Below are 56135 nucleotides of genomic sequence, written 5' to 3'. Positions count from 1 at the left end.
CCTGATGGCGTTCCCGGTCCTCGCCGCCGCGCTGCTGGGCCTGGAGGCCGACCGCAAGCTGGGCGCGCACATCTTCGACGCCTCGCACGGCGGCGCGCTGCTCTGGCAGCACCTGTTCTGGTTCTTCGGGCATCCGGAGGTCTACATCATCGCCTTGCCCTTCTTCGGCATCGTGACTGAGATCCTCCCGGTGTTCAGCCGCAAACCCGTCTTCGGCTACATCGGCCTGGTGTTCGCGACCATCGCCATCACCGGCCTGTCCGTCACCGTGTGGGCGCACCACATGTTCGTGACCGGCCAGGTGCTGCTGCCGTTCTTCTCCTTCATGTCGTTCCTCATCGCCGTGCCCACGGGGGTGAAGTTCTTCAACTGGGTCGGGACCATCTGGCGAGGACAACTGACGTTCGAGTCGCCGATGCTCTGGTCGCTGGGCTTCCTGGTGACGTTCCTGTTCGGCGGTCTCACCGGCGTCATCCTCGCGTCCCCGCCGATGGACTTCCAGCTGTCGGACTCCTACTTCGTCGTGGCGCACTTCCACTACGTCGTCTTCGGCACCGTGGTGTTCGCGATGTTCGCGGGCTTCTACTTCTGGTGGCCGAAGTGGACCGGCAAGATGCTGAACGACAGGCTCGGCCACGTGCACTTCTGGCTGCTGTTCATCGGCTTCCACGGCACGTTCCTCGTCCAGCACTGGCTGGGCGCGGAGGGCATGCCCCGCCGGTACGCCGACTACGCCGCCGAGTTCCACGGGCTGAACGAGGTCTCGACCATCTTCTCGTTCATCCTCGGCATCTCGATGATCCCGTTCTTCTACAACGTCTACATCACGTGGAAGAAGGGCAAGAAGGTCGACGTCGACGACCCGTGGGGGTACTCGAACTCGCTGGAGTGGGCGACCTCGTGCCCGCCGCCGCGGCACAACTTCAACTCGATCCCGAAGATCCGTTCCGAGCGGCCGGCGTTCGACCTGCACCACCCGCACGTGGGTGCGAAGGGCGAACTCGCCGGAACGAAGGGGGAGTAGCCGATGCGCGTCCAGGCGTTCATGTTCTACGGCACCGCGGTCTTCTTCCTCGCCACCGACGTCGTCTACTGGCTCTGGTCCAAGGACTGGACCGGCACGACGGCGCTCGGGCTGGCGGTCGGCCTCGCCGGGCTCATCGGGTTCTACGTCCACTTCACGGTCCGCCGCCTCGAGCGGGCGAACGCGGGCCCGCTGTTCGAGGACGACCCCGAGGGCGAGATCGCGGACGCGGCCGGTGAGCTGGGCTTCTTCAGCCCGCACAGCTGGTGGCCGCTGTACGTCGGGCTGTCGGCGGCCGCGGTGGCTCTCGGCATCGTGTTCGGCTGGTGGCTGGTCATCCTCGGGGTGGCCGCCGCGATCCTGAGCACCATCGGTCTGGTCTTCGAGTACTACCGGGGTCATTTCGCCCATTAGTCGGTAAAAGAACCCCAGTGTGGGGCCGGTGTCCGCATTTTTGCGGGTACCGGCCTTTTCACATACTGGGCGCCGTTCCAGCGACCGGGCTGGGCAGGCGGACCGATCGCCCAGGAGGACGACCGGGGGGCTCACATGCGGGTGGGTGGCTCAGGACCGGGAGAGCGAGGGCGGCGCGCGGCCGCCGTCCTCGTCGGCGCGAGCGTCGTGGCCGGAGCCGCGGCGTGCTCGGGCGGTGAACCGGACGCGGTACGGGACGTGCGGCTCGCGGTGTCGCCCGCGGGCGGCGGGAAGCTGCGGCCGGACAGCACGATCGACGTCCGGGCGCACAGCGGCACGATCGCGAACGTCACGGTGTCGTCGGGGGGCGGCGCGGTCGCGGGCGACCTCAGCGCCGACCGGACGCAGTGGCGGTCGCGCTGGTCGCTGAAGCCGGGCGAGACCTACACGGTCGCCGCGACGGCGCTCGGCAAGGACGGCAGGACCCGGACGGTGTCCAGCCGCTTCAGCACGGCCGAGGTCGAGAAGACGAACGCCGCGACGATCGAAGCGCCCTACAACAAGGAGACCGTGGGCGTCGGCATCCCGATCATCATGAACTTCGAGCGCCCGGTGAAGGACCGGGCGGCGGTGGAGCGGGCGCTGGAGGTCACCGCGGACCGGACGGTGGAGGGCGCCTGGCACTGGTTCGGCGACCAGCAGGCCGTGTTCCGGACGAAGCAGTACTGGCCCGCGCACACGAACGTCCGGTTCCAGGCGCACCTCAGCGGCGTGCGCACCGGCGGGGACATGTACGGCGGCAAGAACTACGCCGTCGACTTCAAGGTCGGCGACTCGCACATCTCCACGGCGGGCGAGGACAGCCACAAGATGGTCGTGATGGTCAACGGCAAGAAGGCCCGCACCATCCCGACCAGCATGGGCAAGGGCGGTGAGCGCAGGTATACCACCACCGACGGGGTCCATCTGACGATGGCCAAGGAGGACCCCACCACGATGACGTCCGACTGGATGGGCGTCAGCCCCGGCAGCCCCGGCGGCTACAGCCTGACCGTGTACAAGGCGGTGCGGATCTCCAACAGCGGCGAGTACGTGCACAGCGCGCCGTGGTCCGTGGGCTCCCAGGGGCAGGAGAACGTCAGCCACGGCTGCATCAACATCAGCCCGTCCAACGCCAAGTGGTTCTACGGGCTCAGCTACCGGGGCGACGTTGTGAAGGTCACCGGCACCAGCCGGAAGCTGGAGCCCGACAACGGCTGGGGCTACTGGCAGCTCGGCTGGAACGACTGGGTGAAGGGCAGCGCGCTGAAGCGGTCGGTGACGACCGCGCCGCGCCCGGACGCGTCGACGCTGTCGGCGCAGCAGGGCCAGGGCGGCAAGGCGCCGGCGAAGCAGGACACCCAGGGCAACTGACCGCCCTGACCGGCGGGCGCGGCGCGCCCGCCGGTCAGCGCAGGGGCGGCGGGACCGCGACGCGGTTCATGCGGGCCCAGTCCCGGGCCATCGCGATCCGATCGGGCCCCGGCGGGTGGGACGTCCACAGGACGTACTCCATCGCGTCGGGGCTCAGGTCGGAGATGTTGCGGACCGACAGCTCGTGCTGCATCGACACGAACGTCGACGGGTCGCGGGTGAGGTTCAGGGCGTGCGCGTCGGCGCGGGCCTCGATGCGCCGGCTGACCAGGTTCTGGACGGGCGCGGCGAGGAGCGTGCCGGCGGTGACGAGTGCGAGCAGCAGCGCGATGGTCCGCGGGTCCGCCGCCCCGCGCTCGCCCGGTGCCCCTTCCGGCGCGTCGCCGGGACCGGCCCCCGCGCGCCGCAGGACGCGCGGAGAGGTCATCAGGAGGTACAGCAGGCACAGCGCCCCGGCGATGCCGAGCGCGCCCACCAGCGTCCCCCACAGGACGTCGTCGCGCTTGGCGTGGCCGAGCTCGTGGGCGACGATCGACTCGATCCGCGGGCGCGGCGACGTCAGCAGCGTGTCGTAGAGGACGATCCGGCGGGTGGACCCGAACCCGGACACGTAGGCGTTCAGCGACGTCGTCCGGCGGGACGCGTCGGCGACGAGGACGTCCTCGACGGGGACGCCGTCCCGCTTCGCCATCGCGAGGAGGTCGCTGCGCAGCTGCCCCTGCTTCAGCGAGTGGAAGTCGTTGAACACCGGCTCGACGACCACCGGGTAGATGAACGACACGAGCACGACGAGGACGAACCCGCCGCTCGCGGCGCCCGTCCACCAGTAGCGGGGGAAGCGCCGGATGAGCGTGTAGAGGAGCAGCAGCGCGATCGTGTAGACGACCCAGGTGACGCCGAGCGACTTCAGCTGGTCGGTGAGCCACGCGGGCCAGCTCTGCGTCGACAGCCCGTACCGGCGCAGCACCGACTCGCTCCAGACGTCGAACGGGAGCCCGGCGAGGCGCAGCAGCGTGGTGACCGCGACCGTCGCGGCGACGATCCGGAGCGGGCGGCGGCGGGTGCGGGCGGTCGCCCAGCCGATGAAGCGGGCGCCGAGCGGGGTGAACCCGAGGACGAGCAGCACCGCGAGCCCCGCCAGGAGCCCCGCGTAGGCGGGCGGGTTGATCGCCGAGTCGAACGCCCGCGAGCGGGCGATCTCGGCGGGCGAGAAGTCGAGCGCCGGGTCGGGCGCCGCGTGCCCGCCGGGGACGTGGCCGGGCAGCGGGTTCCAGGGGGTGGTCAGCGCGAGGACGGCCCCGACCCCGGCGAACAGCACCACGGCCGCGACCGCCGCGGCGACGCGCGCCCGCCCCGCCCCGCCGATCCCGGCCACCGTCCGGCCCCCCTCCTCCACCGCCCCGTCGCCCGCGCCGCCCTCGTCCACGCGCCCCTCGTCCGCCCCCGTCACGTCCCTCGTGGGGGGACGCCCCGCCACGCCCCCCGGTTCGCTTCGCTCGCTCATGAGAGTTCCTTCTTCATGTAGTCGCGCCAGAGGGTGGTGAAGCGGTCGCGGGTGAGGCCCAGCACGTCGCGCAGCGCGGTGGCCTCCGGGGCGCGCCCGGCGGCCCGGTACAGCCGCACGAGCGTCGCCTCACCGTACCGGCCGGCGACCATCCGGCAGGCGAGCCAGGCCTCCTGGTAGGCCTGGGAGAGGCGCGGGGAGCCGCCCGCGAAGTCGGCGGCGGCCGGCAGCGCGGCCGGGACCCGGCCCGCGGCGACCTCGCGGCGCAGCTCGCCGGCCGCCGCCCGCACGCCGATCTCGACGCACCGGTAGCCGACGTAGTCGGCGAAGCCCTCGATGAGCCACAGCGGGGTGCGCCGGTCGCGCGCGCCGCCGGTGGCGACGTGGGTCAGCTCGTGCGTGAGGACGACGTCGCGGCCGAGCGCGTTGAGCCGGCCGAAGGTGCCGGGGGAGACGATGACGCGGTCCTCGCCGGGGCCGCCGCCCGCCGAGGGCGCGACGGTGGCGAGGGCGGCGATCTCGTGGAGGCTCTGGCCGGGCCCGGCGAGCGCCGACGCGAGGGCCGTGTCGGCGGGGACGAGCGCGACGACCCGCTGCGCCCAGCCGCGCCCGACGACGCCCGTGACGACCGGTACGGCGGCGTCCAGGCGGCCGGCGATGCCGGTGAGCCCGGCGGCGTCGCCGATGACGAGGCTGGAGCGCCCCTTGACCACGGTCAGGGGGCCGCCGTCCCAGATGTCGGCGTCGTCCTTGAATCCGTGGGACGTTCCATCCCCGGCGATCGTCCAGGTGCCGGAAGCCGGTGCGAAGGCCAGGTAGCGGGTGCGGGCCACGTAGCCCTTGTCGAACCCGCGCAGCCTGTAGCGCACCTCGACGCGGACGACCGCGCTCTCGCCGGACGCGGCCTGGGTGTTGGAGAGACGCTCCTGCCACCCCTCCAGGGGGAGCTTGCGGAGGTTGTCGTACATGCGCGACTGCGCGTCCTGGAACGCCCTGGGCGCGTGGCCCACGGTGGCGAGGAAGGCGATGCGGTCGCCGTCCCGCACCGCCCGCGCGCGGTTGGCGAGGACGGTTCCGGCGGCGTCGGGGCCGAACGGGCCGGCCGCCTCGGCGGAGTCGCCGGGGGAGGCGCGGGTCCCGGCCGCGCCGTCGCCGCCGGACCGCGCGCCGAGGAGGCAGGCGCCGCCCGCGAGCAGCGCGGCGGCCCCGCTCGCGCCCAGGGCGAGCGCCCTGCGCCGCGTCACGGGGCCGCCGCGCTCCGGATCGTCCTCCATGCGCGCGATCCTATGCAGCGCGCGCCGCCGGAGGCGCCATCACGAGCTTTCCCCGGGGATGCCCCGGCCTCGACCGAACGGGTAGGAATCCGGCCTCCCACTCAGCGGGGCAGGGGAGCCGATCCGCCCCCTGGCGCGGATCGCTCGCCGAGTGCCGCCGAGGGCCGTCTCCAGTAGGTAGAAGAGATCAGAGTTGAGGGAGCGCCGGCCGGCGTCTCGCCCGCTCGACCCGGCGTGCGCGGACGTCGGCGGGGACCCGCGGAGTGACACGCCCACCAAGGGTAACTCACAGTATCGTCAAGAACACGTAGAGGCAGTGTCTGGTCGGCGGTATGGCGATACCGGCACACCACGAGCACGGCATCGGGAACGCCCGGTTCGGGTTCCGGCTGCGGCTGTCGTCTACTGCCGAGCGGGCGCTGCTGGCCGAGTGGGATCGCTGCCGGTGGGTGTGGAATGAATGCGTCGCCCAGTCGAAGGCCGCGCATCGGGCGGGCGCCACGTGCGGGCCCGCGCAACTGGACAAGATGTTGACCGGGTGGCGCGCCGAGAAGTCCTGGCTGCGCAAGGGGACGTCGGTGCCGCAGCAGCAGACCCATCCGCGACTTCGGCCGATCACGGGCCAGGGCGCTCAAAGACATCGTCGAAGGTTTGCCGGTCCGGCAGCGGGCGGGGATGCCCCGGTTCAAGAAGCGGGACCTGACCGATCCGACCCTCAACTACACCCGCCGCGGGTTCCGACTGCGGGACGGGCGCCTGCACCTGGCCGGGGGGCATTGTGGCGGGGGTACGCCTCGTTCGTCGCGACGGCGCGGGTGGAGCCTCTGCCGGCCACCGGACGGGTCCTGGGTGTGGACTGGGGCGTGACCGAGACCGCGACGACCACCTCGGGCGACCACGACCTGCCGCACTCCGAGCACGGTAAGAAGGCACAGGCGCGGCTGGCGCGCTACCAGCGGCAGATGGCGCGGCGCCGCGCCCCCACGGGCAAGAAGCAGTCCAAGGGGTATCGGCGGGCGCGGAAACTGGCGGCCAAAACGCACACGAAGGTCGCCCGACAGCGCCGGGACGACGCCCGCAAGTGGGCGAAGAAGGTGATGCGCGACCATGACGCGGTCGCGGTCGAGGACTTCCGCCCCAAGTTCCTCGCCAAGAGCACGATGGCGCGCAAGGCCGCCGACGCCGCGATCGGCGACACCAAGAAGGCCCTGATCGAGATGGGCCGCAAACACGGCCGAGACGTCCGCCTGGTGGGCCCGGCGTACACCACGATGGACTGCGGCGACTGCGGCGACTGCGGCGCGAGAGCCAAGCACCGCCTGCCGCTGTCCGAGCGCATCTACACCTGCACCGCGTGCGGGACGTCCCGTCCCAGGGACAAGAACTCCGCGCGCGTGATGCTGGTCCGGGCGGGAGGGGACCCGAACGATCCCCTCCCGCCAGGGAGGGGAGCAGTCAAGACTTGTAGTCGGGGTACCCGTAGCCGACGATGTCGTCGGCGGAGCGCTTCTTGATCTTGACGGCGTTGCCGGTGTTGCCCTCGACCGTCTCCACGGTGCCGTCGTCGATCTTCTTGATCACCATGCCGACGTGCCTGATGCGCGAGACGTCCTTGCTGCCGTCCCACGCGTAGAAGACGATCGCGCCCGGCTTCGGCTCGGTGCCCCAGCGGCCGTGCTGCTGGAACCACCTGGCGTGCGCGACCGTCCAGGCGTCGCTGCCGACCTGGTCGGTGAAGCCGATCTGCTCGCCGACCCAGGAGACGAACATGTCGCACCACTGCGCGCCGCTGTAGCCGCCGATGGAGCCGCCGTCGCGGGCGACCGTCTCCTGGGCGCGGGCCGTGCTCATGTACCACTTCTGGAACTTGGTGTCGCCGCCGCCGTCCTCGGTGATCCCCACCTGGGACTTGGCGATCTTGATGGCCTCCGCGGCGGTGGGCCGGGACTCCCCGGACTTCTGGGGAGGGGCCTGCCGCGGCTCGTCCTTCGCGTCCTTCTTGGGCGCCGCCTTGGACGTACTGCGCGGACCGTCCTTGGAGGAGCCCTTGGACGAGCCCTTCGACGACTCGTGCGACGGGCCGCCGCCCGCCTTCTTGGCCGCGGTGACGCCGGCCGCCGCGGCGGTCGCCGGGGCGGGCCCGAACGGCAGGACGGACGCCTGCGCGGTGGCCGCGGCGGTGCCGAGAACGGCGGCGCCGACGATCACGCCGCCGGTCGTCCGCCAGGTGATGGACAGGGAGCCGGGCTTGCGGTGCTTGCCCGGGGTCTTCTTGCGATGCGCGCCTGGCACGGGGGGATCTCTCCTCGACTTCCATGCCGCCTACCGGGTTAGCTGACGGGTTCGGGCGTGGAAGCCGCCCTACGGCCGCCCATGGGCAGGCCGATTCACCCCGAAAAAGGACACAGTGGGTCCCCGGCTCCGCGTCCGGCGCGCGTGTGCGCGGCCGTCGGCGGACTCGGCGGTGACGTGCCGCGTGCGGGCACGCCGGTTCGGATGGGTCTCCGCCGGACGGTCGCGTCCGCGGAGGGCAGGGGTGTTCCGGGCGTGGCCGTCCGATGGGCGGCCACGCCCAGGAAACGCTGCGGAACTCACTCCTTCGCTCTTCCAGACGCCTACCGGGTTAGCTGACGGGTTCGGGCGTGGAAGCTGGCCCTACGGCGGGCTCCACCGGAACGGGGCCGGTAGAGGCGCACCGATTCACCCCGGGTGCCGGAATGCCCGTCCGGGAGGTGTCCCGGACTCCGGCGGTGTGGGTCCCCGGTTCCGCGCTGAGGCGGATTCGGCGCTGCCGCTGCGATCCTGGGGGCGAGATGGGGCCCGGCGCGGGACCTGTCTCCCGCGTGCGAACGAGCGGCGCTGATGTTGTGGGCGGACGGCCCGTTGCCGGGAGCGTCCGGAGCCTGGCCCGGAGATCCGCCGTGGACGCGCTCTCAGCGCCATGCACGCTGCGGGCGTGCACACGGTGGCCGGACCGGCCGCGGTCCACGACGGGACCGCTGCGGCACCGTTCGGGTGCCGCGGGGCGACGCGTGGAGCGTGCCGCCCGGGGGGAGCGGCGCGTGGCTCGCGCCGCCTGACACGCGGCGGCTGGATGCGCCGCGTGGGACCGAGGCGCCTGGTGGGTGCCGCGGGGCCGCGGCGCCTGGAGGGCGCCGGGGTGGTGACAAGGTACCAAAGCCCCAACAGAAGGCAAACCCCCCCAAAATCAACAACGGACCAGGTCAACCCTGGTCCGTTGCCGATGAGAACCCTCAGGCGCCCCTCAGCGGAGCGCCCGGCGGGGCGTCAGGGACGCCCGGCGCCGTAGTAATTGCTCAGGTAGTAGCCCGAGGTGATGCTGACGACCGTGACGGTCTTGCCGCTGCTGGGAGCGTGGATCATCTTGCCGTTGCCCACGTACAGGCCGACGTGGCCGAGGCCGCTGAAGAACACCAGGTCGCCCGGCTGGAGGTCGCTCTTGGCGACCCGCTTGGTCGCGGCCCACTGGGAGTTGGTGGTGCGGGTGATGTTGACGCCCGCGGCCGCCCACGCCTTCATGGTCAGGCCGGAGCAGTCCCACTGGTCCGGTCCCTCGGAGCCCCAGTGGTAGGGGTCCCCGTACTGGGCGTAGGCGAAGTCGATCGCGGTGCGGGCCGAGCCGCTGGCCGGGCCGTTGTAGGTGGCGCCGCCCCCGCCTCCGCCGCCGGAGGACGACGTGCCGCCGCCGAGGCTGCGCACCAGCGCCTTCTGCTTCTTGACCTTGTCGTTGAGTTCCTTCTTCTTCTTCGACAGCTCGTCCTGCTTCTGCTTCACCTCGTCGTAGGCCGCCTTGGCCTGCGCCTGCTCCCGGCGGAGCCGCTGGGCGGTCGCGAGGAACTGGGTGAGCTGGGAGCTGCGCTCGTGCGACAGGTGGGAGAAGACGGCCGCCTGGTCGAGGATCGCCTGCGGGTCCTTGCTGCCCACGAAGCCCGTGACGTCGGCGGAGTCGCCGTTCTTGTAGGCGGCGGCCGCCATCTGGGCGATCTTGGAGCGCTGCTCGTCGAAGGTCGCCTGCTCCTGCTTGGCCGCCTTCGTCGACATGCTGTACTTCTTCTTGGCGACCTTGAGCTTCTCGTTGTTCTGGTTGTACTTCTCGACCTCTTGGTCCATCTGCTCGTTGAGCTTGTTGAGCTTCTTCTGGGCCTGCGCCTTGGTCGGCTTCGGCTCGGCGTGCGCCGCCACCGGGACGTAGGTCAGGGAGGCCGTCAGGCTCAGGGCGGCGACGGCCGCCAGGCGTCGGGAGGCGGCTCTGCTCGCCAGGCCGCCTCTCCGGTCGCGCCCCTGTGCTGGTGCCCCGATGAGATCTTTGGCCACGGTCGGTCTCGCCCCTCTCGTCCACGACGTCAGCCGACGACACTAGCGACGGGCAACAACCGTCACAACCGATTCGTCACTCTTTGATTGACATCGGCGATCATTGTCTCTTTTTTGTGACATTCTGATCACGGGGAGCGACCCGTCCCTTATCGGGGCCTTATGGGTTCCTTATGACCGGCCCAGCCGCCGCAGCAGCAGGGTGGAGGGGCACGGCCGGGCCTGCGCGCGGCGGGCCGCGTCGGCGACCTCCCGGTCCGACGACACCACCACGACCGGACGGCCCGGCGGCTCGGCCCGCACCAGCTCGCCGATCAGCTCGTCCGCGGTCTGGCCGGGGGCGCTGAACTTCACCCGGACGCCGCGCGGCGCCACGATCGCCACCGGCGCGTCCAGCTCCGCGCCGTCGAACACGCATGTCACCTCGGCGCGGGTCTGCGCCGCCAGCCCGCCGAGCCCGGACACCAGCCGGCTGCGCTGGTCCGAGAGCGGCAGCTCGCCGTACCCGGTCTTCGTGACGTTGTAGCCGTCCACCACCAGGTGCACCTGCGGCAGGGCCAGCAGCCGGTCGAGCAGCTGCGGGTCGCCGTCGGACAGCGCCCGGCCCGGGACCGCGCGCTGCGCCGCCCCGCCGACCATGTCGGCCGGGCGGCCGATCGTGGAGGGCAGCGCCAGCTCGCGGCGGACGCCCTGCGCCGCGTCCACGAGCGTGTCGAGCAGCATCCGCAGCCGGACGTCGTCGACGTTGCGCCCCTCCCGCGCCGCGCGCTTGGCGGCCTCCGCGGCGGCCTCCGCCTGGGCGGCGCGGGCGCGCAGCCTGCGCAGCTCCTTCTCGGACGCGGCGGTCGACTCGCGCGCGGCGGCCAGCTCCCGCTCGCTGCCGGCCGCGACTGCGGCCGAGCGCTCCTCGGCCGCCCGGAACCGGGTGCGGGCGTCGTGCAGCTTGCGGCGCAGCTCGGCGACCTCGGCCTTGGTCTCGCGCAGCTCGGCGCGCAGCTTGTCCAGCTCGGCGGAGCGCGCGCCGCGGGCGGCGGCCAGCTCCTCGCGCAGCGCGGCGACGCGGCGCTCGGCGGCCTCCTCCTCCGACGCGGTCGCGGAGCGGTCCAGCTCGGCGCGGGCCGACTCCACGAGCGCCGTCCAGCCCGCGGGCCGCAGCAGGTAGGCTAGCACCGCGACCCGCACCGGGTCGGCGGCGGGCGGTACCCGCCCGCCCTCGACGGCCTCCGCCAGGTCGGCCTCCGCCTCGCGCAGCACCCCGGCGACCCGCTCCCGGAAGCCGGGGTCCTTCTCCAGCACCGCCGCGATGTGCTGCCCGGCGAGCTTGGCGCGCTTGCGGCGCTCGAACCGCGCGAACCGGCGCAGCGGCGCGGGGACCTCGTCGGCGGGCAGCGACCCGATCAGCTCCGCGGCGGCCTCCACCACGGACTGCCGTACGGGTTCGGGGAGGGGCCGGCTGAGATTCTCTTCCCCGGGAGCGTGGGGGGTCGCACCCCCGGAAGGAGGCGGATTCTCTTCGGACTCCGTGCAGCCGGGGGTCGCTTCGGGGCCGCTGTCGATGATCCCGCTCCTTCCGGGGTGCGCCGGTGGGCTGTGTCTTCCCTACCGCCCCGAGTCTTAATCGGCGATCGACCAGGGCGGACGTGCGGTATGCCGGATCGCGCCGGGTTCCCCCGAACGTCCCCGCGGCCCCCCGGCCCGGCGGGACGCGCCGGCGCCCCCCAACCCTAGCGGCCCCGGCTTCTGTCGGTGGGGTCCTCTACGGTCGCGGACATGACGAGTCCGCAGGGTGCGCAGGGTGCGGGAATCCAGGGCACGCTGGACGACCTCGGCACCCCGCTCGCCGAGGTCACCTTCGTGGTGGTCGACCTGGAGACGACGGGCGGCTCGGCCGCCGACTCGGCCATCACCGAGATCGGCGCGGTGAAGGTGCGCGGGGGAGCCGAGCTCGGCGAGCTCGGCACGCTGGTCGACCCGGGCGGGCCCGTCCCGCCGTTCATCACCGCGCTGACCGGCATCACCACGGCGATGGTGACGGCCGCGCCGCGCATCGAGTCGGTGCTGCCGGCGTTCCTGGAGTTCGCCCGCGGCTGCGTGCTCGTCGCGCACAACGCCCCGTTCGACATCGGCTTCCTGAAGAGCGCCTGCGCCGCGAACGGCCACCCGTGGCCCGCGTTCCCCGTCGTCGACACGGTCGACCTGGCGCGCCGCGTCCTGTCCAGGGACGAGGTGCCCAACTGCAAGCTCGGCACGCTCGCCCGGTTCTTCCGGACGTCCAGCGAGCCGACGCACCGCGCCCTCGCCGACGCCCGCGCCACCGTGGAGGTCCTGCACGGCCTCATCGAGCGGCTCGGCTCGTTCGGCGTCACCTCGCTGGAGGAGATGCGCGGCTTCGCCAAGGCGCCCACCCCCGAGCAGCGCCGCAAGCGGCACCTCGCCGACGACGTGCCGAGCACGCCCGGCGTCTACCTGTTCGAGGACCACGCCGGCGAGGTGCTCTACGTCGGCAAGAGCGGCGACCTGCGCTCGCGCGTGCGCAGCTACTTCACCGGCTCGGAGACGCGCCGGCGGGTCCGCGAGATGGTCGGGCTCGCCGAGCGCGTCCGGACGATCGTGTGCACCACCGGGCTGGAGGCCGAGGTCCGCGAGCTGCGGCTGATCGCCGCGCACAAGCCGCGCTACAACCGCCGCTCCAAGTTCCCCGAGCGGGCGATCTGGCTGAAGCTGACCGCCGAGCCGTTCCCGCGGCTGTCGATCGTCCGGGAGTGCCGCGCCGACGGCGCCCGCTACCTCGGCCCGATCTCCTCCCGCCGGCAGGCCGAGGAGGCGCGGGCGGCGCTGCACGAGGCCGTCCCGCTGCGCCAGTGCACGCAGCGGCTGACGCTCCGCATCATCGAGCGCGGCAAGGGCCGCGCCTGCGCGCTCGCCGAGATCGGGCGCTGCGGGGCGCCCTGCGACGGCCGCGAGTCCCCCGACGCCTACGCCGTGCACGCCGACACCGCGCGCTCGGTGCTGGAGGGCGACGTGCGCCCGGTCGTCGCCGCCGCGCAGGTGCGCATCGACCGGCTCGCGTCCGAGCTGCGCTACGAGGAGGCCGCCGCGCAGCGCGACCGGATCGCCGCGTTCGTCCGCGCCGCCGCGCGCGGGCAGCGGCTCGCCGCGCTGGCCCGGCTCCCGGAGCTGGTCGCGGCGCGGCCCGCGTTCGACGGCGGCTGGGAGCTGTCGGTCGTGCGGTACGGGCGGCTCGCCGCCGCCGGGACCGTCCCGCCGCACGCGCGGCCCCGCCCGTACGTGGACGCGCTGATCGCCACCGCCGAGACGGTGTTCCCGCCGGCCGGCGAGGCGCCCGGCGGGGTCGCGCTCGGCGCGCCGCCGTCGACGGGCGCCACCGCCGAGGAGATGGAGTGCGTGCTGCGCTGGCTCGACCTGCCCGGCGTCCGGCTGGTCGAGGTCGACGGCCCGTGGACGTGCCCCGCGCACGGCGCCGAGGGCCTGCGCGAATGGATCGACAAGGGCTACGAGCGGTACGAGCCGTCCCCTCCGAGGGCCGGCCGCCCACTAAGGTGACGATGTGGCCCTGCCCCTCTACGACAGCCAGCCGGCCCGGCGCGTCCCCTGGGTGACCTACCTGCTGGTGGCGGTCAACGTCGTGGTCTTCCTGCTGACCCCCATGTCGAACTTCGCCGCCTGGTACGGCGAGGACGGGGTCCGCGAGTGCAGGGCGGCGCACTTCACCTTCGAGTACGGCGCGGTGCCGAAGGAGCTGACGACCGGCGACCAGCAGCCGATCCCGTCCGGCATCGCGCACCAGTGCGGGCCCGCGTCCTACCACAAGGCGCCCTGGACGTCGGCGTTCACCTCGATGTTCCTGCACTCCGGCGCGCTGCACCTGCTCGGCAACCTGGTGGCGCTGTTCGTCGTCGGCATGGGCGTCGAGGACCGGCTCGGGCGCTGGCGCTACCTGCTCAGCTACCTGGCGTTCGGGCTCGTCGCCGTCTACGGGTTCGCCTGGACCTCGCCCGACTCGACGGTCCCGCTCATCGGCGCGTCCGGGGCCATCGCCGGGGTGATGGGCGCCTACGTGATCCTGAACCCGCGCGGCCGCATCGTCAGCTGGGTGCCGCCGGTCATCGTGGTGCGGCTGCCGGTGTGGGTGGTGCTCGGGTACTGGTTCGTCCTGCAGTGGCTCTCACTCGGCGACGAGAAGAGCAACGTGGCCTACACGGCGCACATCTACGGGTTCGCGGCCGGGGTGGTGTTCGCGCTCCTCGCGCGTCGCGCCGGCACGGCGGGCAGGCTGGCCGCGCTGAGCCGCGGCTGACCCTGCCGGTAGGGTCGGAGGGTCCGCATCTGAGGGGGAGGGCGAAGTGGTCACTGCGATCGTGTTCGTCAAGGCCGACGTCGCGCGCATCCATGAGGTGGCCGAGACGATCGCCGCGCTGGACGGTGTCAGCGAGGTCTACTCGGTCACCGGCGACCACGACCTGATGGCCATGGTCCGGGTGCGGCGGCACGAGGAGCTGAACGACGTCATCCCGGGCCGGATCAACAAGGTCCCCGGCATCGTCGGCACCGAGACGCACATCGCCTTCCGCACCTACTCCCAGCACGACCTGGAGCAGGCGTTCGCCCTCGGCCTCCCCGACGCCGACTGACGGCCCTCCCAGCGGGCGCCCGCCGCGGTCAGCCGGCGGTGACGACCGACAGGGACAGGTCTCCGCACGGCCGGGCCGCGTAACCGGGGCTCTCGCGGTAGACGGCGCCGGGCGGCCAGCTCGCGGTGTTGGACGCCATGACCCGGCCGGGGGCGTTGACGACGAACGCGGGCGCGGGGATCTCGCGCAGCGCGGGGACGACCTCGTTCTCGAACGTCCGGGCGAACACGTCCGCGGCGGCGACGCCGGCGAAGGCCCCGGCGACGTGCACGGGCGCCGATAACGTCAGGACGTACTCGTCACTGCACAGGTAGTCGACGTAGGGGCCGCAGACGGTCCGCTCGGCGCCGCTCTCGGGCCCGGTGAACCACTCCCAGCGGGTGTAGTCGTAGAGGGCGCTGCGCTCGGGGTCCAGGTCGCGGAGCAGCTGGGACGGACGGCCCGCCGGGCCGGTCTGCCACCACTCCAGGTACCAGGCGGCGTCGGCGAGCAGCCGCGGCGCCGCGATGAACCCGAGGCCGCAGACCAGCGGGCCGAGCCGCGCGAGCAGCAGCGGGCGCAGGTCGGCGAGGTCGGCGCTGACGGGGGCGCGGCCGGTGCGGTGGACGTCGGCCAGGCACCGGGCCGCCGCCTCGCGGACCCGGGCCACGGTCGTGAACACGCCGTCCAGGGTCGCGCGGACGTGCGCCGCCGCCGCGCCGACGGCCGGTGCCTCGGCGGGCATGGGACCCCCTCAGAGTGCGAGCCGTCGTTCAATGAGACGTTCTACCGCATTCAGGACGTGACTTTCAGCTACATCGCGGGCTCGGGCGTCGTCGGCGGCCTCGATGGCGTCGACGATCGCGGCGTGCTCGGCGTCGACCCGGCCGCGCCGGTCCGGCAGGTCGTGCACGGCCCACACCAGCGGCCCGATCTCGGCCTGCAGCCGGATCTCCTCGCGGGTGAGCCGGCCGGACTGGGAGGCGGCGGCGACCTCCAGGTGGAGCCGGCCGTCCAGCCGGCACATCCCGGCGCCGCCCTCGGACATCTCGGCCAGCGAGCGGCGCAGCCGCCGGACGTCGCCGGGCAGCGAGCGGAGCGCGGCGAGGCGCGCGGCGGCGCCGGCGATGGCGGCGTAGTGGTCGCCGAGGTCGCGCAGCTCCTCAGCGCTGAGCGAACCGAGCCGCTCGTCGAGGTCGAACGGCCTGGCGGGGGCCCGGACGAAGCTGCCGCCGCCCCGCCCGCGCCGGGTCTCGATGAGCCCTTGCTGACGCAAGGCCATCAGCGCCTCGCGTAGGGTGACCGTGGAGACGCCCAGATGCGCCGCGAGGTCGGTCTCGCTCGGCAGCTGCTCGCCGTCGCCGAGGAGGCCGAGCGCGATCGCGTCGCTGAGCCGCCGCACCACCGCGTGCACCCGCGCGGTGTTGTCCACGGGCGCGAACACGACGAGATGCGCGCTGTTCATGGGCCCCCTCCCGGTGTTGCTCACAGTGATACCGGAACATCACTTGAACTGAAACCTATGAATCCATATGTTTTCGGTCATGCCGGTGACAGCGGTGAGGATCCGCGATCTGCGCAAGACCTTCGGTTCCGTCGAGGCGGTGGCGGGCGTCGACCTCGACATCGGGGACGGCGAGTTCTTCTCGATGCTCGGCCCGTCCGGTTCCGGGAAGACGACCGTGCTGCGGCTCATCGCGGGCTTCGAGCACCCGGCGTCCGGGACGGTCGAGCTCGGCGGCCGGGACGTGACCGGGCTCCCGCCGTTCGACCGCGACGTCAACACCGTCTTCCAGGACTACGCGCTCTTCCCGCACATGGACGTGCTCCGCAACGTCGAGTACGGGCTCAAGGTGCGGCGGGTGCCGCGCGCCAAGCGGCGTGAGCGGGCGCTGGAGGCGCTGCACGGCGTCCGGCTCGACGGGATGGAGGCGCGCCGCCCCGGCGAGCTGTCGGGCGGCCAGCGGCAGCGGGTGGCGCTCGCCCGCGCCCTGGTCAACGAGCCGCGGGTGCTGCTGCTGGACGAGCCGCTCGGCGCGCTCGACCTGAAGCTGCGCGAGGAGATGCAGGTCGAGCTGAAGGCCCTGCAGCGGCGGGCCGGCATCACGTTCGTGTTCGTCACCCACGACCAGGAGGAGGCGCTGACCCTCAGCGACCGGGTCGCCGTCCTCAACGCGGGCCGCGTCGAGCAGGTCGGGACGCCCGCCGAGGTGTACGAGCGCCCCGCGACGGAGTTCGTCGCGGGCTTCGTCGGGACCTCCAACCGGATCGGCGGCGCCTGCGTCCGGCCGGAGAAGATCCACGTCGCGGTCGAGGGCGGCGGACTGGACACGGACGGGCCGGACGCGGGCGGGCCGGGCGCGGGGGACCGGCACGCCGCCGGCACGGTCGCGGAGGTCGTCTACGCGGGCGCGGTGACCCGCTTCGTCATCGACCTGGAGTCGGGGGACCGGGTCGTGGCGCTCCAGCAGAACCTGCGGACCTCCTCCCTGGACGTGCTGGGGCGCCGCGGCGCCCGCGTCCGGATCAGCTGGCACGCGGCGCACGAGTTCCACGTCTCGGGCACCGGCACGGGCAGCGACCCGGAGCCGGCGTCCGCCTCCTGATTCACCCCCAACCCCCGAGAATAAGGAGTTCCCCATGTGGTCCACGCGCATGGCGCTCGCCGCCGCGGCGACGCTGGCGATCGGACTGACGGCCGCCGCGTGCGGCGACGACGGCTCGGGCGGCAAGGCGTCCGGTGCCGGGCAGGGCGGCTTCACCGTCCCGAAGATCCCGATGCGGCAGTCGCTCGGCGCGGGCGAGGGCGAGGTCAACCTGGTCGCCTGGGCCGGCTACGCCGAGGACGGCTCCAACGACCCGAAGGTCGACTGGGTCACCCCGTTCGAGAAGCAGACCGGCTGCAAGGTCAACACCAAGGTCGCCGGGACGTCCGACGAGATGGTCACGCTGATGAAGACCGGCGAGTACGACGCGGTCTCGGCGTCCGGCGACGCCTCGCTGCGGCTCATCGCCTCCGGGACGGTCGCGCCCGTCAACACCAAACTCGTTCCGAACTACGCCGATGTCTTCGCGGGCCTGAAGATGCAGCCGTGGAACTCGGTGAACGGCGTCTCCTACGGCATCCCGCACGGCCGCGGCGCCAACCTGCTGATGTGGCGCACCGACACGGTGAAGCCCGCGCCCGACTCGTGGGGCGCGGTGTTCGACGCGAACTCCCCGTACAAGGGGAAGATCACCGCCTACGACTCGCCGATCTACATCGCCGACGCCGCCCTCTACCTGATGTCGGCCAAGCCGGAGCTCGGCATCAAGAACCCGTACGCGCTCGACCAGAAGCAGTTCGACGCGGCCGTCGGCCTGCTGAAGACGCAGCGCGGGCTCGTCGGCGAGTACTGGTCCGACTACACCAAGGAGGTCCAGGCGTTCAAGAGCGGCGACTCCGTCCTCGGGACGACGTGGCAGGTCATCGCGAACCTCGCCGAGTCGGAGAAGGCGCCGGTGGAGGTGGCGCTGCCCAAGGAGGGCTCCACCGGCTGGTCGGACACCTGGATGGTCGCCGCCAAGGCCAAGCACCCGGACTGCGCCTACAAGTGGCTCGACTGGATCGTGTCGCCCAAGGCGAACGCGCAGGTCGCCGAGTGGTTCGGTGAGGCGCCGGCGAACGCCAAGGCGTGCCGGGAGACGTCCGACAAGAGCTTCTGCGACACCTTCCACGCCACCGACGAGAACTACTTCTCCAAGGTGCACTTCTGGACGACGCCGATCGCGCAGTGCCTGGACGGGCGCACGAACGTCAGGTGCGTCGACTACTCCAAGTGGACCCAGGCGTGGACCGCGATCAAGGGATGACCGCTCCCGCCCTGACCGGCGGGGACGACGCCCGCCCGGCGCCGGGACCCCGGCGCCGGGCGGCGGCCCTGCTGCACCGCCGGCCCCGGCTGCGGCTGTCGCTGCTGCTGTCGGCGCCGCTCGCCTGGCTGGTCGTCGTCTACCTCGGCGCCCTCGCCGCCATCTTCCTCACCGCGTTCTGGACGACCGACGTCTTCACCGGCGAGGTCGTCCGCCGGTTCACCCTGGCCAACTTCGAGGCGATGCTGGACGAGCCCGTCTACCGGACGGTCGCCCTGCGCAGCCTCGGCGTCGCGGCCGCCGTCACCCTCATCGACACCGCCATCGGCTTCCCCATGGCGCTCTACATGGCCAAGGTCGCCAGGCCGCGGTACCGGCCGTACCTAATGATCGCGATCCTGGCGCCGCTGTGGGCCGCCTACCTCGTCAAGGCGTACGCGTGGCGGGTGATGCTGCAGCAGGGCGGCCTGCTCGACGAGGTGCTGCGCCCGGTCGGGCTCGGCAGCCCCGGCTACGGCCTCACCGCGACCGTGCTCGTCCTGTCCTACCTGTGGCTGCCGTACATGATCCTGCCCGTCTACACCGGCCTGGAGCGGCTCCCGGACTCGCTGCTGGACGCCTCCGGCGACCTCGGCGCCCGGCCGCTGCGCACGTTCCGGACCGTACTGCTGCCGCTGGTGTTCCCATCGCTGGTGGCCGGGTCGGTCTTCACGTTCTCGCTGTCGCTCGGCGACTACATCACCGTGAAGATCGTCGGCGGCTCGCAGCAGCTGCTCGGCAACGTCGTCTACGACAACATCGGCGCCGCCAACAACCTGCCGTTCGCCGCGGCCGTCGCCACGATCCCGGTGGTGGTGATGCTCGGCTACCTGGCCGCCGCGCACCGCACCGGCGCGCTCAGGGAGCTGTGATGACCTTCTCGCCCGCCGCGCGGATCGCGCTGCGCGTCCTCATGGCGCTCGGCCTCGCCGTCATCTACGTGCCGCTGCTCGTCGTCCTGGTCAACTCCGTCAACGCCGACAAGACGTTCGGCTGGCCGCCGCCCGGCCTCACCGGGCGCTGGTGGTCGCAGGCGCTGGCCAACGAGGGCGCCCGGCAGGCCGTCCTCACCAGCGTCAAGGCGGGGCTCGGCGCGACGGCGATCGCGCTCGTCCTCGGCACGATGGCCGCGTTCGCGGTGGCGCGGTACAGGTTCTTCGGACGCGAGACGGTGTCGCTCGTCGTCATCCTGCCGATCGCGCTGCCCGGCATCGTCACCGGCATCGCCCTCAGCAACGCCTTCCAGGTCGTGCTGAAGCCGCTCGGGATCGGGCTCGGCCTGTTCACCATCATCGTCGGGCACGCCACGTTCTGCGTCGTCACCATCTACAACAACGTGCTGGCCCGGCTCCGCCGCACCGGGACGAGCCTGGAGGAGGCGTCCGCCGACCTCGGCGCCGACACCTTCCAGACGTTCCGGCACGTGACCCTCCCGACGCTGCGCTCGGCGTTCCTCGCGGGCGGCCTGCTGTCGTTCGCGCTGTCCTTCGACGAGATCATCGTGACCACGTTCACCGCCGGGCCGGGCGCCACGACGCTGCCGATCTGGATCTTCAACAACCTGTTCCGGCCCAACCAGGCCCCGGTCGTCAACGTCCTCGCCGCCGCCCTGATCGTGCTGTCGATCGTTCCGATCTACCTGGCCCAGCGCATCTCGAGCGGCGCCCGGAACGTGGCGTGAGCGGTGCGGGCGGTGCGGGCGTCAGCCGCGCAGGGCCTGGGAGGTGTCGATCCAGCGGTCGAGCAGGGTGCTCGCCGCGCCCGAGTCGACGGCCACCGCGGCCCGCTCGAAGGCCGCGCGCAGGGCCGCGGTGAGCTCCGCGGCCGGCGGGGCGCCCTCGTAGGCGGCGATGAGCGCGGCGGCGTTCAGCAGCACCATGTCGCGGACGGCGCCCTTCGCGCCGGCGAACGTCTCGCGCGCCACCCGGCCGTTGAACGCCGCGTCCGCGCCGCGCAGGTCCTCCGGGCGCGCGGGCGGGATGCCGAGGTCGGCCGGGTCGAACACCGTCTCCGTCGCCGTCCCCTCGCGGACCACCCACACCGTGGAGGTGCCGGTGGTGGTCAGCTCGTCCAGCCCGTCGTCGCCGCGGAACACCAGCGACGAGCAGCCGCGCGCGGCGAACACGCCGGCGATGACGCCCGCCATCCGCGGATGGAACACCCCGACCGCCTGCGCGGACGGGCGCGCCGGGTTCGTCAGCGGGCCGAGGAAGTTGAACACCGTCGGCGTGCCGAGCTCGCTGCGGGTCCGGGACGCGTGCCGCAGCGCCGGGTGGTAGAGCGGCGCGAAGCAGAAGGTGATGCCGAGCTCCGCGGCGACCCGCGCGGTGGCCTCCGGCGGCAGGTCGATGGCGACGCCGAGGTGCTCCAGCAGGTCGGCGGCGCCGCACGAGGACGACGCGGCCCGGTTGCCGTGCTTGACGACCCGGACGCCGGACGCGGCGGCCACCACGGCGGCCATCGTGGAGATGTTGACCGTGTGGGCGCGGTCGCCGCCCGTCCCGACGAGGTCGGCGATGGGCCCCGGCACCTCGATGCGGGTGGCGTTGTCCATCATGCCCTCGGCGAGGCCGGTGACCTCCTCGACCGTCTCGCCCTTGGCGCGCAGCGCGACCGCGAAGCCCGCGATCTGCACGTCGCTGGCCTCCCCGGCCATGATGCTGTTCATGGCCCAGGCGGTCTCCTCGCTGGACAGCGAGTCGCCCGAGAGCAGGGCGTTGAGCAGTGCGGGCCAGCTGGTGCGCGCGTCCATGTCCCCTACCGGGTCGTCGCGGGTCGGTGTGCGGAGGGTCCTACAGGGTGGTGAGGCGGTTCTCGATGCGGTGGCGCATCAGGCCGGCCAGCGCGTCCGCGAGCGCCATCGGGTCGATCGGCAGGCCCGCCACGGCGTCGGCGCGCGACCAGGTGGCCAGCCAGCCGTCGTCGCGGCGGGCGATCAGGGCGAGGACCGGCGGGCAGTCGTACACCTCGTCCTTGGCCTGCCGGCACACGCCGAGCCCGCCGGCGGGCTGCGCCTCGCCGTCGACGATCGCGACGCCGATGTCGCCCTCGTCCAGCCGGGCCACGACGGCGGGCTGCGTGGCGATCTCCACGAACTCGACCCTGGGGAGGTCGGCGGCGGGGCGGCGCCCGATCGCCATCCGGATCTGGGCGCGGGTGTTCGCGTCGTCGCTGTAGACGAGGACCTTCATCGTGGTCTCCGGGGCGGTGCTCATGCACGTGAGGGTACCGGGTCGCGCACCCCCGCAACACGCTCGGGGAACCCTAGATGGGGGGTCATGCGTCACTCACCGGATGGGGGCGCAATAATGCTGCCCGTGACAGCATCCGCGATAGAGACAACACCTCACGCACGGGCGAACCGTCCCAATATGGTCAGCGTGGGGACGATCGTTTGGCTGTCGTCCGAGCTGATGTTCTTCGCGGCGCTGTTCGCGATGTTCTTCACGATCCGCTCCGTGACGATCGGCCAGCATGGGGAGAGCGCATGGCCGGGCGCCCCACTGGACCTGCCGCTGTCGGCGGCGAACACGACCATCCTCGTGCTGTCCTCGGTGACGTGCCAGATGGGCGTGTTCAAGGCCGAGGCGGGCAAGGTCGGGCGTGACGGCAGCTTCTTGAACCCGGCGCGCTGGGGCCTGCGCGAGTGGTACGTCCTGTCCTTCCTCATGGGCGCGTACTTCGTCGCGGGCCAGGGCTACGAGTACTACAACCTCGTCACCCACGACGGGCTGACCTTCTCGTCCTCCGCCTACGGCTCGGTCTTCTACCTGGCCACCGGCTTCCACGGCCTGCACGTGATCGGCGGCCTCGTGGCGTTCCTGTTCCTGCTCGGGCGCACCTACGCCGCCAAGCGGTGGACGCACGAGCAGGCGACGAGCGCGATCGTCGTGTCCTACTACTGGCACTTCGTCGACGTGGTGTGGATCGGCCTGTTCTCGGTCGTGTACCTGCTCGACCTCTGACCCCATCCCGACGACATGACCCGAACGGGGATTTCCGTGAAAAGGATCACCGCATGGCGACGGCGCCCGTGGGCGGGCTACGCCGTCGTGCTGGCGGCCCTGGCGGCGATCGGCGTGGTCTACGCCGGCTTCTCGCCGCAGACCGACCGCGCCGAGGCGCAGAGCACCGCGCAGGCCGCGGCGGACTTGAGGCACGGGCAGCAGCTGTTCAACAAGAACTGCGCGAGCTGCCACGGGCTGAACGCCGAGGGCACCAAGGACGCCAAGGGCAACCCGATCGCCCCGAGCCTCATCGGGGTGGGCGCCGCATCCGTCGACTTCCAGGTCAGCACGGGCCGCATGCCCGCGATGAACCCTGACGCGCAGGTGCCGCGCAAGGACCCGATCCCCACCTTCGACACCTCGATCAAGACCGACTACGAGGAGAAGGACAAGCGGGAGGCGGCGGAGAAGCAGAAGGCGCAGGCCGAGAAGAACCTCGCCGACCTGCGGTCCTACATCGCTTCGCTCGGCGGCGGCCCCGAGGTGCCGCCGGCGTCGGCCGTGGACCCGTCCAAGGGCGACGTCGCGCTCGGCGGGAAGCTGTTCCGCACCAACTGCGCGCAGTGCCACAGCTTCACCGGGCAGGGCGGCGCGCTGACGGGCGGCAAGTACGCGCCCAAGCTGTCGACCAGCGACGTCACGCCCACCCAGATGTACGAAGCGATGCTGACCGGCCCGCAGGCGATGCCGGTCTTCAACGACACCACGCTCACCCCGCAGGACAAGCAGGCCGTCATCGCCTTCCTCGTCCAGACGCGCGAAGAGCCCAACCCGGGCGGTAACGGCCTCGGCCGCATCGGCCCGGTGAGCGAGGGCATCGTCGCCTGGCTGGTCGGCGTCGGCCTGCTGGTGATGGCGGCCGCGTGGATCACCGCGAAGAAGCCGAAGAAGCTGAAGAAGTCATGAGCGACGACGACAACAAGGACACGGCGGGCTCGACGGGCCCGCGCGAGGACGGCGGCCGGCGCGAGCGCGTGATCGGCACGCCGTCCCCGGCGAGGGAGAAGGCGCTCCTCGCCGAGGACGACATCTCGGCGCCCGCGGGCGTGGGAGACCAGCTCGACGAGCAGTCGGCCAAGCGCGCCGAGCGGATCGTGGCGGCGTTCTTCCTGCTCGCGTTCCTGGCCAGCGTGGCGTTCATCGCCTACTTCATCGGCTGGAGCGGCCGCGACGGCGGGATGCACGGCATCTGGGACGCCCGCGAGGTCAACTTCTGGCTCGGCGGCACGATGGCGCTGGCCTTCCTGTCGATGGCGATCGGCGTCACCATCTGGGTGCGCCGGCTGATGACCAGCAAGCCGATCATCCAGGAGCGGCACGAGCTGGCCGCCGACGAGGAGACCAAGGAGACCTTCAACCGGGAGTTCCTGGCCGGGGCGGAGGACAGCGGCATCACCAAGCGGCCGCTGCTGCGCCGCACCCTGCTGCTGGCCGCCGCGCCGCTCGGCCTGGCACCGCTGGTGCTGCTGCGCGACCTCGGCCCGCTGCCGGAGAAGCGGCTCCGCCACACCTTCTGGGGCGAGGCGGTCAAGCGGGCCAAGGCCGAGGGCAAGCGGGGCGTCCGGCTGGTCGTGGACGGCACCAACAAGCCGCTCCGGGTCAGCGACTTCGCCACCCCCGGCTCGATGATCACCGTGCTGCCGGAGGGGATGGAGGAGCACCTGCCCGAGAACCAGGTGATCACCCAGGTCGCCAAGGCCGTCACGATCCTCATCAACGTCCCCGCGGACGAGTTCAAGCCCGCCAAGGGGCGCGAGAACTGGCACATCAACGGTGTGGTGGCCTACTCCAAGGTCTGCACGCACGTCGGCTGCCCGGCGGCCCTGTACGAGCAGACCACGCACCACATCCTGTGCCCGTGCCACCAGTCCACCTTCGACGCCACCGACGCGGCGAAGGTCATCTTCGGCCCGGCCGCGCGGCCGCTGCCGCAGCTGCCGCTGGCCGTCGAGGACGGGTACATCGTCGCGACGAGCGACTACCACGAACCGGTCGGCCCGAGCTTCTGGGAGCGCGGATGAGCGAGGCCACAGCTCCGAAGGCGGTCGAGGCTCCGCTGACGTTCCTCGACGACCGTCTCGGCTCCACGACCTTCCTCAAGCGGAACCTGAAGAAGGTCTTCCCGGACCACTGGTCCTTCATGCTGGGCGAGATCGCCCTGTACTCCTTCATCATCCTGCTGCTGACCGGAGTGTTCCTGACGCTCTGGTTCAAGCCCAGCATGGTCGAGGTCGTCTACGACGGCTCGTACCATCCGCTGAACGGCGTGAAGATGTCGGAGGCGTACGCCTCGACGCTGCACATCAGCTTCGACGTCCGCGGCGGCCTGCTCATGCGGCAGATCCACCACTGGGCGGCGCTGCTGTTCATGGCGTCGATCCTGGCGCACATGCTGCGGGTGTTCTTCACCGGCGCCTACCGCAAGCCGCGCGAGCTGAACTGGCTGATCGGCATCGGCATGTTCACGCTCGGCATGCTGGAGGGCCTCGCCGGCTACTCGCTGCCGGACGACCTGCTGTCCGGCACCGGCCTGCGCATCACCCAGGGCGTCGCGGAGGGCATCCCGATCGTCGGGACCTACCTCTACATGTTCCTGTTCGGCGGCGAGTTCCCCGGCCAGGACATCGTGCCGCGCCTCTACATGGTGCACATCCTGCTGATCCCGGCGCTGCTGCTCGGCATGGTCACCGCGCACATGATGATCATGTGGGTGCAGAAGCACACCGCGATGCCGGTCAAGAACCAGTCCGAGAAGCAGGTGTACGGCTACCCGTTCTACCCGGTCTTCATGGCCAAGACGGGCGCCTACTTCCTGTTCACCTTCGGTGTGCTGGCGCTGCTCGGGGCGTTCGCCCAGGTCAACCCGATCTGGTTGTTCGGTCCGTACGACCCCGGTGCCATCTCCTCGGCGTCCCAGCCCGACTGGTACATGGGCGTCCTGGAGGGCTCGCTGCGCATCATGCCCGGCTGGGAGTACAACTTCCTCGGGCACACGCTCAGCCTGAGCGTGCTGATCCCGGCGGCGCTGCCGCTCGGCATCGTGTTCGGCGGCGCGGCGGCCTGGCCGTGGATCGAGGCGTGGGTGACCGGCGACAAGCGGCACCACCACGTCAACACCCGGCCGCGCAACGCCCCGGTCCGCACCGCGACGGGCATCGCCGCCGTCACCTTCTACGGGCTGCTGTGGCTGGCCGGCGCGAACGACGTCCTCGCCGAGAAGTTCCACATCTCGCTGTTCGCCACGACGTGGTTCTTCCGGGTGACGTTCTTCCTCGGGCCGATCATCGCGTTCATCGTCACGAAGCGGATCTGCCTCGGCCTGCAGCGCAAGGACGCCGACATCATCGGGCACGGCGTGGAGAGCGGCGTGATCACGATGTCGCCGGAGGGCAGGTTCGCCGAGCGGCACGAGGCGGCCCGCGACGAGGAGAAGCACGTCATCCTGTCCAAGGAGAACGCGCGGCTCCAGCCGCCGGACCGCGACGCCCACGGCGTCCCGGCGCCCGGGGCGAAGGGCCCGATCGGTCACCTGCGCGCCCGCCTCAACCGCGCGTGGACCTACGACGACATCCCCGTCGAGGAGCACGCGCACGGTGAGCACGAGGAGATCGAGGGCGACCGGACGTCGCAGGAGATCACCCGCTGATCGCCCGCGGCGCACCGCACGCACAGGGGCCCGCCACCGCACCTGCGGTGGCGGGCCCCCGCCGTTCCGGTGATGGCGCGTTCCGGGCGGTCCGTATCCTGGCCGGACGATGACCAAGACGCTGTTCGTCACCAATGACTTCCCGCCCCGCCCGGGCGGCATCCAGGCGTTCGTGCACGGCCTCGCGGCCCGCCGCCCGCCCGGCTCGGTGGTCGTGTACGCGCCCGCGTGGAAGGGCGCCGCGGAGTTCGACGCGCGGCAGCCGTTCCCGGTCGTCCGGCATCCGGGGTCGCTGATGCTGCCGGAGCCGGGCGTGCTGCGCCGCGCCGCCGACGTGCTGCGCGCCGAGGACTGCGACTCGGTCGTGTTCGGCGCGGCGGCGCCGCTCGGCCTGCTGGCGCCGGCGCTGGCCCGGCGCGGCGCGCACCGCCTCGTCGCCCTGACGCACGGGCACGAGGCGGGGTGGGCGGCGCTGCCGGCGGCGCGGCGCCTGCTGCGCCGCATCGGCGACGACGTCGACGTCCTGACCTACCTGGGCGAGTACACCCGCCTGCGGATGGCGCGGGCGCTGACCCCGGCCGCCTCCGCGCGGATGTCGCGGCTCGCGCCGGGCGTCGACGAGAAGGTCTTCCGCCGGGACGCCGGCGGCGCGCAGGTCCGGGCCCGGCTCGGGCTGGCGGACCGCCCGGTGGCGGTCTGCGTCTCCCGCCTCGTCCCGCGCAAGGGGCAGGACGCGCTGATCCACGCGTGGCCGCACGTCCTGCGGCGGCAGCCGGACGCCGTGCTCCTCCTCGTCGGCGGCGGCTCCTACCGGGCCGCCCTGGAACGCCTCGCCTCGTCCCTCGGCGTCCGGGCGTCCGTGGTCTTCACCGGCGGTGTGGGCTGGGAGGAGCTGCCCGCCCACTACGACGCGGGCGACGTCTTCGCGATGCCGTGCCGGACCCGGCGCCGCGGCCTCGACGTGGAGGGCCTCGGCATCGTCTACCTGGAGGCGTCGGCGACGGGGCTGCCCGTCATCGCCGGCGACTCCGGCGGCGCGCCCGACGCCGTCCTGGACGGCGAGACGGGCCTGGTCGTGCCGGGCCGCTCCGTCGCCGGGATCGCCGAAGCCCTCGTCGGCCTGCTGTCCGACCCGTCCCGCGCCCGCGCGATGGGCGACCGGGGCCGCGCCTGGGTCGAGCGCGAATGGCGCTGGGAGATCCAGGCCGCCCGGCTGGGCAGCCTGCTCGCCCCCTGAGATGGCAGGATGCGGCTATGGACATCGAGGACGCATGGGGCCGCGTTCCCGGGGATGCCGCCCGGTGGCTGCGCGAGCTGGATCCGGGCCACGGCCATTCGGGGTTCGAACCGCCGCGCCGGCCCGACGCCGCCTGGCTCCTGCACGCGATGTACGTGTGGGAGGAGGGCCTGGTCACCACCACCCACGACGATGTCCACCAGTCGGTGACGGCGGCGGGGCTCACCGCCCAGGCCGACGTGGGGGACCTGCTGGAGGGCGCGATCGTCACCGGCGTCGACATCGGCCGCAGCGGCGACCCGGGCGCCGGCTGGCGGCGGCTGCGCTGGCGGGAGCTGGCCCGCGGCTTCGGTGAGCCGGTCGTCCCCGACGGCGCGCTGCCGGGCAGCCGCTGCCTGCGCCAGGGGCATCCGGCGGGGAGCTGGTCGGCGGCGGTCCGGCCGCCCGCGGAGGGCTGCCTGGACCGGGAGAGCTGGTACCGGCTGATCGGCCTGCTGCTGCGGCACAGCCCGTCCGGTGCGGGCACCCGCTGCCTGGCCTACTACTGCCCGCTGGTCACCGCCGACTGGGACGACGACACCGTCCTCGCGGGCCGCCTCGGCGACGCGGGCGCCCTCTACGACCACCCGGGCCTGGGCAGCTGCCCGTCCGACCTGTGGCCCGAGGACCGCTCCTGGGTCGTCTACTGCGACTGGGACCTGTGGGGCACGAAGGTCGTGGGCCCGGAGCCCCTGATCGAAGCCGTCCTCACCGACCCGTCCCTGGAAGCCCTCCGCCTCCCCTGGACCACCTGAACGCCGCCTGCGCCGATGTGCTGAAGAGGACCCCGCCCCCGCGTCGTGGACGGGGTCCTCCTCGATCGTTGCACCGGGGCCACCTCCTGCCGCTCGCGTCCGCGGTCGCCGACGGTCCGACGCTAGGAGGCCGCGGGGCCGGCGGCCACGCGGTTAACGCGCGTTTAAGGGGTGGATCACTCGTTGCTAAGCCGGCTTCCAGTTTCGGCCACAAATACGGCCGTCCCGCACATGTACGGCGCAACCGGACACTGGAATGATCAAGCGTCGGGCGGGCGGGGGGTGGAGGAGGGCGCATGCGGTCTCGTGGCTTGATCGTGCTGGCCGCCGTTCTGGCGGTGGTGCTCGTCGGGGGCCTCACGGCGGGATGGGTGCTGCGGCGCGGCCGGAGCAAGGGCCCGGACGAGGTCGCCGCCGGCTACTTCCAGGCATGGTCGCGCGGCGACCTGGCGGAGATGGCGGAGTTCGTCGCCGACCCGCCGGCCGACTTCGCCGCGCAGCACCGGGCGCTGTCGCGGGGGCTGGCGGTCAACACCGTCCGGCTGGAGCCGCGTCCCGTCGTCCGGTCCGGGGACGACGCCGCGCGCGCCGACTTCACGGTCACCCGCTCGCTGGCCGGGCACGGCGAATGGTCGTTCTCGTCGGTGCTCCGGCTCGGGCAGGTCGGCGGGCGGTGGCGGGTCCTGTGGACGCCCGCGACGCTGTACCCGGGCCTGAAGGGGGCGGGGCAGTGGACGCTGGGGCAGGTCCGCGTCCCGGCGGTGCGGCTCGTCGCGCGGGACGGCAAGGCCCTGGACGAGGACGGCCTGCTCGCGCCCTACCTCACCGGGATCGTCGACCGGCTCGACGCCGACACCGAGCAGGTCCGCTGGGCGGTCGTGCTGCGGGACGGCGGCGGGCCGCCGCAGCGGGTGAAGCTGTTCGGCAGGACGAAGGGCCGCACGATCCGCACGACGCTGGACCGGCGGCTGCAGGCGGCGGCGGAGAAGGCGGTCGCGTCCGCCCCGGGCCAGGCCGCGATCGTCGCCGTCCGGCCGTCCAGCGGTGAGGTCCTCGCGGTGGCGGACGGCCTCGGCGCCCGCGGCGCGTTCGCCGGGCTCTACCCGCCGGGCTCGACGTTCAAGGTGGTCACCGCCGGCGCGCTGATCGCGGACGGGGCCGGCGCGGGGACCGGCGCCGACTGCCCGGCGTCGGTGGTCACCGCGCAGCGCACCATCCACAACGACGAGGACCACGCCCTCGGCCGGACGACGCTGCGCGGCGCGTTCGCCGCGTCCTGCAACACGACGTTCGCGCAGCTGGCGGTGGAGCGGCTCGGCGCGGCGAAGCTGGTGGCGGGTGCGCGCCGGTTCGGGTTCGGCGCCACGCTCACACCGGGCCTGGACGCGGCCGACGGCAGCGTCCCCGCCCCGGAGAGCGGCGCGGAACTGGCCGAGGACGCGATCGGGCAGGGCCGCGTCCAGGCGAGCCCGCTGCTGATGGCGTCGGTCGCCGCGGCGGTGGCGGACGGCTCGTGGCGCTCGCCCCGGCTGGTGCCGAAGAAGGTGGTCCGCGAGGGCGGAGGCCGGACGCCGGGCCCGAGCCCGGTGCCCGGGGCGTCGACGCTGCGCACGATGATGCGGGCCGTCGTCACGGACGGCACCGCGGCGGGCGCGGGGCTGCCGGGCGGGACGGCGGGCAAGACCGGCACCGCCGAGTCCGCGGGCGGGACGCACGCGTGGTTCATCGGATACCGGCACGACGTCGCCTTCGCGGTCTTCGTCCATGCCGGGGGATCGGGTCCGAAAGTGGCCGCGCCGCTGGCCGCCCGCTTCCTGAAGGCCGCGGACTGACGGCCGGCACAATGGCGCCCGCGTGCGGAAATACATCGCCGGCCGGGTGAACATGCCGGGGCTTTCCCGCGTACTGCTCTGGTGAGCACAACGCCCGCGGGATAAGGCTTCTACGGTTTTCTGGCGCCAATTCGCGTCAGAGTGGCCCCTGGGGCGTATGCTCCCGAAGTGATCGAGCGGGTTCGTCGAGAATCCGTTCTGGGAACGCGGTGGGAGCGAGCGGGCTCCGACAGCGCGGTCCCGTGATGTCTCAGCGGAACCGCCGCCGGGCGACGAGCCCGGCGGCACGGAACCACCGGCGTTCGCCGAGCCCTTCGTCTCCTCCACAGGAGAGGGCATGGCGCGACGCGATAACGGGCATGCGTCCCGGAACAACACGCATGTTTCGTCGTGGGCGGAGACGCCCGCGCGCCCCTCATCGAGACCGGCGTCCGGTCAGGGGAGCTGGTCCGAGGAGCCCCAGTGGCCCGAGGGGTCCTGGTGGTCGGAGCAGCCGGACTGGTCCGAGCGCGGGCGCAGGTCGTCCCGGCGGGAGCCGAGCCGGCGCGAGATGAAGCGGCGCGAGGGCGGGTCCCGCGAGCGGCAGGAGCCGCCGCCCGCCAAGCGGCGCAAGGGCCGCGGCGACCCGTTCGCCGTGCGGAACCGCGGTTCGGGACGGGACGACCCCTTCGAGGCCCGCAACCGCCGCACCGGCGAACGCACGGACGCACGCCCGGACCGGACCGACCCCCGCCCCGGCCCCCGCGCGCCCCGGCCGGAGCCCCGCACCCCCGGACCCGAGGCCCGCACACCTCGCGCCGAGGCGCGCACGCCCCGTTCAGGGGTGCGCACCCCGCCGCCGTCCGACTCCCGCGCGACGCGGTCCGACATGCCCACGACACCACCCACCGCCCCCCGCACCGCCCCGCAGAACGCCCGCACGCCGCAGCCGGACGCCCGTGCGCCCCGTTCCGACGCCCGCACGAGCCGGTTCGACGCCCGCACGCCGCAGTCGGATGCACGCGCGGCGCGTTCGGATGCGCGTACGAGTCGGTTCGACGCCCGCGCGGCGCGGTCGGATGCAGGCGGGGCGCGTTCGGATGCGCGTACGAGTCGGTTCGACGCTCGCGCGGCGCAGCAGGACGCGCGTGCGAGTCGGTTCGACGCGCGGAGGGCGGAGTTCGATGGTCGTGCGCGGCGGGTCGAGACGCGGTCGGAGGGGGTCGGGCGGCGGCGGGCCGAGCGGCGGCCGGGGCGTGCGGCGTCCCGGCGCCAGGCTCCGCCGCGGCCCGGCCCGAAGGCGGCGCCGCGCCGCGGCCGGCGCTCCACCGACAAGATGAGCATCGGCGCGATCGTGCTGTCCACGGCCGTCGGCCTGTCGCTGCTGGGCATCGCCGAGCGGGCGCTGCTGGACGGCGGCCCCCTCGGCGGGACCGGCGGCCCGGTCGGCTCCGAGCGCGCGATCCAGCCGCCGAAGCCCGGCACGGACGCGTCGGCGCAGCCGCGGCGGCCGGGGGCGCAGCAGCCCGCCGGCGGCGGGCCGGGCGCCACCGGGAACGGCCCGAGCCTGCGGGTGCTCGCCGCGCAGGTGCGGAAGCTGACCCTGGACGAGCGCGGCGCCGCCGCCCAGCAGGCCTACGGTGCCGCGCCGGCGCAGCCGCCCATCGTCGGCGCGACCCGCACGAGCGCCGACCGGACGTGGGTGTTCGGCACGTCCGCGATCCCCGTCCCCGCGTCCAGCACCGCGAACCCGGAGGTCGCGTTCTACGCCGCCCACTGGACCGGCGGGGAGTGGCAGGTCGGGCTGTCCGGCGGCAAGGCGTTCGCCGCCCTGCTCGGCGACGTGCCCGCCGCCGTCATGTCGGCGTCGGAGATGCGGCTGCTGCGCGAGTACGGGTCGGTCACCGCGGCGCAGGCCGCCGCCCTCGTCAACGGGACGCGGGCCGGCGACCGGCTGATGCTGCCGTGGAAGATCGGCCAGGTCTGGGCGATGACGACCTCCGACGGCGCCGCGTCCCCGCGCCCGCTCGGCTCGCTGGCGTTCTCCGGCGGCGACGGCCGCGTCGTCGCGTCCGGCACCGGCCGCCTCTACCGGTTCTGCGGCAACGCGTCCGGCAACGCGCTGGTCATGCTGATCCATGCGAGCGGCCTCGCGACGACCTACTACGGGCTGCGGAGCGTGCCGAAGCTGCGCGACGGCAGCGTCGTCGAGCAGGGCGCCGCGCTCGGCCGGACCGGCACCGCCCGGCCCTGCGGCGGCGCCGCGGCGCCCCGCGCGGAGGTCGGGTTCGCGCTGCGCGGCGGCGGCGGGACGGTCCCGCTGGACGGCGCCGAGATCGGCGGCTGGACGTTCCGCGAGCGCGCCAAGCCGCTGCTCGGGTTCGCCGAGCGCGGCGCCCTGCAAGTGCTTCCCGGGGGCCTGCTGGCCAACCTCGGCCCGGTCCCCGCGGCGGACGAGGAGCCGCCGCCATCACCGTCCCCCAGCCCCGCGCCGGCGGACGGGGCGGGAACGGCCGCCGCTCCGGCGCCGGCCGCAACCTAGGAAGAGGAGTCCGAACGGTGCGAACTCGCAGCAGTGATGATCCCGCGGTGCCCGCCTGGGTACTGCGCGTCGTGCTCGCCGGCGCGGTGCTGGTGCTGGTCGGCGCGGCGACCCCGCCGGGAGCGGTCGCGGTCGCGAACGTGCAGTACTTCCTCAACTTCTACGCGGGCGTCTTCGCCCTCGTCTCCTACACCACCGCCGTGATGTGCGGGCTGCTCGCCACCGAGCGGCTGATCCTGAAGATCCGGCACCGGGTGCTCGCGCAGGCGGTGCACCGCGCCGCCGCCGTGGTGGCGACGGCGATGCTGGCCGCGCACGTCTCGGTGAAGGTGATGAACGGGCTCGCGCAGCCGCTGAACATCGTCGTCCCGGACGGCGGCGCCATCGGGCTCGGCACGATCGCGGCGGAGCTGATGGTCCTCGTCCTGGTCACCGGGATGGTGCGGGCGCGGTTCGCGGTGCGCGGCAAGACCTGGATGTGGCGGTCCATGCACGTCCTCGCCTACATCGCCTGGCCGATGGCGATCGTGCACGGCCTCATCGTCGGCCGCGTCGCCGCGAACTGGGTGGTGCTCAGCTACGTGCTGAGCGTGGTGCTCGTCGTGCTGGCCCTCGTCACCCGCATGATCGTGGTGATCAAGCCGCGGGACGTGCCCCGCGCCGGCGACGACGTCGACGCGTTCACGCTGCCGGACGGCGCCGGGCGCGCCCGCTACCGGCGCCAGATGGCGGCGCGCGAGCACGAGGAGGGCCGCGCCGCCGCGGCCGCCCGCGACTCGGGCGGCCCGGGACTCGGCGGCCGGGACGACTACGACGGCTACGACGATGCCTACGACGACGCCTACGACGACCCGCGCCGCACCGTCTCCGACCCGCGCGGCCTGCCGGTCACCGGGCCGGGCCGTGACACCGAGGTCATGCGATGACGTCGACCGTCACCGTCTCGGGCATCGGCGGCCCCCGCCTGACGCTCGGCTTCGACCGCTTCGACCGGCTCGACATCGACCGGCACCTGGCGGTGCACGGCAAGCTCCGCGCGCCGGGACTGGACGACCTCGTCCGCATGGCCGAGCAGGTCGACATGCGGGGACGCGGCGGGGCGGGCTTCCCGTTCGCCCGCAAGCTGATGGCGGTCGCGGCGCGGATCAGGCTCCCGGACGCCGACCAGACCGCGCTGCTGCCGGGCGAGCGCGCCGACGAGCGCGGCTCCAGCGAGAACGTCGTCGTGGTCGTGAACGGCGCCGAGGGCGAGCCGGGCAGCTCCAAGGACAAGGTGCTGCTGTGCCGGGCCCCGCACCTCGTCCTGGACGGCGCGCAGATCGCCGCGTCCGCGCTCGGCACGCAGCGGATCGTGGTGGCCGTCGAGGACGACGAGGCCGCCCGCTCGGTCCGCGCCGCGATCAGCGAGCGGCGGATGCCGGCCCGCGTGGTCCGGCTGACCGAGCGGTTCATCTCCGGGGAGAGCGGCGCGGTGGTCCGCGCGATCAACGGGGAGACGCCGATCCCGCCGGGCGTGAAGGTCCGCGCGTCCGACTCCGGGGTGGACGGCTACCCGACGCTGCTGTCCAACACCGAGACGTTCGCGCAGCTCGCGGTGCTGGTGTCGCTCGGCTCCGACCTGTACGCCTCGGCCGGGACGGAGGACGAGCCCGGCACCACGCTGCTCACCATCGGCGGCACCCAGGTCGTGGAGGCACCGTACGGGACGCCGCTGCAGACCGTCCTCGACCACTGCCGGGTGCCGCCGTCGCCGGGCGTGCTCGTCGGCGGATACCACGGCATGTGGCTCGACCCGGCCGGGGTGTCGCGGGCCGTGCTGTCGCGCGCCGGGATGCGGCGCGTCGGCGGGACGGTCGGCGCCGGCATCATCCTGCCGCTCACCCAGGGCACCTGCCCGCTCGGCGAGGTCACCCGGATCGCCTCCTACCTCGCGGCGCAGTCCGCCGGGCAGTGCGGGCCGTGCCGGCTGGGGCTGCCGGACGTCGTCCGGTCCCTGAACGCGCTGACCGAGGGCGCCGGGACGGTGGAGGACGTCCGCCGCGCCGCCGGCGTGGGCCGGGGCCGGGGCGCCTGCACCCACCCGGACGGGACCGCCAAGTTCGTGCTGTCGGCGATGGAGGCGTTCGGCGCCGACATCGACGCGCACCGGTGGGGCGGCGGCTGCGGCCTGTCGACCTACGGCGTGCTGCCGCTGCCGGTGCCGGACGGCTCGGAGGGGCGGGTGGCGATCGACTGGAGCCGGTGCGACGGGCACGGCCTGTGCGCCTACCTCGTCCCGGAGCTGATCCAGCTCGACCGCTACGGCTTCCCCGTGGTGCTCGGCACGGAGATCCCGGCGTGGATGGAGAAGGACGTGCAGAAAGCGGTCGCGATGTGCCCGGCATTGGCGCTGCGCGTCGTCGATGGCGTCCCTGGGGCGCCATCGCGGCGATGAGGCGCGGGCGTAGAAAAAAATGACGAAAAATGGACATCGTTGAACCCTCGCATCAGCGCGGTGCGTATTGATTTCCAGACCCGCGTCGCGTCCGTCGAAGAGATCTTGAGAGGAGGAGGGTGATCATGGGGAAGGCATACGGAATGGCTGGAATGCGGAGACTTCCGCGCCCGGTCGGCGGGCGTCTCCTCCTGATTCTGACGGTCGTCGCCGCCGGGGCGGCCGCCTTCGTGGTCGTCATGAACCCGGTCGGCGTCCCCGCCAGTGGCGCGGCCAACCTCGGCGGCACCGTGAACACCAAGTGGGGACGGCTGAGCACCCTGGACAGGACGGTGCTCGTCAAGGTCAGGCAGGCCAACCTGTGGGAGATGCCCGCAGGTCAGCAGGCCCAGCAGCGTGCCGCGGCCCCCCGGGTGCGGGAGGTCGCCGGGATCATCGCGGCACAGCACCTGCAGCTGGACGCCGCCACGCGCACCGTCGCGCAGCAGCTGGGCGTACTCCTCCCCGTTGAGCCCAACGGGTCGCAGAAGAGCTGGCTGAGAGAGATGTCGGGCAAGTTCGGCGCCGAGTACGACAAGACCTTCGTGCTGCGGCTCCGCGCCGCGCACGGGCAGGTGTTCCAGCTCCTCGCCAAGGCCCGCGCGCAGACCGAGAACACCGTCATGCGGACGTTCATAGAAAGCGGAATGAAGTTCGTGAACACGCATATCTCGCTGCTGGAGAGTACCGGGCTGGTTCCCCGGCGCGCGCTGCACTGACGTACACATCCCACCCCGCAAAGGGAGCACTTTTCCATGGGACGAAAGAAGAAAGCCTTCGCCGTGCTGATCCCGGCGCTCGCCCTCGCCGCGACGGCCTGCCAGGAGACCCCCGGCGCCGTGGCGCAGCCGAACGGTCCGCAGCCGGCCAAGACCGCCAGCCCCGCCGCCTATCCGGGACAGCCGGCCGACGGCAACGACGGCTCCGGAATCCCCAACCTCCAGGGCGGCGGCCAGAACTACGGCCGGCCGACCGCCCAGCCCACCGCCCAGCCCACAGCCCAGCCGCCCGTCCAGCCCACTGCCGAGCCCACCGCCCAGCCGACCGACGGCGCGAACGGTGGCCAGCAGAACAACGGCGGCCAGATGGGCGACGGCGGTCAGATGAATGACGGCGGTCAAATGAACGACGGCGGCCAGATGGGGAATGGCGGCCAGATGAACGATGGCGGCCAGATGGGCGACGGCGGTCAGATGAACGACGGCCAGAACGGAGACCAGGGGAACGGCGGCCAGAACGGCGACCAGGGCAATCAGCCGCCGCCGAACCCGGAGCTGCGCGCCGACCAGTTCGTCGACATCCGCAAGGCGCCCCGCGTCCGGCAGCCGCGCCGCACCCGGCAGGCGTCCACCGGCGTGTTCGCGTCCGAGTGCGGCGTGAACGAGGGCCAGGCGCACAGCAACCCCGACAACGTGCTCGCGGCGCCCGGCGTCGTGAACGGCGCGCACCACATCCACGACTACGTCGGCAACCTCGACACGAACGCCTTCTCCACCGACGAGACGTTCGCCGCGGCCGGGACGACCTGCACCAACGGCGACAAGTCGGCCTACTTCTGGCCGGTGATCCGGCTCCGCGACGGGCAGGACGACTCCGACCGGGCGCAGCAGAGCACCGCGGACGGCAACGTCGGCAGCATCGTCACCCCGTCCAGTGTGAAGCTCCAGTTCCTCGGCAACCCGCGCGCCAAGGTGACCGCGGCGCCGCAGTTCATCAGGATCGCGACCGGTGACGCCAAGGCCGTCACCAACGGCCTGAAGAACGCCCACTCCCAGTGGACGTGCAGCGGCTTCGAGAACCGGGCGTTCACCGACAAGTACCCGCTCTGCCCCGAGGGCAGCAAGGTGGAGCGCGTGCTGAACTTCCCCGGCTGCTGGGACGGCCAGAACACCGACAGCGCCAACCACCGGGACCACGTCGCCTTCGCCGACGCGCGGACGGGCGCCTGCCCGCAGGGGTTCAAGGCCATTCCGCAGCTGCGGATGACGCTGGCCTACGACGTGCCCGCCAAGCCCCTCGCGTTCGCGCTGGACAGCTTCCCCGAGTCGGGCCACGACCCGGTGACCGACCACGGCGACTTCATCAACGTGATGGGCGAGCAGCTGATGCAGCAGGCCGTCACCGCCATCAACAAGGGCGCGCGCACGACCGGCAAGCGCCGCTGATCCCCGTCCCCGCGTCCGGACGGGTCCGGGCGGCGGGGGCGCATCCCCGGAGACGCGGCCGGTGAGGACGGACCTCACCGGCCGCGTCCGCGCGCGTCCGGCACTCCGGCGGCCTACGATCGCGCCATGGACATTGTGATCGCGGGCGGGCACGGGCAGATCGCGCTGCGGCTGGCCCGGCTGCTGGCCGCACGGGGGGACACCGTACGCGGCATCATCCGCAACCTCGACCACGCCGCCGACGTCCGGGACACCGGCGCCGAGCCGGTCGTGTGCGACCTGGAGGCCGCCGACGCGGCGACGGTCGCGGGCCACCTGGCCGGCGCGGACGCCGTCGTGTTCGCCGCCGGGGCCGGGCCCGGCAGCGGCGCCGCCCGCAAGGACACCGTCGACCGGGCCGCGTCCGTGCTGACGGCGGACGCGGCCGAGCGCGCCGGCGTGCGCGGCTTCGTGCAGATCTCCGCGATGGGCGCCGGCGAGAAGGCCGCCCCCGGGCGCGGCGAGGTCTGGGACGCCTACATCCGGGCCAAGGGCGAGGCGGAGGACGACCTGCGGGACCGCGACGCCCTCGACTGGCTGATCCTGCGCCCCGGCCGGCTCACCGACGACCCGGGCACCGGGCTGGTGCGGCTGGAGGAGCCGCCGATCGGGCACGACGCGGTGACCCGCGACGACGTGGCGGCGGTCATCGTGGCGCTGCTCGACGCCCCCGGCGTCCGCCGCCGCACGCTCGACCTGCTGAACGGCGGCACCCCGATCGAGGACGCCGTCGCCTCCCTCCGCTGACCCGCCGCCTACGCGGTGTAGAGGGACTCGATCTCGTCGGCGAAGTCCTTCATCACGACGTTGCGCTTCACCTTGAGGCTGGGCGTCATGTGCCCGGCCTCCTCGGTGAAGTCGACGCCGAGGATGACGTACTTCTTGATCGCCTCGGCGTGGCTGACCGACTTGTTGGCGTCGGCGACCGCGGCCTCGACCTCCGCGATGACGTCGGGGTCGCGGCGCAGGTCGTCCACGCTCATCGCCTCGGGCTTGCCGTGCTGGGCCTTCCACGGTCCGAGCGCCTCCTCGTCCAGCGTGACGAGGGCGCTGATGAACTTGCGGCCGTCGCCGACGACGAGGCACTGGCTGATCAGCGGGTGCGCGCGGAGCCGGTCCTCCAGCGGGGCGGGCGCCACGTTCTTGCCGGCCGCGGTGACGAGGATCTCCTTCTTGCGGCCGGTGATCCGCAGGAAACCCTCGTCGTCGAGGGAGCCGAGGTCGCCGGTGTGGAACCAGCCGTCCTCCAGCGCCTCCTTGGTGGCGGCCTCGTTGTTCCAGTAGCCGCGCAGGATGTTGATGCCGCGGACGAGCACCTCGCCGTCGTCGGCGATGCGGATGTCCACGCCCGGGATCGGCCGGCCCACCGTGCCGATCTTGATGGCGGTGGGGCGGTTGACGCTGGCGGGAGCGGTCGTCTCGGTGAGGCCGTAGCCCTCCAGGATCGTGATGCCGACGCCGCGGAAGAAGTGCCCGAGGCGCTCGCCCAGCGCGGCGCCGCCGGACACCGCGTACTCCACCCGGCCGCCGACGGCGGCGCGCAGCTTCCCGTACACCAGGACGTCGAAGACCTTGTGCCTGATCTTGAGCCCGAGCCCGGGGCCGCCCGCGTCGAGCGCGCGGCTGTAGGCGACGGCGGTCTCGGCGGCGGCCTTGAAGACCTTGCCCTTGCCGTCCGCGGCGGCCTTCTGCTCGGCGCCGTTGTAGACCTTCTCGAACACGCGCGGCACGGCCAGCAGGAACGTCGGCCGGAACGAGGCGAGGTCGGGCAGCAGGCTCGGGATGTCGCTGTGCCCGAGGACGATGCCGCCCTCGATCGTCGCGACCTCGATCAGCCGCGCGAACACGTGCGCGAGCGGCAGGAACAGCAGCGTGGAGCTGCCCTCCACGGCGATCTCGGCGATCGCGCCCTGCACGGCGTTGCGGGCGGTCGACACGAGGTTCCCGTGGGTGATCTCGCAGCCCTTGGGGCGCCCGGTCGTGCCGGAGGTGTAGACGAGCGTGGCGACGTCGGCGGCCGCGCGGGACCGGCGGCGCTCCTCGATGACGTCGTCGCCGACGTCCGCGCCGAGCCGGACGACCTCGTCCACGCCGCCCGCGTCGATGCCCCACACGTGCGCGAGGCCGGGCAGCGCGCCCCGGACCTCGGCGACGCGCGCCTCGTGTTCGGCGGTCTCGGCGAACACGGCCTTGGCGCCGGAGTCGCCGACGATCCACTCGATCTGCTCGGCGGACGAGGTCTCGTAGATGGGGACCGAGACCGCGCCGGCCGTCCAGATCGCGTAGTCGAGGACGGTCCACTCGTAGCGGGTCCGCGACAGCAGGCACACCCGGTCGCCGGGCTCGATCCCCGCCGCCGCCAGGCCCTTGGCGGCCGCGGTGATCTCGGCGGCGAACTCGGCGGCGGTCACCGCGCTCCACGCCTGCCCCTCGCCCGCGCCGGTCCGGCGGCGCGCGACGATCGTGCCGGGCTCCCCGGACGCCCGGGTGAAGGGGGCGTCGGTCAGATTGGCGGAGTCGGGGACCTCCACCATCGCGGGGACGCTGAACTCGCGCACGGCCCACTCCTGTAGTCGGTCTTCCAGATCGGCGGGAAGTCTGCGGAGGCTTCTCCGCACACGAATGATACCCATGAGTAGGGATTTCGCCCGTCACGTGACCATGCCCGCCCCGCGCCCGGACCCGCGGCGCGCGGGTTAACGGCACGGCAAAGACCGCCGGCCGCCCCGTGGCGGCGCCCGCCCGTCGCCTACCCTTGACCCGGTCGCACAACGGAAACCGTTCGGGGGATGGCCCATGTCGCTGCTCGAAGTGATCGCGCTGACCGCGGACGATGCGCGGGCGGCGCAGGACGGCGGCGCCGACCGGATCGAGGTCGTCGCCGACATGGCCGCCGACGGGCTCACCCCCGACCCCCACCTGGTCGCCGCGATCAGGGCCGCCGCGGCGCTGCCGATGCGGGTGATGCTGCGCGCCAACGCCGGCTTCCGCACGACCGGTGCCGAGCTGGACCGGCTCCGCCGCGCCGCCGCCGACCTCGCCGCCGCGGGCGCGGACGGGTTCGTCCTCGGCTTCCTCGACTCCGCCGGCCAGGTCGACGCCGCCGCCACCGGCAAGCTCGCCGCCGTCGCCGCCCCGCTGCCCTGGACGTTCCACCGCGCGGTCGACCACGCCGCCGACCCCGTCCAGGCGTGGCGCGCGGTCCGGCACCTCGGCGGCGGGCCCGACACCGTCCTCACCGCCGGGTCGCCGCGCGGCGTGGACGCGGGCGTCGACGTGCTGGTCCGGCGGGCCACCGAGGACCCGGACGCGGCCGGGATGATCATGGCCGGGGGCGGGCTGCGCCGCAAGCACGTCGCGGTCCTGGCCGCCGCCGGCGTCACCGCCTTCCACGTGGGCACCGCCGTCCGCCCGGACGGCGCCTGGGACGCCCCCGTCGACCCGGCGCTCGTGCGGGAGTGGCGCTCGCTGGTGTCGGCCGCCACCGGCTGACCCGCTCGTCCTACCGGGCGGTCCGCCCTATTACAGTCAGTTCATGCGGATCCACGTGGTGAGCGACGTCCATGGCCGCGCGGACGCGCTGCGCGGCGCCGCCGACGGCGCCGACGCCCTCATCTGCCTGGGCGACCTGATCCTGTTCGTCGACTACCAGGACCACGCGCAGGGGATCTTCGCCGACCTGTTCGGCCGGCGGAACGCCGACCGCTTCATCGCGCTGCGGACCGGGAAGCGCTTCGACGAGGCGCGCGCGTTCTCCCGCGGCCTGTGGGCGTCGCTGGAGGGCGACGCGTGGCCGCACATCGAGCGCGCGGTCGACCGGCAGTACGCCGAGCTGTTCGCGGCCATGCCGTCCCCCGCGTACCTGACGTACGGGAACGTCGACGTGCCGCGCATGTGGGGCCCGCACCTGCGCGACGGCCACCGCGTCCTGGACGGGGAGACCGCCGAGATCGGCGGCCTGCGGTTCGGGTTCGTCGGCGGCGGCCTCCGCACCGAGTACCGCACCCCCTACGAGCTGGACGAGGAGACCTTCGCGGCCAAGGTCGCGGCCGTCGGCGAGGTGGACGTGCTGTGCTCGCACATCCCGCCCGCCGTCCCCGACCTGCTGTACGACACGGTGGCGCGCCGGTTCGAGCGGGGCAGCGAGGCGATCCTCGACGCGATCCGCCGGACGCAGCCGCGGTACGCGCTGTTCGGGCACGTCCACCAGCCGCTCGCGGGCCGCACCCGGATCGGCCGCACCGAATGCGTGAACGTCGGCCACTTCCGCGCCCGCGGCGTTCCCTACGTCCTCACGGTGTGACGGATACCGTCGGTACGACAGCGGGCCCCGGCACGGGCCCGAGGACAGCCGGAGGGAGACGCAGATGGCGGACCGCACGAGTTCCTCCACCACGGTCAAGGCCGGGAAGGCCGAGATCATGGCGGTGATCGCCGACCTGGAGGCCTACCCGCAGTGGGCGAGCGGCATCCGCGGGTTCACCGTGCAGGAGACCGGCGAGGACGGCCGCGCGGCGCGCGCCAGGCTGACCTTCGACGGCGGGCCGTTCAGCGACACCGTCGGCCTCGCCTACACCTGGGAGGACGACGACCGGGTGACGTGGAAGCTGGTCGAGCAGGGCAACGTCGTGACCGGCCTGCACGGCTCCTACGCCCTGGCCGAGCGGGACGGCGCCACCGAGGTGACCTACGAGCTCGCCGTGGACGTCCGCGTCCCGCTGATCGGCATGGTGAAGCGCAAGGCCGAGAAGCGGATCATCGACTCCGCCCTCAAGGGCCTCAAGCGCCACATGGAGCACTGACCGCCGCGGGCGCGGCGGTCCGGGGCCGGCCGAAGACGAGATACCGTGCACGCCGGTGCCGGGGGATGATGGAGGCGGCGGCGGGGGACGGGACCGTGCCAACCCGCTGGCATCGGGTAATGGGGTAGAGGCTCCAGCCGGGGCGCGCGAGGAGGAGGAAGCGTTACATGGCCCTGACCATCGGCGTGGATGTGGGCGGCACCAAGGTGGCCGCCGGGGTCGTCGACGACCGCGGGACGATACTGGAGAAGGTCCGCCGGCCGACGCCTTCGACGAACCCGAAGGAGACCGCCGAGACCATCGCCGAGGTCGTCGAACTGCTGAAGGGCAAGTACGCCGACGTGTCGGCGGTCGGCCTCGGCACCGCGGGCTTCGTCGACGAGGCCCGCGCCACGGTGCTGTTCGCGCCGAACCTCGCCTGGCGGGACGAGCCGATCAAGGAGAAGGTCGAGAGCCTGGTCGGGCTGCCGGTCGTCGTGGAGAACGACGGCAACGCGACCGCCTGGGGCGAGGCCAGGTTCGGCGCCGGGCGCGGGGAGAACTTCCTCGTCCTGGTGGCGCTCGGCACCGGCATCGGCGGCGGCATCATCATCAACGGCGAGCTGTACCGGGGCGGGTTCGGCATCGGCGCCGAGATGGGGCACTTCCGGGTCGTCCCGGACGGGCGCCGCTGCGGCTGCGGCAACCGCGGCTGCTGGGAGCAGTACGCCAGCGGCAACGCCCTCGTGCACGAGGCCCGCGACCTGGCCCGGGTGGCGCCCGCGATGGCGGGGCGGCTGCTGGAGCTCGGCGGCGGCCGGCCGGAGGGCATCAGCGGCCCCGAGGTCTCGCAGGCCGCCCGCGAGGGCGACAAGGCGGCGCTGGAGTGCTTCCGCGCCATCGCGCACTGGGCGGGCCAGGGCCTCGCCGACCTCAGCGCCATCCTGGACCCGGGCGCGTTCATCATCGGCGGCGGCCTGTCGGACGCCGGGGACCTGCTCCTGGACCCGATCCGGTCGGCGTTCGAGGACGCGCTGACCGGACGCGGCCACCGCCCGCTGCCCGACATCCGCATCGCCGAGCTGGGCTCGGCGGCGGGCATCGTCGGCGCCGCGGACCTCGCCCGCGTCCGGCCCTTCCGGGACGTGATCGTCTAGGCGTGGCCGCCGTCCGCGTGCAGAGCTACAACGTCCGGTCGCTGCGCGACGACCCGGCCGCCGCGGCCCGCGTCGTCCGCGCCATCGCCCCGGACGTGCTCTGCCTGCAGGAGGTTCCGCGGTTCCGCCTGTGGCGCCTGCGGCGCCGCCGCCTGGCGAACGCCTGCGGCATGAGGATCGCGGCGGGACGGCGGGCCTGCGGGCTCGCCGTCCTCACCGCCCCCAGCGTCCACCGCGAGGCCCGCGAGTTCCACCTGCTGACCCCCGACCGGGGCCTGCACCGCCGAGCCCTGGCGATAGCCGTCCTGGAGAAGGACGGCACCCGCCTCATAGCCGCGAGCACTCACCTGGACCTGGAAGACGGCCCGCGCCGCCGCCACGTGGACGAGATCCTCACCCACCTCGACCGCGCCCGCACCCGCTACAACGCCCCCGTGGTCCTGGCCGGCGACTTCAACGAGCAACCGGGCGGCGACTCCTGGACCCGCCTGGCGGAACACTTCCGGGACGCCTACGGAACCGCCCCCACCGGCGCGGAACTCACCTTCTCGTCCCGCAACCCCGCCCGCCGCATAGACGCGGTCTTCACCGACCCCACAATCCGGACAAAAGCCTCCGGCGTCCCCACGGACGAGGCCATCGCCCGGGACTACCCGGCGGCCACGGACCACCGCCCCGTCATGGCCGACCTGCTCCTCGGCTAGACGACGGCTCCGTCGTCGTCGTCGCGGGGCTCGTCGCCCATGCGGAGGACGAGGGTGACGAAGCCGCCGATGAAGGCGGCGACGGCGAGGAAGGCCGCCCAGCCGGGGACCTCCCAGTCGAGGATGACGGTGATCAGCAGGTAGACGGGCCCGCCGATCAGCGCGATCCAGGCGCCGCGGGTGAGCGGGTCGGCGGCCGGCAGCGGCGGGGGAGGGGGCGGCACGTAGTGCTCCTCCTCGGCGTCGTTCGCGGGGAACTCGGGCGTCTCCGCGGGCTTGATCACGCGGACGCGGGGGAGGCGGCCGGTGCGGTCGTCGCCCTCCTGCGGGGGGTCCGCGGGCTCGCGGAGGTTCTCCTCCTCGGGCCAGGGGACGTCGTCGCCCTCGGGCCCGGAGTCGAACCCGGCGACGATCTCGGCCCAGATCGCGTCCTCGTCCAGTTCGGCGGGGCCGCCCGCGTCCTTGGCGTCCGCGCCCGGGCCGCCGGAGGAGCCGGCGAGGCCGGTGTCCGCCAGGTCGGCCGTGCCGGCGCGCCCGGCCGGCTCGGCGGGCTCGGCGCGCCCCTCCTCGGAGCCGCGGGCGGAGGCGTCGCGGAGCCGGGCGAGGTGGACGCGCAGGATGCCCTCGGCGGCCGGCTTCATGTCGACGTCCACGTAGAGCCGGTCGAGGACGTCGCCCGACACCGGTTCGGCGGCCGGCTCGGCGAGTTCGGGCAGGCCGGACGGCGAGGTCGCGTAGGCGGCCACCCCGGCCTCGCCGAGCGCCGTCAGCATCGCGTCGGCCAGATGCGGGGCGAGGTCGACCAGCGGGGCGTAGGTGTCGGCCGACAGTCCATTGCCACGGCGATTCACGGGGCCGGCTCCTTCGACGACTCCGGCGTGGCCGGCTGCACCGGCATGGCGGCCTCCGCTCCCCCAACGACAGTGCGGTGCCCGGCGGCGCGCGCGGCGGACCGCGGCGCTCCCGGACACCCCGAAACGTGTGTCCCACGGTATTCGCTGCGCCGCGCGGGACAAGCCCCCCGGCGCACCCGATTGAGATTCACCGTTCAGAGCCTACGTTCAATCCGGCCCCCGCCGCGGCGCGGGCCGCGTCCCGATCAGGGGTACCGGCCGGTAGAGGGGCGGGGCCGGGAGTGGGAGGATGTCCCATCGTCTCCCCGTCGGCCAGGACCGGCCGACTCCGCCCTGCCGGCGCCGGTCCGAGGAAGGTGCCCGCATGCTGTGGTTCTGGATACTGCTCAGGATCGTCCTGTCGCCGATCCTGTACCTCGGCTGGTGGCCGCGGAACAAGGGCCGGCGCAACGTCCCGCTGCGGGGGCCGGCGCTGCTGGTGAGCAACCACCTGTCGTTCGCCGACCACTTCTTCGGCCCGCTGCCGCTGCTGCGCCCGATCTTCTTCATCGGCAAGGGCGAGTACTTCACCGGCAGGGGGATCAAAGGGCTGATCAGCAAGGGGTTCTTCACCGGGGTGGGCGTCGTGCCCGTCGACCGCACCGGCGGGGACGCGGCCGAGGCGGCGCTGCAGACGGGGCTGCGGATCCTCGGCGAGGGCAAGCTGCTCGGCATCTACCCGGAGGGCACCCGGGCGCCCGACAACCGGCTGTACCGGGGCAAGACGGGGGTGGCGCGGCTGGCGCTGAAGTCCCGCGTGCCGGTGATCCCGATGGCGATGATCAACACGTTCGAGCTGATGCCGCCCGGCAGGCCGCTGCCGCGCCTCGGCGTCCGGCCCGGCGTCCGGTTCGGCGAGCCGATGGACTTCTCCCGCTACTACGGGCGCGAGGACGACCGCGAGGTGCTGCGGCGGATCACCGACGAGATCATGGCGACGATCCGGGAGCTGTCCGGGCAGGAGTACGTCGACCGGTACGCCGCCGAGGTGAAGGCCGAGATGGCCGGCAAGACGGTGCGGCCGGTCGAGGACGACGACGGCCTGAGCGACCAGGGCTAGGCATGCCGGGCCTGGAGGTCGCGCTGTGGCGGGCCGTGGCGGTCTACCGGGGTCTCGCGCTGGTCTACGCCGCGGTCGTGATCGCCATGAACGCGGGCGGCTACGCGCATCCGGCCGGCGGCTGGGCCGTCCTCGCCGCCATGACCCTCTGGACCGGCTACGCCGCCCTGGCGTTCGGCGACCCGCGCCGGCGCGGCCGGCTGCTCCTGGCGGCGGACCTCGCCGTCGCCGCGGCCTGCGTGCTGGCGACGGCGTGGGTGGAGTCGGCCGCCAACATCGCCGCCGGGCGCCCCACGCTGCCGGTGTCGTGGGTCGCGGCGGCGGTGCTGTCGTGGGCGGTGGCGGGCGGGCGGCGGCTCGGCCTCACCGCCGCGCTCGTCCTCGCCGCCGCGAACCTGCTGGTGCACGCCATCGCCGGGACCAGCGGCGGCATCGGCGACACCACGTTCAACGGCATCGTGCTGCTGTTCCTCGCCGGGCTCGTCGTCGGGCACGTCGTCCGGCTCGCGCGGGAGGCCGAGGCGCGGCTGGCGCGCGCGGTGGAGCTGGAGTCGGCGAACCGGGAGCGGGAGCGGCTCGCCCGCCGCATCCACGACTCGGTGCTGCAGGTCCTCGCCATGGTGCAGCGGCGCGGCGGCGAGCTCGGCGGGGAGGCGGCCGAGCTGGGCCGCCTCGCCGGCGAGCAGGAGGCCGCGCTGCGCGCCCTCATCGGCACCGCCCCGGCGCCGGCGCGGGCCCGGGACGCCGCCGCCGACGCCGACCTGCGGCCGCTGCTGACCGCGCACGCGTCCACGTCCGTCACCGTCTCGACGCCGGCGACGGAGGTGCCGCTGCCCGCGCACGCCGCCGGCGAGGTCGCGGCGGCCGTGGCGGCGGCCCTGGACAACGTCCGGCGGCACTGCGGCGACGGCGCCCGCGCGTGGGTCCTGCTGGAGGACGGCGGCGGCGAGGTCACCGTCAGCGTCCGCGACGACGGCCCCGGCATGCCCGACGGCAGGCTGGACGAGGCCGCCGCGGCCGGCCGGCTCGGCGTCGCCCAGTCCATCCGGGGCCGGGTGACCGACCTCGGCGGCACCGTGCTGGTCTTCTCCGCGGCGGGCGAGGGCACCGAGATCGAGATGACCGTGCCCCGCCGCCCGGTTCGTCCGGCTTAGGGTGTGACCGTGAGCCTGCGAGTCATGGTCGTGGACGACCACCCGATGTGGCGCGAGGCCGTCGCCCGCGACCTCGCCGAGGCCGGGCACGACGTGGTCGCGACCGCCGGCGAGGGCCGTGCCGCCGTCCGCATCGCGGCCGCCGCCCGCCCCCAGGTCGCCGTCGTCGACCTCCAGCTGCCCGACATCGGCGGCGTCGAGGTGACCCGCCACCTGGCCGCCGCCGACCCGCCCGTCCGGGTGCTGGTGCTGTCGGCGAGCGGCGAGCAGCAGGACGTCCTGGAGGCGGTGAAGGCGGGCGCCACCGGCTACCTGCTGAAGTCCGCGGCCCGCGAGGAGTTCCTGGACGCCGTCCGGCGCACCGGCGAGGGCGACGCCGTCTTCACCCCCGGCCTCGCCGGGCTCGTCCTCGGCGAGTACCGCCGCCTCGCCGCCGCGCCCGCCCGCGAGGACGACGACGCGCCCCGCCTCACCGACCGCGAGACCGAGGTCCTGCGCCTCGTCGCCAAGGGCCTGACGTACAAGCAGATCGCGCAGCGCCTCGTCCTGTCCCACCGGACGGTGCAGAACCACGTGCAGAACACCCTCGGCAAGCTGCAGCTCCACAACCGCGTCGAACTCGTCCGCTACGCCATCGAGAAGGGCCTCGACCAGGAGGACTAGCGGCCCCGGATCCTGCCCCGAACCACGGCCCGAGCGCCCGCGTCTCACAAGGTGAACGTACTGCCGGACGGGAGCCTGCCATGGTCGACGACATTTCGGGCACGCTGGGCTTCCTCGCGGTCTACTTCGTGGCCGGGGCCCTGCTGCTGATGATCCGGCGGACCGTGCGGGCACCGCGGGCGCGCGGCGCTCCGCCGCCGCGCGAGCCGCACCCGTACGAGATCGCCTACCTGAACGGCGGGGGACGGCACGCGATCGCGGCCTCGCTGACCGCGCTCCGGCTCGACCGCGCGGTCGACGCGCACGCCGACGGGCGGCTCGTGGCGACCGGGCCGTCCGGCGCGGGCCCGCGCGCGGCCGGGACTCCGCTGGACGCGGCGGTCTTCGGCGCCATCGCGGCCGGCCGGGCCGGGACGCTCGCCGAGCTCACCGCGGAGCCGGGCGTCCGGGCCGAACGCGATCGGCTCCGCGACGGGCTGATCGCCCAGGGCCTGCTGATCGGGCCGGGCGAGCGTACCCGGCTGCGGATCGTTCGAGGCGCCGTGTGGATCACCCTCGGCTTCTCGGTCTTCTTCCGGGGCGATGTCTTCGACGGGTTCCCGGCCATCCTGGTGCCGCTCGCGGGCCTGGCCGTGCTGGGGGCCGGCGCGCTGGCGCTCCGCACGGACGGCGAGCGGACGGCGGAAGGGAAGCGGGCGGTCGAGCGGGCCGGGGAGCGCGCCTCCCATCTCGGCCCGGAGAACGCGGCCGCCTACGCCGGGCTCCCCGCCCCCGAGGTCCTGCTCGGCGTCGGGCTGTTCGGGACGGCGGCGCTGATGGCGCTCGACCCGGTGTTCGCCCACACCGCCGGGCTCGGCCACTACCTGGAGCTGTCCGACGCCGCGGCGACCTCGGGCAGCCAGTGGGCATCGTCGTGCTCGTCCAGCGCCTCGGTGTGCTCGGCGTCGTCCTGCGGCGGAGGCGGCTCCTGCGGCGGAGGCGGCGGTGGCGGCTGCGGGGGTGCAGGCGGCTGCGGCGGGGGAGGGGGCTGCGGTGGCGGCTGACCTTCCGGAGCTGGGCGTCGGGATCGGGTGGCGGCCCGAGATCGCGGGGTTCGTCGGCGCTCTGCCGGGGCTGCGCTTCACCGAGGTGATCGCCGAGTCGGTGCACCCGGAGCGTCCCGCGCCGGAGCTGGTGGAGCTGCGCGGCCGGGGTGCGGCGGTCGTCCCGCACGGGGTGAAGCTGTCGCTCGGCGGCGCCGAGCCCGTCGCGGCCGGGCGGGTCGCGCACCTGGCCGCGTGCGCCGAGGCGCTGCGCGCCCCGCTGGTGAGCGAGCACGTCGCGTTCGTCCGGGCGGCCGGGATCGAGGCCGGGCACCTGCTGCCGGTGCCGCGCACCCGCGCCGCGCTGGACGCCCTCACCGCCAACATCCGCCGCACGCAGGCCGAGCTGCCCGTCCCGCTGGCCGTCGAGCCGATCGCGGCCCTCTTCGACTGGCCGGACGCCGAGTACGCCGAGGCCGACTTCCTGACCGAGCTGCTCGACCGCACCGGCGCCCTGCTCCTGCTGGACGTCGCCAACGTCTACGCCAACGCCCGCAACCGCGGCGAGGACCCCCTGGACCTCATCGACCGGCTGCCGCTCGACCGCGTCGCCTACTGCCACGTCGCGGGCGGCGCCGAGCAGGGCGGCCGGTACCACGACACGCACGCCGCCGCCGTCCCGCCCGAGGTCCTGGACCTGGTCGGCGAGCTGTGCGCCCGGCGCCGCCCGCCCGGCCTGCTGCTGGAGCGCGACGGCCACTACCCGCCGGCCGGCGAGCTGCGCGCCGAGCTGGACGCCGTCGCCGCCGCCTCCGGCCTCCCGCCGATCACATGAGCGGCCCCTTCGACCCCGGGCTGGCGGCGGCGCAGCAGGCGCTCGTGCTCGCCATGACGTCCGGCGGGCCGCTCCCCGACGGCTTCGACGCCGCCGCGGTCGCGGCCGCCGCGCACGGCATCCTGCTCAAGCGGGTCGGCGAGGCCGCCCGAGCCTGGCCCGCGCTCGCCGCGTCCTACGGGACGTCCTGGCGCGAGGTGTTCACCGGGTGGGCCGCCGAGCGGCCCACCCGCGGCTCATTCCGGGACGGGTGGGACTTCGCGCGCGCCCACCGCCGCGATCTCGGCGCGGACGCGGCGCGGGAACTGGCGCTCGCCGAGGTCCGGTGGTCGTATGACGGCGAGTCCCCGCCGCGCCCCCGCCGGCTCGCCGCGCGGCGGACGCCCGGGGGAGTGGCCGTGCTGGTTCGCGGGTACGTCCGGGTCTTCGGACGGGGCGCGTCCCGCTGAGCGCGGTGTCGGCGGAACGAGATGCCGCCGCTCGCGGTAGCGGCTATGGTCTAGACCAATGGCGGCGTGCCGGGAGGTCCGGCCGCGGCCGCCCGGCCGTGCGCGGACCACGGCCCGAGCAGGTGAATCGAGGGAGGAGCCCGGTGGCGGGAGAAGGAGACGGCATGCGCGTCGGAGTGCTGACCGGGGGCGGCGACTGCCCCGGACTGAACGCGGTGATCCGCGCGGTCGTCCGCAAGGGCGTGCAGGTCTTCGGCTACGAGTTCGTGGGCTTCCGGGCCGGCTGGCGCGGCCCGCTCGAAGGCGACACCGTGGCCCTGGACGTGCAGGCCGTGCGCGGGATCCTGCCGCGGGGCGGGACGATCCTCGGCTCGTCCAGGACCAACCCGGTCAAGGTCGAGGGCGGCATAGAGCGGATCAAGGACAACCTCGCCGGCCTCGGCGTGGACGCCCTGATCGCCATCGGCGGCGAGGACACCCTCGGCGTCGCGCGCGAGCTGTACGCCAACGGCGTCAACGTCGTCGGCGTCCCGAAGACGATCGACAACGACCTGAACGCGACCGACTACACGTTCGGGTTCGACACCGCGGTGAACATCGGCATGGAGGCCGTCGACCGGCTGCACACCACCGCCGAGAGCCACCACCGCGCGCTGATCTGCGAGGTCATGGGCCGGCACGCGGGCTGGATAGCGCTGCACGTCGGCATGGCCGCCGGCGCCAACGTCATCCTCATCCCCGAGCGGCCCTTCGACATCGAGAAGGTCTGCCAGTACGTGGAGAGCCGGTTCAAGACCCGGTACGCGCCGATCATCGTCGTGTCCGAGGGCGCCCACCCGATCGACGGGCAGATGGAGCTGCAGACCGGCGAGAAGGACGCGTTCGGGCACGTCCGGCTCGGCGGCATCGGCCAGGCCCTCGCCGACGAGATCGAGAAGCGCACCGGCAAGGAGGCCCGCGCCACCGTGCTCGGGCACATCCAGCGCGGCGGCACGCCCACCGCGTTCGACCGCGTCCTCGCCACCCGCTTCGGCCTGCAGGCCATCGACGCGGTCCGGGAGGGCGACTACGGCAAGATGGTCGCGCTGCACGGCACCGACATCGTCCGCGTCGGGCTGGACGAGGCGACCAAGGAGCTGAAGACCGTCCCGCTGGAGCGCTACGCCGAGGCCGAGGTCTTCTTCGGCTGACCGGCCCTCCTGGCGGGAACACGCTTTCCGGGTCGCGGTGTTGCCCACGGTGGGCCACACTAGAAGCACACCCCAGCACCTGTTCCCGCCAGGAGGACCACGCATGACCACGCTCGACACCGCGCCGGCGGACGTCCGGGAGCAGTCGCCGGTCGACGGCGAGCCGTGCGTGCTGCTCAAACTGGGCGAGGTCGTCCTCAAGGGCAAGAACCGCGAGCAGTTCGAGCGGCGGCTGGCCGACAACGTGCGGCAGGCCGTCCGGCCCATCGCCCGCGTGGACGTCGTCCGCCGCCACGGCGTGTTCATCATCCGCAAGCACGACGCCGATCTCGCCACCATGGAGCGGGTCGCGCAGCGGGTGACCGACGTCATGGGCATCGTGTGGGCGCACCGCGCCTGGCGGGTCGGCAAGGACGTCGCCAGCGTCGAGCGCGCCGCCCTGGAGCTCATGGACGGCCGCACCGGCTCGTTCGCCGTCCGGTCCCGGCGCCGCGACAAGCGGTTCCCGATGACCTCGATGGAGATCGACCGGCACATCGGCGCCCTCGTCGCCCAGCGGTACGGGCAGCCCGTCAGCCTCAAGGACCCCCGGCACACCCTGTCGATCGAGGTCGACCGCGACGAGGTGTTCGTCTACTCCGGCGGCCTGCCCGGCCAGGGCGGCCTCCCCGTCGGGATGAGCGGCCGCGCCCTCGTGCTGATGTCCGGCGGCATCGACTCGCCCGTCGCCGCCTACCGGATGATGCGCCGCGGCCTGCGCGTCGACTACCTGCACTTCTCCGGCATGCCGTTCACCGGCCCCGAGTCGATCTACAAGGCGTACGCGCTGGTCCGCGAGCTGGACAAGTTCCAGGGCGGGTCGCGGCTGTTCGTCGTCCCGTTCGGCAAGGCGCAGCAGCAGATCAAGTCGTCCGGCGCCGACCGGCTCGCGGTGATCGCGCAGCGCCGGCTGATGCTGCGCACCGGCGAGGTCCTCGCCCGCCGCCGCCGCGACACCGCGCTGATCACCGGCGACGCGCTCGGCCAGGTGTCCAGCCAGACGCTCACCAACATCACCGCGCTGGACGACGCCGTGGAACTGCCGATCCTGCGCCCCCTCGTCGGCATGGACAAGAGCGAGATCATGGACCAGGCGCGGCGCATCCGCACCCTGTCGATCTCCGAGCTGCCCGACGAGGACTGCTGCACCATGCTGGCGCCCCGCCGCGCCGAGACCAAGGCCAGGATCGACGACCTGCGCAAGATCGAGAAGCGGCTGGACGTCGACGAGCTGGCCGACCACCTGGCCGACTCCGTCCAGGAGCACCGCCCCGCCTACGCCGACCCGGCCTCGTGACCCCCGGGCCCGCCCGCGCCCGGAAAGCGGGCGCGGCGGGCGCGCGGACGGGCTAGCGGGCGTCGAAGTCGGTCGGGCGGGGAGGCTCGGGGCCGTCGGGGCCCAGCAGGGTGATCCGCTCGATGCGGACGATGCGGAACCGCCGTCCGGCGACCGCGATGCCGTTGCGGCGGGTCTCGTCCTCCAGCAGCTCCGCCGCCTCGGCGAACCGGGCGACGTCCGCGTCGGCCGGGCTCTCCACCGCCGGCACCACGTGCCGGAAGTAGGTGATCAGCGCGTCGCGGGCCTGCTGCGGCGCGTCGTGCAGCCGGCCCACCGGCCGCCAGCGCCGCTCGCTGCGCTCGGCCACCGTGAACACGGGCGTCAGCGCGACCGGGGTGAGGAACGCCCCGGTCGGCTCGCCGCCCGCCGCGGCGGCCGCGTCCAGCACCTGGCACAGCAGCTCGGCGGTCACGAGGTCGGACGCCGGGCCGTCCGCGGGCAGCAGGTCGTAGCCGCGGCCCGCGGGCGGCGGATCCAGGTCGGTCGGGCGGGGCGGCTCGGGCCCGTCCGGGCCGGTGCGGACGAGCTGCTCGATCCGCACGATCCGGAACCGCCGGCCGCCCGCGGCCACCTCGTCGACCGGCCCGCGCCGCAGCCGGTCCGCCGCCCCGGCCAGCTCGGGCTCGGCCGCGCCGCCCTCCAGCACCGCGAGGTCGTCCAGCCGGCCGGCGAGCAGCTCCCGCGCGCCCTGCGGCAGCGGGTCGCACGGGCACACGATCTGCCAGCCGCCCGGGACCTGCTCGGCGGCCGTGAACAGCGCGCCCACGACCACGAGCTCCGGGTAGGCGGACAGGGCGCGGCACGCGTCCGCGAGCATCACCGCGGCGACCGGGTCGACACCGTCCAGATCCTCCGGGAACAGCCGCCCGCCGGCGTCACCATCGCCCATCGTCATGCCGGACATCATCCTCGCCGTGCCGGTTCCGGCCAATGGTCCAGACCATTTCGTTACCGCCGCGTTCTTATTGCAGTGCCCTCCTCCCTCGGGCCTTGGCGGCCCTCCATCGTCGGGAACTGCGGTGCGATCGCTGCATCGCTCCGGCTCGCCTGGCGGCTCGCTGCGCGATCAGGTCCTCGCAGGCTCGAACCTGCCTTCGGTCGCGATCGCGATGCTCGAGGTCGTTGCGTGGCCGAGGTGCCGGCCGGGGTCACCTGCGCCGTGACACGGACACGCTGGGAGCGCGAGCGGCGGCAGACCGCCGGTGGACAGGACCGGGAGCAGCGGGACGGCCGCCGCCCCGAACAGCACCCCGGCCGCGCCCCGGCCGTGGGACGGCCGCCGCCCCGGCCACGGCGCGGTCCTCCTCGCCGCGGGTGATGAGGACGGACGCGATCGTCGCGTACACCGCGTACGCCAGCCCGGACAGCAGCGCCAGCGCGATGCCCACCGGCTCGATGCCCGCGTCCCGGCCGCCGCCGATCAGCAGGGCGCAGCCGGCGACGGCGCCGGCGGTCGCCGCCGCCCAGCGGCCGGTCGGCCGCGACCGCCGGGCCATCAGCCCGATCACGCCGGTGAACGCGGGCGCGCTGCCGATCGTGACGACGGTGCCCGCCGCGACGCCGGTGCGGCCGGCGGCGACGAAGAACGCGGTCTGGTACACCGCGATCGCGGCCGCGCCGAGGGCGAGCGGCGGCGGGTTGCGGCGGTTCCCGAGCAGGCGGCGCAGCCCGGCGCCGAGGCGCGTCCAGGCCGCGAGCGCGAGCAGCACCGCGCCGCCGATCACGACGCGGCTCGCGGCGATCGACAGCGCGGACGCGCCGCCCGCGAACGTGCGGACGGTCCCGGTCGTCCCCCACAGGGACGCCGCCAGCAGGATGTCGGCGCCGCCGCCGAACCGGGCGGCGCGACGCCCCGCGCGGACGCGCGCGGGCCGGCCGCGCCCCGTCAGGAGCGCGGCGGCCCGCAGTCGGAAACCCAGTAGGCCACGGAGCCGGCGATACCGCGCCGATCAGGCCGGAACGGCGTCCGGGTCCTGGGCCTGGGCGAGGGAGCGGCCCACGATGGGCGGCAGGTCGCGCACCAGCTTGGCCAGTTCGCGCAGGTCGCCGTCCACCAGGGCCTGCGGGCCGTCGCACAGGGCGGTCTCCGGGTGCGGGTGCACGTCGATGATCACGCCGTCGGCGCCGACCGCGATCGCGGCGCGGGTCAGCGGCAGCACGAGGTCGCGGCTGCCGCCCGAGTGCGACGGGTCCACGATGACCGGCAGGTGGGAGAGGCGCTGCGCCACCGGCACCGCGGAGATGTCGAGGGTGTTGCGGGTCGCGGTCTCGAACGTGCGGATGCCCCGCTCGCACAGCACGATGTCGAGGTTGCCGCGCTGGGCGACGTACTCGGCGGCCATCAGCCACTCCTCGATCGTCCCGTTCATGCCGCGCTTCAGCATCACCGGCTTGCCGGACTCGCCGGCGGCCTGCAGGAGGGCGAAGTTCTGCGCGTTGCGGGTGCCGATCTGCAGCATGTCCGCGTAGGAGGCGACGAGTTCGACGTCGCCGGCGTCCACCACCTCGGTGACGATCGGCATGCCGGTCTCCGCCCGCACGTCCGCGAGGATGCGCAGGCCCGCCTCGCCGAGGCCCTGGAACGCGTACGGGGAGGTGCGCGGCTTGAACGCGCCGCCGCGCAGCAGCGTCGCGCCCGCGGCCTGCGCCATCTGCGCGGCGCCGAGCGTCTGCTCGGGCGTCTCGACGGCGCACGGACCGGCGATCAGCGTCATGGTGCCGGGGCCGATCGGCACGCCGCCGACCCGCACGACCGAGCGCTCGCCGTGGTTCTCGCGGCTCACCAGCTTGTAGGGCGCCGAGATGCGGACGACGTCGCTGACGCCGCGCATCCCGCGCAGGTTCAGCGAGCCGAACTGCTGGACGTCGCCGACCAGCCCGACGATGGTCCGCTCGATGCCGCGGCTGACGAAGGCGTCGCCCCCCGCCGTCTCGACCAGTGAGACGACGGCCTTGATATCCGCTTCGTTGGCCTCCGGGGCCATGACGACGACCATTGGTGTGCTGCCTCTCCTGTTTCGCCCGGAACCCTGGTGGATCCCGCGGACGACCCCTGAAACAGAGAAAGCCCCGGGCCACTGGGCCCGGGGCTTCTCGTTCCGTGGTCTGTCAGCGCAGCGCCTGGCAGACCAGCCTCCCGGGCTGGCCGTACCAAAAGAAATAGACGACGTTGCGCACGGCCCCAGCGTAGCCGATGTCCGGTGCGCGCATTCGCACCGCCCCCGAATATGGCTCAGCTCACGCCGGGTGGCAGGATGGCCGCGTCATGACCCACCCCGAACGCTCCGCACCGCAGCCCCGGGATCTGCCGCCCGGCCAGTACGTCCCCCGCGGCTGGCCCGTCCTCCACTACGGCCCCGTGCCGAAGTTCCGTCCCGCGGACTGGGACTTCCGGGTCTTCGGCGCCACCGCGTCGGGCGGCCAGCACCGCTGGACCTGGGACGAGTTCGACGCGCTGCCGCGGACCGGGTCGGTCGCCGACTTCCACTGCGTCACCAAGTTCACCGTCCCCGGCAACGCGTGGGAGGGCGTCCCCGGCACGGCGGTCGCGGAGCTGGCGCCGCCCGCGGCGGACGCCACGCACGTGATGGTCTGGGCCGAGTACGGCTACAGCGCCAACATCCGGATGAGCGACTTCCTCGCCGACGGG

Annotated in this window: 52 protein-coding genes and 2 riboswitches (2 of these 54 running past the window's edge); of the genes, 38 read left to right on the top strand and 14 right to left on the bottom strand. The window is 73.6% G+C overall.

Annotation, left to right across the window (positions count from 1 at the left end; translation table 11 throughout):
* The 3 genes from ctaD to ABZ806_RS11165 all read left to right on the top strand — a co-directional run.
* A protein-coding gene (gene ctaD, locus ABZ806_RS11175) for an aa3-type cytochrome oxidase subunit I (protein ID WP_500216786.1) crosses the window boundary here: on the top strand, nucleotides 1-1024 show its 3' portion. 566 nt of this gene lie to the left of the window's left edge; only the last 1024 of its 1590 coding nucleotides appear in the window; its start codon lies off the left edge, out of view; the stop codon is at nucleotides 1022-1024.
* 3 nt (nucleotides 1025-1027) lie between these two features.
* The gene (locus tag ABZ806_RS11170; protein WP_500216748.1) at nucleotides 1028-1438 is read left to right on the top strand and encodes a cytochrome c oxidase subunit 4; all 411 of its coding nucleotides are present in this window, start codon (nucleotides 1028-1030) and stop codon (nucleotides 1436-1438) included.
* A 135-nt stretch (nucleotides 1439-1573) separates the two neighbouring features.
* Nucleotides 1574-2851, top strand: coding sequence for a L,D-transpeptidase (locus ABZ806_RS11165; protein ID WP_500216747.1), 1278 nt, complete (start codon nucleotides 1574-1576; stop codon nucleotides 2849-2851).
* A 34-nt stretch (nucleotides 2852-2885) separates the two neighbouring features.
* Here the strand turns inward: ABZ806_RS11165 and ABZ806_RS11160 are convergent, their stop codons facing one another.
* Both ABZ806_RS11160 and ABZ806_RS11155 read right to left on the bottom strand, forming a co-directional pair.
* Nucleotides 2886-4355: a M48 family metallopeptidase gene (locus ABZ806_RS11160; RefSeq protein WP_500216746.1), complete on the bottom strand. Its 1470-nt coding sequence runs from the start codon at nucleotides 4353-4355 to the stop codon at nucleotides 2886-2888.
* Nucleotides 4352-5629, bottom strand: coding sequence for a hypothetical protein (locus ABZ806_RS11155; protein WP_500216745.1), 1278 nt, complete (start codon nucleotides 5627-5629; stop codon nucleotides 4352-4354). Before ABZ806_RS11155 ends, ABZ806_RS11160 begins: the two co-directional genes overlap by 4 nt.
* 332 nt (nucleotides 5630-5961) lie before the next feature.
* Between ABZ806_RS11155 and ABZ806_RS11150 the strand changes: the two genes are divergently transcribed.
* Complete coding sequence (locus ABZ806_RS11150; protein WP_500216744.1) at nucleotides 5962-7143, top strand: RNA-guided endonuclease InsQ/TnpB family protein; 1182 nt, start codon at nucleotides 5962-5964, stop codon at nucleotides 7141-7143.
* On the opposite strand, the gene ABZ806_RS11145 is transcribed toward ABZ806_RS11150, so the two are convergent.
* The 3 genes from ABZ806_RS11145 to ABZ806_RS11135 form a co-directional block, all read right to left on the bottom strand.
* Nucleotides 7085-7921 (bottom strand): CHAP domain-containing protein, encoded by an 837-nt coding sequence (locus ABZ806_RS11145; RefSeq protein ID WP_500216743.1) that lies wholly within the window; start codon nucleotides 7919-7921, stop codon nucleotides 7085-7087. The two genes, ABZ806_RS11150 and ABZ806_RS11145, sit on opposite strands and share 59 nt — an antisense overlap.
* An 11-nt stretch (nucleotides 7922-7932) precedes the next feature.
* A riboswitch (cyclic di-AMP (ydaO/yuaA leader) is annotated at nucleotides 7933-8072 on the bottom strand.
* Between the two features lie 154 nt (nucleotides 8073-8226).
* A riboswitch (cyclic di-AMP (ydaO/yuaA leader) is annotated at nucleotides 8227-8427 on the bottom strand.
* Between the two features lie 490 nt (nucleotides 8428-8917).
* A complete protein-coding gene (locus tag ABZ806_RS11140; protein WP_500216742.1) occupies nucleotides 8918-9964 on the bottom strand; it encodes a C40 family peptidase in 1047 nt (348 codons plus the stop codon).
* 171 nt (nucleotides 9965-10135) lie between these two features.
* Nucleotides 10136-11383, bottom strand: a complete 1248-nt coding sequence (locus tag ABZ806_RS11135) for an NYN domain-containing protein (RefSeq protein ID WP_500216741.1) — start codon at nucleotides 11381-11383, stop codon at nucleotides 10136-10138.
* 351 nt (nucleotides 11384-11734) lie between these two features.
* Between ABZ806_RS11135 and ABZ806_RS11130 the strand changes: the two genes are divergently transcribed.
* The 3 genes from ABZ806_RS11130 to ABZ806_RS11120 are packed head-to-tail and all read left to right on the top strand — an operon-like array spanning nucleotide 11735 to nucleotide 14616.
* Nucleotides 11735-13528, top strand: a complete 1794-nt coding sequence (locus ABZ806_RS11130) for a DEDD exonuclease domain-containing protein (protein WP_500216740.1) — start codon at nucleotides 11735-11737, stop codon at nucleotides 13526-13528.
* Between the two features lie 4 nt (nucleotides 13529-13532).
* Entirely contained in the window at nucleotides 13533-14282 is a 750-nt protein-coding gene (locus ABZ806_RS11125; protein ID WP_500216739.1) for a rhomboid family intramembrane serine protease, read from the top strand.
* 46 nt (nucleotides 14283-14328) lie between these two features.
* Nucleotides 14329-14616 (top strand): Lrp/AsnC family transcriptional regulator, encoded by a 288-nt coding sequence (locus ABZ806_RS11120; protein WP_346046534.1) that lies wholly within the window; start codon nucleotides 14329-14331, stop codon nucleotides 14614-14616.
* A 28-nt stretch (nucleotides 14617-14644) separates the two neighbouring features.
* Here the strand turns inward: ABZ806_RS11120 and ABZ806_RS11115 are convergent, their stop codons facing one another.
* Nucleotides 14645-15340 (bottom strand): PDC sensor domain-containing protein, encoded by a 696-nt coding sequence (locus tag ABZ806_RS11115; RefSeq protein ID WP_500216738.1) that lies wholly within the window; start codon nucleotides 15338-15340, stop codon nucleotides 14645-14647.
* A gap of 9 nt (nucleotides 15341-15349) precedes the next feature.
* Entirely contained in the window at nucleotides 15350-16060 is a 711-nt protein-coding gene (locus ABZ806_RS11110; RefSeq protein ID WP_500216737.1) for a FadR/GntR family transcriptional regulator, read from the bottom strand.
* Nucleotides 16061-16139: 79 nt separating this feature from the next.
* Here ABZ806_RS11110 and ABZ806_RS11105 point away from each other — a divergent pair, with 79 nt between their 5' ends.
* From ABZ806_RS11105 to ABZ806_RS11090, 4 genes are read left to right on the top strand one after another with little or no spacing between them, the layout of a single operon-like run.
* On the top strand, nucleotides 16140-17201 hold the full coding sequence (locus tag ABZ806_RS11105; protein WP_500216736.1) for an ABC transporter ATP-binding protein: 1062 nt from the start codon (nucleotides 16140-16142) through the stop codon (nucleotides 17199-17201).
* Between the two features lie 34 nt (nucleotides 17202-17235).
* The gene (locus ABZ806_RS11100) at nucleotides 17236-18447 is read left to right on the top strand and encodes an ABC transporter substrate-binding protein (RefSeq protein ID WP_500216735.1); all 1212 of its coding nucleotides are present in this window, start codon (nucleotides 17236-17238) and stop codon (nucleotides 18445-18447) included.
* Entirely contained in the window at nucleotides 18444-19358 is a 915-nt protein-coding gene (locus ABZ806_RS11095; RefSeq protein WP_500216734.1) for an ABC transporter permease, read from the top strand. Before ABZ806_RS11100 ends, ABZ806_RS11095 begins: the two co-directional genes overlap by 4 nt.
* Nucleotides 19358-20167: an ABC transporter permease gene (locus tag ABZ806_RS11090; RefSeq protein ID WP_500216733.1), complete on the top strand. Its 810-nt coding sequence runs from the start codon at nucleotides 19358-19360 to the stop codon at nucleotides 20165-20167. Before ABZ806_RS11095 ends, ABZ806_RS11090 begins: the two co-directional genes overlap by 1 nt.
* A gap of 21 nt (nucleotides 20168-20188) precedes the next feature.
* Here the strand turns inward: ABZ806_RS11090 and trpD are convergent, their stop codons facing one another.
* Nucleotides 20189-21238 carry an anthranilate phosphoribosyltransferase gene (gene trpD / locus ABZ806_RS11085; RefSeq protein ID WP_500216732.1) on the bottom strand — a complete coding sequence of 350 codons (1050 nt, stop codon included), beginning with the start codon at nucleotides 21236-21238 and terminating at the stop codon, nucleotides 20189-20191.
* Between the two features lie 40 nt (nucleotides 21239-21278).
* Entirely contained in the window at nucleotides 21279-21701 is a 423-nt protein-coding gene (locus tag ABZ806_RS11080; RefSeq protein WP_500216731.1) for a hypothetical protein, read from the bottom strand.
* 63 nt (nucleotides 21702-21764) lie between these two features.
* Here ABZ806_RS11080 and ctaE point away from each other — a divergent pair, with 63 nt between their 5' ends.
* From ctaE to ABZ806_RS11015, 13 genes are all read left to right on the top strand, one after another.
* Nucleotides 21765-22451, top strand: a complete 687-nt coding sequence (gene ctaE / locus ABZ806_RS11075; protein WP_500216730.1) for an aa3-type cytochrome oxidase subunit III — start codon at nucleotides 21765-21767, stop codon at nucleotides 22449-22451.
* 36 nt (nucleotides 22452-22487) lie between these two features.
* A complete protein-coding gene (qcrC, locus tag ABZ806_RS11070; protein ID WP_500216729.1) occupies nucleotides 22488-23399 on the top strand; it encodes a cytochrome bc1 complex diheme cytochrome c subunit in 912 nt (303 codons plus the stop codon).
* Nucleotides 23396-24514: a cytochrome bc1 complex Rieske iron-sulfur subunit gene (gene qcrA, locus ABZ806_RS11065; RefSeq protein WP_500216728.1), complete on the top strand. Its 1119-nt coding sequence runs from the start codon at nucleotides 23396-23398 to the stop codon at nucleotides 24512-24514. Before qcrC ends, qcrA begins: the two co-directional genes overlap by 4 nt.
* Nucleotides 24511-26139, top strand: coding sequence for a cytochrome bc1 complex cytochrome b subunit (gene qcrB, locus ABZ806_RS11060; protein ID WP_500216727.1), 1629 nt, complete (start codon nucleotides 24511-24513; stop codon nucleotides 26137-26139). The genes qcrA and qcrB overlap by 4 nt, the downstream gene beginning before the upstream one ends.
* Before the next feature lie 109 nt (nucleotides 26140-26248).
* Complete coding sequence (locus tag ABZ806_RS11055) at nucleotides 26249-27376, top strand: glycosyltransferase family 4 protein (protein WP_500216726.1); 1128 nt, start codon at nucleotides 26249-26251, stop codon at nucleotides 27374-27376.
* A gap of 17 nt (nucleotides 27377-27393) precedes the next feature.
* Nucleotides 27394-28170, top strand: coding sequence for a hypothetical protein (locus ABZ806_RS11050; protein ID WP_500216725.1), 777 nt, complete (start codon nucleotides 27394-27396; stop codon nucleotides 28168-28170).
* 296 nt (nucleotides 28171-28466) lie between these two features.
* Nucleotides 28467-30002, top strand: a complete 1536-nt coding sequence (locus ABZ806_RS11045) for a penicillin-binding transpeptidase domain-containing protein (RefSeq protein WP_500216724.1) — start codon at nucleotides 28467-28469, stop codon at nucleotides 30000-30002.
* Nucleotides 30003-30339: 337 nt separating this feature from the next.
* Complete coding sequence (locus ABZ806_RS11040; protein WP_500216723.1) at nucleotides 30340-32523, top strand: M23 family metallopeptidase; 2184 nt, start codon at nucleotides 30340-30342, stop codon at nucleotides 32521-32523.
* Nucleotides 32524-32540: 17 nt separating this feature from the next.
* A complete protein-coding gene (locus ABZ806_RS11035) occupies nucleotides 32541-33449 on the top strand; it encodes a hypothetical protein (protein WP_500216722.1) in 909 nt (302 codons plus the stop codon).
* Nucleotides 33446-34957 (top strand): ferredoxin, encoded by a 1512-nt coding sequence (locus ABZ806_RS11030; protein ID WP_500216721.1) that lies wholly within the window; start codon nucleotides 33446-33448, stop codon nucleotides 34955-34957. Before ABZ806_RS11035 ends, ABZ806_RS11030 begins: the two co-directional genes overlap by 4 nt.
* Nucleotides 34958-35109: 152 nt before the next feature.
* Complete coding sequence (locus ABZ806_RS11025) at nucleotides 35110-35715, top strand: DUF4142 domain-containing protein (protein WP_500216720.1); 606 nt, start codon at nucleotides 35110-35112, stop codon at nucleotides 35713-35715.
* A 36-nt stretch (nucleotides 35716-35751) separates the two neighbouring features.
* Nucleotides 35752-37161: a DUF1996 domain-containing protein gene (locus ABZ806_RS11020; protein ID WP_500216719.1), complete on the top strand. Its 1410-nt coding sequence runs from the start codon at nucleotides 35752-35754 to the stop codon at nucleotides 37159-37161.
* A gap of 126 nt (nucleotides 37162-37287) precedes the next feature.
* Nucleotides 37288-37947: an NAD(P)H-binding protein gene (locus tag ABZ806_RS11015; RefSeq protein WP_500216718.1), complete on the top strand. Its 660-nt coding sequence runs from the start codon at nucleotides 37288-37290 to the stop codon at nucleotides 37945-37947.
* 8 nt (nucleotides 37948-37955) lie between these two features.
* Here the strand turns inward: ABZ806_RS11015 and ABZ806_RS11010 are convergent, their stop codons facing one another.
* Nucleotides 37956-39758: an AMP-dependent synthetase/ligase gene (locus tag ABZ806_RS11010; protein WP_500216717.1), complete on the bottom strand. Its 1803-nt coding sequence runs from the start codon at nucleotides 39756-39758 to the stop codon at nucleotides 37956-37958.
* A gap of 238 nt (nucleotides 39759-39996) precedes the next feature.
* On the opposite strand from ABZ806_RS11010, the gene ABZ806_RS11005 reads away from it, so the two are divergent.
* From ABZ806_RS11005 to ABZ806_RS10985, 5 genes are all read left to right on the top strand, one after another.
* Nucleotides 39997-40692, top strand: coding sequence for a copper homeostasis protein CutC (locus tag ABZ806_RS11005; RefSeq protein WP_500216716.1), 696 nt, complete (start codon nucleotides 39997-39999; stop codon nucleotides 40690-40692).
* 43 nt (nucleotides 40693-40735) lie between these two features.
* Nucleotides 40736-41503 (top strand): metallophosphoesterase family protein, encoded by a 768-nt coding sequence (locus ABZ806_RS11000; protein ID WP_500216715.1) that lies wholly within the window; start codon nucleotides 40736-40738, stop codon nucleotides 41501-41503.
* A 64-nt stretch (nucleotides 41504-41567) separates the two neighbouring features.
* Entirely contained in the window at nucleotides 41568-42002 is a 435-nt protein-coding gene (locus tag ABZ806_RS10995) for an SRPBCC family protein (RefSeq protein ID WP_500216714.1), read from the top strand.
* A gap of 167 nt (nucleotides 42003-42169) precedes the next feature.
* Complete coding sequence (locus ABZ806_RS10990; RefSeq protein WP_500216713.1) at nucleotides 42170-43138, top strand: ROK family glucokinase; 969 nt, start codon at nucleotides 42170-42172, stop codon at nucleotides 43136-43138.
* 2 nt (nucleotides 43139-43140) lie between these two features.
* Nucleotides 43141-43842, top strand: coding sequence for an endonuclease/exonuclease/phosphatase family protein (locus tag ABZ806_RS10985; protein ID WP_500216712.1), 702 nt, complete (start codon nucleotides 43141-43143; stop codon nucleotides 43840-43842).
* Here ABZ806_RS10985 and ABZ806_RS10980 read toward each other — a convergent pair.
* Nucleotides 43839-44693, bottom strand: coding sequence for a hypothetical protein (locus ABZ806_RS10980; protein ID WP_500216711.1), 855 nt, complete (start codon nucleotides 44691-44693; stop codon nucleotides 43839-43841). The two genes, ABZ806_RS10985 and ABZ806_RS10980, sit on opposite strands and share 4 nt — an antisense overlap.
* A 367-nt stretch (nucleotides 44694-45060) precedes the next feature.
* On the opposite strand from ABZ806_RS10980, the gene ABZ806_RS10975 reads away from it, so the two are divergent.
* From ABZ806_RS10975 to thiI, 8 genes are all read left to right on the top strand, one after another.
* Nucleotides 45061-45795, top strand: a complete 735-nt coding sequence (locus ABZ806_RS10975; RefSeq protein WP_500216710.1) for a lysophospholipid acyltransferase family protein — start codon at nucleotides 45061-45063, stop codon at nucleotides 45793-45795.
* A 2-nt stretch (nucleotides 45796-45797) separates the two neighbouring features.
* Nucleotides 45798-46949 carry a MacS family sensor histidine kinase gene (gene macS, locus ABZ806_RS10970; RefSeq protein WP_500216709.1) on the top strand — a complete coding sequence of 384 codons (1152 nt, stop codon included), beginning with the start codon at nucleotides 45798-45800 and terminating at the stop codon, nucleotides 46947-46949.
* A gap of 24 nt (nucleotides 46950-46973) precedes the next feature.
* Complete coding sequence (locus ABZ806_RS10965; protein WP_500216785.1) at nucleotides 46974-47612, top strand: response regulator; 639 nt, start codon at nucleotides 46974-46976, stop codon at nucleotides 47610-47612.
* An 80-nt stretch (nucleotides 47613-47692) separates the two neighbouring features.
* On the top strand, nucleotides 47693-48655 hold the full coding sequence (locus ABZ806_RS10960) for a TIGR04222 domain-containing membrane protein (protein WP_500216708.1): 963 nt from the start codon (nucleotides 47693-47695) through the stop codon (nucleotides 48653-48655).
* The gene (locus tag ABZ806_RS10955) at nucleotides 48645-49469 is read left to right on the top strand and encodes an MbnB/TglH/ChrH family RiPP precursor modification enzyme (protein ID WP_500216707.1); all 825 of its coding nucleotides are present in this window, start codon (nucleotides 48645-48647) and stop codon (nucleotides 49467-49469) included. Before ABZ806_RS10960 ends, ABZ806_RS10955 begins: the two co-directional genes overlap by 11 nt.
* Nucleotides 49466-49918: an SCO6045 C-terminal-like domain-containing protein gene (locus ABZ806_RS10950; RefSeq protein ID WP_500216706.1), complete on the top strand. Its 453-nt coding sequence runs from the start codon at nucleotides 49466-49468 to the stop codon at nucleotides 49916-49918. The genes ABZ806_RS10955 and ABZ806_RS10950 overlap by 4 nt, the downstream gene beginning before the upstream one ends.
* Before the next feature lie 164 nt (nucleotides 49919-50082).
* A complete protein-coding gene (locus ABZ806_RS10945; protein WP_500216705.1) occupies nucleotides 50083-51108 on the top strand; it encodes a 6-phosphofructokinase in 1026 nt (341 codons plus the stop codon).
* Between the two features lie 103 nt (nucleotides 51109-51211).
* Nucleotides 51212-52444, top strand: coding sequence for a tRNA uracil 4-sulfurtransferase ThiI (gene thiI, locus ABZ806_RS10940; protein ID WP_500216704.1), 1233 nt, complete (start codon nucleotides 51212-51214; stop codon nucleotides 52442-52444).
* A 52-nt stretch (nucleotides 52445-52496) separates the two neighbouring features.
* Here the strand turns inward: thiI and ABZ806_RS10935 are convergent, their stop codons facing one another.
* The 3 genes from ABZ806_RS10935 to aroF form a co-directional block, all read right to left on the bottom strand.
* Entirely contained in the window at nucleotides 52497-53381 is an 885-nt protein-coding gene (locus tag ABZ806_RS10935; protein WP_500216703.1) for a DUF5954 family protein, read from the bottom strand.
* A 253-nt stretch (nucleotides 53382-53634) separates the two neighbouring features.
* Entirely contained in the window at nucleotides 53635-54297 is a 663-nt protein-coding gene (locus tag ABZ806_RS10930; protein ID WP_500216784.1) for an EamA family transporter, read from the bottom strand.
* A 138-nt stretch (nucleotides 54298-54435) separates the two neighbouring features.
* Nucleotides 54436-55482, bottom strand: coding sequence for a 3-deoxy-7-phosphoheptulonate synthase (aroF, locus tag ABZ806_RS10925; RefSeq protein WP_500216702.1), 1047 nt, complete (start codon nucleotides 55480-55482; stop codon nucleotides 54436-54438).
* A 269-nt stretch (nucleotides 55483-55751) separates the two neighbouring features.
* Here aroF and ABZ806_RS10920 point away from each other — a divergent pair, with 269 nt between their 5' ends.
* Nucleotides 55752-56135: the 5' portion of a sulfite oxidase-like oxidoreductase gene (locus ABZ806_RS10920; protein ID WP_500216701.1), read on the top strand. The gene runs 240 nt beyond the window's last position; only the first 384 of its 624 coding nucleotides appear in the window; it begins with the start codon at nucleotides 55752-55754; the stop codon falls past the right edge of the window.

The sequence above is a fragment of the Spirillospora sp. NPDC047418 genome, assembly GCF_040643275.1.
Lineage (GTDB): Bacteria > Actinomycetota > Actinomycetes > Streptosporangiales > Streptosporangiaceae > Spirillospora.
This window is presented reverse-complemented; position numbering and strand designations above follow the sequence as displayed.

Coding starts and splice junctions, on each gene's coding strand:
- qcrB (WP_500216727.1), top strand. CDS start 24,511: ATGAGCGAGGCCACAGCTCCGAAGGCGGTCGAGGCTCCGCTGACGTTC.
- ABZ806_RS10950 (WP_500216706.1), top strand. CDS start 49,466: ATGAGCGGCCCCTTCGACCCCGGGCTGGCGGCGGCGCAGCAGGCGCTC.
- ABZ806_RS11040 (WP_500216723.1), top strand. CDS start 30,340: ATGGCGCGACGCGATAACGGGCATGCGTCCCGGAACAACACGCATGTT.
- ABZ806_RS11110 (WP_500216737.1), bottom strand. CDS start 16,060: ATGAACAGCGCGCATCTCGTCGTGTTCGCGCCCGTGGACAACACCGCG.
- ABZ806_RS11100 (WP_500216735.1), top strand. CDS start 17,236: ATGTGGTCCACGCGCATGGCGCTCGCCGCCGCGGCGACGCTGGCGATC.
- ABZ806_RS11005 (WP_500216716.1), top strand. CDS start 39,997: ATGTCGCTGCTCGAAGTGATCGCGCTGACCGCGGACGATGCGCGGGCG.
- ABZ806_RS11055 (WP_500216726.1), top strand. CDS start 26,249: ATGACCAAGACGCTGTTCGTCACCAATGACTTCCCGCCCCGCCCGGGC.
- macS (WP_500216709.1), top strand. CDS start 45,798: ATGCCGGGCCTGGAGGTCGCGCTGTGGCGGGCCGTGGCGGTCTACCGG.
- ABZ806_RS11170 (WP_500216748.1), top strand. CDS start 1,028: ATGCGCGTCCAGGCGTTCATGTTCTACGGCACCGCGGTCTTCTTCCTC.
- aroF (WP_500216702.1), bottom strand. CDS start 55,482: ATGGTCGTCGTCATGGCCCCGGAGGCCAACGAAGCGGATATCAAGGCC.
- ABZ806_RS11115 (WP_500216738.1), bottom strand. CDS start 15,340: ATGCCCGCCGAGGCACCGGCCGTCGGCGCGGCGGCGGCGCACGTCCGC.
- ABZ806_RS11165 (WP_500216747.1), top strand. CDS start 1,574: ATGCGGGTGGGTGGCTCAGGACCGGGAGAGCGAGGGCGGCGCGCGGCC.
- ABZ806_RS11000 (WP_500216715.1), top strand. CDS start 40,736: ATGCGGATCCACGTGGTGAGCGACGTCCATGGCCGCGCGGACGCGCTG.
- ABZ806_RS10960 (WP_500216708.1), top strand. CDS start 47,693: ATGGTCGACGACATTTCGGGCACGCTGGGCTTCCTCGCGGTCTACTTC.
- ABZ806_RS10975 (WP_500216710.1), top strand. CDS start 45,061: ATGCTGTGGTTCTGGATACTGCTCAGGATCGTCCTGTCGCCGATCCTG.
- ABZ806_RS11030 (WP_500216721.1), top strand. CDS start 33,446: ATGACGTCGACCGTCACCGTCTCGGGCATCGGCGGCCCCCGCCTGACG.
- ABZ806_RS10995 (WP_500216714.1), top strand. CDS start 41,568: ATGGCGGACCGCACGAGTTCCTCCACCACGGTCAAGGCCGGGAAGGCC.
- ABZ806_RS10935 (WP_500216703.1), bottom strand. CDS start 53,381: ATGACGATGGGCGATGGTGACGCCGGCGGGCGGCTGTTCCCGGAGGAT.
- ABZ806_RS11105 (WP_500216736.1), top strand. CDS start 16,140: ATGCCGGTGACAGCGGTGAGGATCCGCGATCTGCGCAAGACCTTCGGT.
- ctaE (WP_500216730.1), top strand. CDS start 21,765: ATGCGTCACTCACCGGATGGGGGCGCAATAATGCTGCCCGTGACAGCA.
- ABZ806_RS11080 (WP_500216731.1), bottom strand. CDS start 21,701: ATGAGCACCGCCCCGGAGACCACGATGAAGGTCCTCGTCTACAGCGAC.
- ABZ806_RS11160 (WP_500216746.1), bottom strand. CDS start 4,355: ATGAGCGAGCGAAGCGAACCGGGGGGCGTGGCGGGGCGTCCCCCCACG.
- ABZ806_RS10990 (WP_500216713.1), top strand. CDS start 42,170: ATGGCCCTGACCATCGGCGTGGATGTGGGCGGCACCAAGGTGGCCGCC.
- ABZ806_RS10945 (WP_500216705.1), top strand. CDS start 50,083: ATGCGCGTCGGAGTGCTGACCGGGGGCGGCGACTGCCCCGGACTGAAC.
- trpD (WP_500216732.1), bottom strand. CDS start 21,238: ATGGACGCGCGCACCAGCTGGCCCGCACTGCTCAACGCCCTGCTCTCG.
- ABZ806_RS11045 (WP_500216724.1), top strand. CDS start 28,467: ATGCGGTCTCGTGGCTTGATCGTGCTGGCCGCCGTTCTGGCGGTGGTG.
- ABZ806_RS11020 (WP_500216719.1), top strand. CDS start 35,752: ATGGGACGAAAGAAGAAAGCCTTCGCCGTGCTGATCCCGGCGCTCGCC.
- ABZ806_RS11025 (WP_500216720.1), top strand. CDS start 35,110: ATGCGGAGACTTCCGCGCCCGGTCGGCGGGCGTCTCCTCCTGATTCTG.
- ABZ806_RS11150 (WP_500216744.1), top strand. CDS start 5,962: ATGGCGATACCGGCACACCACGAGCACGGCATCGGGAACGCCCGGTTC.
- ABZ806_RS11015 (WP_500216718.1), top strand. CDS start 37,288: ATGGACATTGTGATCGCGGGCGGGCACGGGCAGATCGCGCTGCGGCTG.
- ABZ806_RS11130 (WP_500216740.1), top strand. CDS start 11,735: ATGACGAGTCCGCAGGGTGCGCAGGGTGCGGGAATCCAGGGCACGCTG.
- ABZ806_RS11090 (WP_500216733.1), top strand. CDS start 19,358: ATGACCTTCTCGCCCGCCGCGCGGATCGCGCTGCGCGTCCTCATGGCG.
- ABZ806_RS11095 (WP_500216734.1), top strand. CDS start 18,444: ATGACCGCTCCCGCCCTGACCGGCGGGGACGACGCCCGCCCGGCGCCG.
- thiI (WP_500216704.1), top strand. CDS start 51,212: ATGACCACGCTCGACACCGCGCCGGCGGACGTCCGGGAGCAGTCGCCG.
- ABZ806_RS11050 (WP_500216725.1), top strand. CDS start 27,394: ATGGACATCGAGGACGCATGGGGCCGCGTTCCCGGGGATGCCGCCCGG.
- ABZ806_RS10965 (WP_500216785.1), top strand. CDS start 46,974: ATGGTCGTGGACGACCACCCGATGTGGCGCGAGGCCGTCGCCCGCGAC.
- ABZ806_RS11155 (WP_500216745.1), bottom strand. CDS start 5,629: ATGGAGGACGATCCGGAGCGCGGCGGCCCCGTGACGCGGCGCAGGGCG.
- qcrA (WP_500216728.1), top strand. CDS start 23,396: ATGAGCGACGACGACAACAAGGACACGGCGGGCTCGACGGGCCCGCGC.